This window comes from Pseudomonas sp. G5(2012) (assembly GCF_000408945.1).
In the GTDB taxonomy this organism is placed as follows: Bacteria; Pseudomonadota; Gammaproteobacteria; order Pseudomonadales; family Pseudomonadaceae; genus Aquipseudomonas; species Aquipseudomonas umsongensis.
Genome location: NZ_APIO01000059.1, coordinates 170398 through 216979 on the forward strand (window position 1 = coordinate 170398; position 46582 = coordinate 216979).

The window sequence follows — 46582 nt, forward strand, 5'->3', positions numbered from 1 at the left end:
CAGATGATCGAGCGCCCGACCCATGCGCAGGCTCAAGGCCAGGGCGGCTTCGCTTTCCAACGCCAGGTCCGCCAGCACGTTCTGCATCAGGGGCTGTTCGCTGAGCAACTTGCCGCCAACCTTGCGGTGGGCGCAGTGGTGGCTGGCCTGGGTCAGCGCCTGGCGCATCAACGAACTTGAGCCGACCATGCAATCGAAACGGGTCATGGCGACCATCTCGATGATCGTCGGCACGCCGCGCCCTTCCTCACCGACCATCCACGCCAAGGCCCCGCGAAACTCCACTTCGCTGGAGGCGTTGGAACAGTTGCCGAGTTTGTTTTTCAGGCGCTGGATGTAGAACTGATTGCGCGTGTCATCCGGACGATGCCGCGGCAGCAGGAAACAGGTCAGCCCCTTGTCCGTCTGCGCCAGGGTCAGGAAGGCATCGCACATGGGCGCCGAACAGAACCACTTGTGCCCCACCAGTTCGTATGCCTGGCCAGGACCGCTGGCGCCCACCGGATAAGCCTTGGTGGTATTGGCGCGGACATCGGTGCCGCCCTGCTTCTCGGTCATGGCCATGCCGATCGTGACGCCGGCCTTGTGGGCCATGCCGACATTACGCGGGTCATACTCCGTGGACAGGATCTTCGGCAGCCATTGATCCGCCAGGTCCGGTTGCAGGCGCAGTGCCGGGACGCTGGCGAAGGTCATGGTCAACGGGCAACCGCTGCCGGCTTCGGCCTGGCTATGCAGGTAGGTCATGGCGGCGCGGGCGACATGCGCACCAGACTGCGGGTGCGCCCAGGGCAACGAGGTCAGGCCATGCTCGATCGCTGCGCGCATCAATTCATGATAGGCCGGGTGAAACTCCACCAGGTCGATACGATGTCCATAGCGATCATGACTGCTGAAAATCGGCTTGTTCTGATTGGCCAGGAAACCCGCCGCCATCAGCGGTCCGCCGGCGAGTGCGCCGTATGCATCGATCCGCGATTCGGCCCAACCGGCCCCGAAGCGCCGCGCCCACTCCTGCAGGGGCAGGTCGATGCGATACAGGTTGGCGCCATCCAGCGAGGGTGGCTGGTTGGTGACTTCGTGGGTTTCGGCGAACTGATGCAGGTTCATGACGGGGCTCCTTTGCTCAGCCAAGGGACTTCAGTTAAGCACCGCCCCTTGGCCGATCAAAGTGTCATATCTGCCTAACTGTCGGCGCTTTCGCCCTGCTCGGAACAGAGCACGCGACGATAAAGCGCGACCTGCAAGTCCTCGAATTTCACCGGCTTGCTCAAATGGTCAATCATCGCGCCGCTCTCGCAGCGCTCCAGCTCAGTCCCCAGGGCGATCATGAATATCGGCACTTGCGCGTAACCGGGCAATGCCCGGATCCGGCAGCACACGGAAACACCGTCGAGCGCTTGCAACTGACAATCGACCAGCACCGCATCGAAGGTTTCGCGCTGCAAAAAATCCAGCGCGGCCAGGCCGCTGTCGGCGGTGCGCACGCGAAACCCGAGCTTGAGCAACATGCCGCGCATCACCAACTGGTTGACGTTGTTGTCATCCACCAGCAATACGCTGCAATCCTGAGGCTGGCGCAGCCGCGGCGATTCCCGCGTCGCGATCGGTGTGGCAGGTCGCTGCGGTGTGGCAATGTCAAACTCGACATCAAGCTGGAAACGGCTGCCGCGCCCAGGCTCGGAGCGGTGCGTCAGGCGTCCGCCAAGCAATTCCACCAGTTGCCGGCAGATGGCCAGGCCGACACCCAGGCCGCCGTACTCGCGCGTCATCGAACCATCGAGCTGGAAGAAGCGCTGATACATCGTCGCCTCTCCAAGGTCAGTGAAGCCGATACCGGTGTCGATCACCGCAAAGGACAACGCCAGTCTCTCTGGGTTGACTGGTTTCCCGGTGACCCGCAACGCCAGCCCGCCGACCCGGGTAAACTTGATGGCGTTATCCAGCAGGCACTCCAGGCATTGCGCCAGCTTGGCGTTATCGCCGTCCAAGCGATCCGGCACATCCGGTGCCACGTCGACCTTGAAGTCCAGCGACTTGCTCGCGGCATTGCCGTAGAACTGGGCACGCAATGCCTCCACCACGTTGCGCAAGCTGAAGGTGGTCGCAGAAGCCTTGAGCTTGCCCGCCTGCAGTTCGGTCAGGGTGAGAATGCCATTGACCATGCGCATCATGTCCCGCGCCGATCCGGCGGCCGTTTGCTGATATTGCTCCAGCTCAGGGTCCATCTCGACGGTTTGCATCAGCTCCAGCGATCCGATCACGCCGTTCATGGGCGTACGCAATTCGTGGGTCAGGGTGGCGAGGAATTCGTCCTTGAGCTTGTTGCTGTGTGCCAGCTGCTGGTTGAGCGCCTCAAGTTTTTGCCCGGCGTCGAGCAGGGTTTGCGCCTGCTGCTCGCGCATGGCGTTGATACGGTCGGCCAGGGCCATGGACAGCAGCGCCACTTCGATGGCCGAGCCAATCTGGCTGGAGTACATGGTCAGGAACACATTCGGCAGGTAACCGAGCACCATCAATGTATTGATGATGCCGCCTAGCAGAAACGCCGACCAGGCAATGATGAAATAGCGCGCAACCCGCAACCCGCGCAACCAGGCGAAAATCCCCGCGGCAAAAATCACCACCGTGAAGGTCAGGGCCAGGGTCGTGGCCAGGCGCAAGGCCAAGGCATAGCTGGTCATCAGGGACAACCCGACCACCAGCGCGCTGAATGCCACCAACGCCAGCAGCAATCGGTCCATCCAGCGGCTGAGGGTGGCGGTCTGCAGGAAGCTGCGGGCGAACTGGCTACCGAACAATCCGGCACAACCGATGAAAAAAGGCGTCGAAGCGTTGGCCCACCAGGGATTATCTGGCCAGAAATACTGCACGGCCGCGCCGTTCACCGACAGCTGATACAAGCCAAACGAGGCGATGTAGAAGATGTAGTAGAGATAGCTGGTATCGCGCACGCTGAGGTAAATGAACAGGTTGTAGACCAGCATGCCCAGCAATACACCGTAGATCAGCCCCAACACATAGAGGCGCACCGGTTGGTCTTCGAGATAGGCCGTACTGGACCACAACGTAACCGGCGCCTGGATCGACCCTTGGCTTTGCAGGCGCAAGTACAGGGTTTTCGCCTGGTCAGGCGTAAATTCCAAAGTGAACAGATAGTTGTTCTGGCGTATTTCACGACTGGAGAACGGCAAGGCGTCGCCAGTTTGCCTGGCCAATTGATAGTTGCCGCTCGCGTCAGGCAGATACAAGTCAAGGTGATCAAGCGGTGGGTAAGCCAACTCCAGCAGCCAGGTCCGTTGCGCAGTCGGGTTTGAAGGGCGGTAATGCAGGTCGATTTTGAGCCAGAACACCGAGCGCGAATAGCCGGCATTAAGGGTGGTCTTGTCATGCGCCTTGAAGTTGCCAGCTGCCGCCTGCGCACGAATATCCGCGACAGTCGCCTGACCACCCGCGTCTTCAAACACTTGCAGGGTTCGCCCGAGGGGAAGGCTTCGGGTGAGTTCATTGAACTCAACGGCGTTCGCCAAGAGGGGCAAACACAACACAAACATCAGCAAATAGCGCATTTATGCCCCAGCATGGCCTGTCCGGTCTTGTCAGGAAGCCCCCCATTCCTTTTGAGTAGACGTAAAACCGGTGATACCTGTTATTGGTTTGGATCCACTCTAGCATAGCCGTTGATGGCTAATGAGCACTACCGAAATTTTTCACACAAAGGCTCTAGAACGGTAGTTCCAGCGAAAATTATTGAGATAGAGCGTTTGGTTTGGTCACAAAATCAAAAGATCGCAGCCTTCGGCAGCTCCTACGGTTTTCGCGTCGAACTGAAGACCCTGTAGGAGCTGCCGAAGGCTGCGATCTTTTGACTGTCGCGCGGCGGGCTTCGAAAAAAGATGTTTGGTGGTAAGCTCGCGCACCATGAATATCTACAGCTCTCGCCCCGTTGTCCTCTGTCTCTCCGGCCACGACCCAAGTGGTGGCGCCGGCTTGCAGGCAGATATCGAAGCCTTGCTCGCTCAGGGTTGCCATGCGGCTCCGGCCGTCACCGCCCTGACCGTGCAAGACACCGTCAATGTCACTGACTTTCGCGTGCTCGACCGTGAGTGGGTGTTGGCCCAGGCCAATGCCGTGCTCAACGATTCCGAAGTCGCGGCGGTCAAGCTCGGCATGCTCGGCTCCCTGGAAATGGTCGACACCGTGGTCGAACTGCTTTCGGCGCACCCGCACTTGCCGGTGGTCTGTGACCCGGTACTGCGCGCCGGTGGCGGAGGTCGACTGGGCAAGGACGAAGTCGGCTACGCCATGCGCGAACGCCTGCTGCCGCTCTCGATCATCGCCACCCCCAACCTTCCCGAAGCCCGTATCCTCGCCGAACTGCCTGAAGGCACCGCGGATGAGTGCGCTGAAAAACTCCTGCCGTTCGTCAAACACCTGCTGATCACCGGCGGCCATGGCGACGAAACCGAAATCCACAACCGCCTGTACAGCCGCGACGGCTTGCGCGAAACCTACACCTGTCAACGTTTGCCGGGCAGCTATCACGGCTCGGGTTGCACCTTGGCCAGTGCGCTTGCCGGCCGTCTGGCCCAAGGTGAAAACCTCGCCAGCGCCGTAAAGACTGCACTTAACTACACGTGGCGCACCCTGCGCGATGCGGAGCAGTTGGGCAAAGGCCAATTCGTGCCACGCCGCCTGCCACTGGACTTCTGTTCGTAACTCTCTATTAGCTGCGGTGAGGCTTGCTTGATGAAACTACGTGGCCTGTACGCCATTACCGACAGCCAGTTGCTGGCCGGTAAATTTCTTTCGTACGTGGAGGCGGCGCTGGAAGGTGGCGTCACCCTGCTGCAATACCGCGACAAGAGCAGCGATGAGGCCCGTCGTTTGCGTGAAGCCGAAGCCTTGCGCGACCTGTGCGAACGCTACAAGACCCAGTTGATCATTAACGACGACGCCGAGCTGGCGGCCCGCCTGAACGTGGGCGTGCATCTGGGCCAGACCGATGGCCCGCTGTCGCCGACCCGCGCCCTGCTCGGCTCCAAAGCGATCATCGGCTCGACCTGCCACGCGCAGCTTGAATTGGCCGAGCAAGCCGCCAGGGAAGGCGCCAGTTATGTCGCGTTCGGCCGCTTCTTCAATTCCAACACCAAGCCCGGCGCCCCGACCTGCAGTCTCGACCTGCTCGACCAGGCCCGCAGCAAACTGCATCTGCCGATCTGCGCGATCGGCGGCATCACCCTCGACAACGCCGCCCCGCTGGTGGCCCATGGGGTCGATCTGCTCGCCGTGGTACATGGCCTGTTTGGCGCCGAGAGCACGGCTGAAGTGACCCGCCGCGCCCGCGCCTTTAACGAATTACTGAAAATCTGATTTGAGAGCCCGATCATGTCTCGTTCCGAAACCCTGTTTGCCAATGCCCAGAAACACATCCCCGGTGGCGTGAACTCGCCGGTCCGTGCATTCAAGAGCGTTGGCGGCACGCCGTTGTTCTTCAAGCATGCCGAAGGCGCCTACGTCACCGACGAAGACGACAAGCGCTATGTGGACTACGTCGGTTCCTGGGGCCCGATGATCCTGGGCCACAGTCACCCGCAAGTCCTGGATGCCGTGCGCAAGCAGCTTGAACACGGCTTGTCCTACGGCGCGCCGACCGAGATGGAAACCCAGATGGCGGATCTCGTCTGCTCGCTGGTGCCGTCGATGGAAATGGTGCGCATGGTCAGCTCCGGCACCGAAGCGACCATGAGCGCGATCCGCCTGGCCCGTGGCTTTACCGGTCGCGACAGCATCATCAAGTTCGAAGGCTGCTACCACGGCCACTCCGACAGCCTGCTGGTCAAGGCCGGCTCCGGGGCCTTGACCCAAGGCGTGCCGAGCTCGGCGGGTGTACCCGCGGCGTTCGCCAAACACACCCTGACCCTGCCATTCAACGACATTGATGCCGTCGAGGCCATGCTTGCCGAAGTCGGTCAGGACGTGGCGTGCATCATCGTCGAACCGGTCGCCGGCAACATGAACTGCGTGCCGCCGGCCCCAGGATTCCTCGAAGGCCTGCGAACCCTGTGCGACAAGCACGGCGTGGTGCTGATTTTCGACGAGGTGATGACCGGTTTCCGTGTTGCCCTTGGCGGCGCCCAGGCTCACTACGGCGTGACACCGGACCTGACCACCTTCGGCAAAATCATTGGCGGCGGCATGCCGGTCGGTTGCTTTGGCGGCAAGCGTGAAATCATGTCGCGTATCGCCCCGCTGGGGCCGGTATACCAGGCCGGTACATTGTCGGGTAACCCGCTGGCGATGGCGGCGGGCCTGACCACCTTGCGCCTGATCAGCCGTCCGGGCTTCCACGACGAACTGACCGACTACACCACCCGCCTGCTCGACGGTTTGCAAGTGCGTGCCGATGCGGCTGGTATTCCGTTCGTGACCACCCAGGCCGGTGGCATGTTCGGCCTGTACTTCAGCGGTGCCGACGACATTGTGACCTTCGATGACGTGATGGCCAGCGATGCCGCCTTGTTCGGCCGCTTCTTCCACTTGATGCTCGAAGGTGGCGTATACCTGGCGCCAAGCGCTTTCGAAGCCGGCTTCACCTCGATCGCCCACGGCGAAGCCGAGCTGAAACTGACCCTGGATGCCGCCGAGCGCGCCTTTGCTGCACTGAAGTAACGCCTTAGCGCTGACGCTGGCCATTGCCGGCGTCAGCCTTCACTCCTGCCCTTTTTCCTGCTCATCTGCTAATAATCCCTGTTAAGTGGGCGATATATTTCCCGCGCAGCAGAAAAACGAGTAAAGACTTTGTAAGGTTGGCCCTGCTTATTTCATAATGCGCGCTTATTGGATCCCCTCGATGGGTCCGCGCGCCCCTCAGAGGTAAGTCGATTCCCATGAACCGCACCGGCCGCGCCCTTTCACTGGGCTGCCTGTTGCTCCTTCAGCCCCTGCTCGCGCTCGCACAAGCAGGCGGTAACTCGTTGTTAATCCCAGCGATGGGTCGCTGCACCCTCAATACCCAGCCGCAAGACCTGGAACAGGCACTGGCTGCCTGCCAGAAAGCGTCGGATGAAGGGGATGCCCAAGCGCAATACGAGTTGGGTGAGTTCTACTACGATGGGAATAACGCGCCACGCGATCTCAATAAAGCCCTGAACTACTTCGAAAAAGCCTCGCTGCAAGGCCATGCGCAGGCCCAATTCAAACTCGGCACCATGTTCTTTCACGGCGAGGGCGTACCGGCCAATAATATTCAGGCGTACATCGTACTGAAGATGGCGGCGGTCAACGGTGCGGAAGAAGCCTTGGACACGGCCGACGAAGTCGCCGAGAAGATGCCGCGCCAGGAACTGGAAGTCGCCACTCAGGTGCTGGGGCAAATCTTCCGTAAATACCTGATGGAATTGCAGAGTGCCGATGGGCGGACGCCGTTCGCGCCGCTTCCCTGACTTCAGTATTGATCTGACGGCCCCTTCGCGAGCAGGCTCGCTCCCACAGTTGATCTATTGTGGGAGCGAGCCTGCTCGCGAATGAGGCGACTCGGTCTTGAAGACTACTTCTCAGGCATCGGCACCGGAAACGGCATCACATTGCCGACCGTGCCGCGGGCTTCGCTGATTTTCGGTGTACCCAGGCGCTCGACCTCGTCGATGCGCACGATCGAATGCATTGGCACGAAACTGCGCACGACCCCTTCGAACTGGGCCTTGAGCTTCTCCTCGCTCGGGTCTACGACTACCTGTGTGCGCTCGCCAAAGACGAACTCTTCCACTTCCAGGAAGCCCCACAGATCGCTTTGATAGATCTGCTTGGCGTACATTTCGAACACCTGGCCCTGATTGAGGAAAATCACCTTGTAGATTGGAGCTTCACGTTTGGTCATGGTGGGCGAGCAACACATCGGGGGATAAAAATGAGGGCGCGAACTATAGCATAGCCGCCGGACGCGCAGCGGTAGGAACCTGAGTGCATGTTCCCTATAATGCGCGGTTCTTTGAATCACGTGATGACTCTATCCATGGCCAAGAAGCTTTACATCGAAACCCACGGTTGCCAGATGAACGAGTACGACAGCTCGCGCATGGTCGATCTGTTGGGCGAACACCAGGCCCTGGAAGTCACGGCGCGCGCTGAAGACGCCGACGTGATCCTGCTCAACACCTGCTCGATCCGCGAGCGCGCCCAGGACCGTGTCTATTCCCAACTGGGCCGCTGGCGCGAGCTGAAGCTGGCCAACCCGGACATGGTGATCGCCGTCGGCGGTTGCGTGGCCAGCCAGGAAGGCGCCGCCATTCGCGACCGTGCGCCCTATGTCGACGTGGTATTCGGCCCGCAGACCTTGCACCGCCTGCCGGAAATGATCGACGCCGCGCGCATCACCAAGCTGCCGCAAGTCGACGTCTCGTTCCCCGAAATCGAAAAATTCGATCACTTGCCCGAGCCACGCATCGACGGCCCGAGCGCCTACGTGTCGGTGATGGAGGGTTGCAGCAAATACTGCACGTTCTGCGTGGTGCCCTACACCCGCGGTGAAGAAGTGAGCCGCCCGTTCGACGACGTGATTGCCGAAATCATTCACCTGGCCGAACACGGCGTGCGCGAAGTGACGCTGCTGGGGCAGAACGTCAACGGCTATCGCGGCAAGACCCACGACGGTCGCCTGGCAGATCTGGCCGAACTGATCCGCGTGGTCGCCGCCGTCGATGGCATCGACCGCATCCGCTACACCACCTCGCACCCGCTGGAATTCTCCGACAGCCTGATCCAGGCCCACGCCGAAGTACCGGAGCTGGTGAAACACCTGCACCTGCCGGTGCAATCGGGTTCGGACCGCATCCTCGCGGCGATGAAACGCAACCACACGGCGCTGGAATACAAATCCAAACTGCGCAAGTTGCGCGCTGCCGTGCCGGGCATCTGCATCAGTTCGGACTTCATCGTTGGTTTCCCCGGCGAAACCGAGAAAGACTTCGAACAAACCATGAAGCTGATTCAGGACGTCGGTTTCGACTTCTCCTATTCGTTCGTCTACAGCCAGCGCCCGGGCACTCCGGCCGCCGACCTGGTCGATGAAACCCCGGAAGAGCTGAAAAAAGAGCGCTTGAACGCCCTGCAACATCGCCTGAACCAGCAGGGCTTTGAAATCAGCCGACAAATGGTCGGTACGACTCAGCGGATTCTTGTAACCGATTACTCCAAGAAAGACCCTGGCGAGCTGCAAGGGCGAACCGAGAATAACCGTATCGTCAACTTCCGCTGCGACAATCCGACCCTGATCGGCCAGTTTGCCGATGTGCACATCGACGCCGCACAGCCGCACTCGCTGCGGGGCTCGTTGATGTAGGAGCCGGCTTGCTGGCGATGAACGATAACGCGGTGCGCCTGATGTACCGTGGCGCCCCTATCACCAGCAAGCCAGCTCCTACAGGGCGGTGTTTTGCGTTGCGATATTTAAGAGCTTTCGCACCCGCGCCACTGGCGCTATCCTTGAATCATCCCAATTGCCCCAGGGCGGCTAAATACGACCTTGAACGCACCCATCGAACCACATCGTTTCATCCTCGAGCCTTTCGAGGCCCGCCGCTTTGCCAATCTGTGCGGGCAGTTCGACGAGCACCTGCGCTTGATCGAACAGCGCCTGACTATCGAGATCCGCAACCGCGGAAACCAGTTCGAACTGATCGGCGAGCGTAAGCACACCACCTCCGCGGAAAACCTGCTGCGCCGCCTGTACCGGGAAACCAAGGGTACCGAGCTGTCGCCGGACATGGTTCACCTGTTCCTGCAGGAATCGGCCGTCGAAGAGCTGGACAATCATTCGCCTGCCGATGCCTCCGTCGCCCTGCGCACCAAGAAAGGCATGATTCGCCCTCGCGGCTTGAATCAAGTGCGCTACGTGAAGGAAATCCTTGGCAACGACATCAACTTCGGCATCGGCCCGGCCGGTACCGGCAAGACCTACCTGGCCGTCGCCTGCGCAGTGGATGCCCTGGAGCGTGAACAGATCCGGCGTATCCTGCTGGTGCGCCCGGCGGTCGAAGCCGGTGAAAAGCTCGGCTTCCTGCCCGGTGACTTGTCGCAGAAAATCGACCCGTATTTGCGCCCGCTTTATGACGCGCTCTACGAAATGCTCGGTTTCGAACACGTCGCCAAGCTGATCGAGCGCCAGGTGATCGAAGTGGCCCCACTGGCGTACATGCGCGGCCGTACGCTGAACAACAGCTTCATCATCCTCGACGAAAGCCAGAACACCACGGTCGAACAGATGAAAATGTTCCTGACCCGGATCGGTTTCGGCTCCACCGCCGTCATCACCGGTGACATCACCCAGGTCGACCTGCCTAAAGGCACCAAGTCCGGGCTGCACCACGTGATCGAAGTGCTTAAGGATGTTCCGGGTATCAGCTTTACCCATTTCATGCCCAAGGACGTCGTGCGTCACCCGCTGGTGCAGCGCATTGTCGAGGCCTACGAGCGTTTCGAAAATCGTGCCATCGATGAAACGCCAAAGGACAGCCGACGCGATGCTTGAGCTTGATCTGCAAATTGCGACTCAAGCGCCCGCCCCCAGCGAAGCCGAGTTCCGCCAATGGTGCGAACTGGCCTTGCGCCAGCGCAGCGCCGACTCCGAGATGACCATTCGCCTGGTCGACGAAGCCGAAGGCCGCGAACTGAATAACACCTGGCGACAAAAGGATTACGCCACCAACGTCCTGTCGTTTCCTGCCGATGTGCCGGACGAGTTCCTCGACATCCCGCTGCTGGGCGACCTGGTGATCTGCGTGGCCGTGGTCGAGCGAGAAGCCGTCGAGCAGGGCAAGGAGCTTAAGGCCCATTGGGCGCACCTGGTGATTCACGGCTGCTTGCATCTGCTGGGTTACGACCATATAGATGACGACGAAGCCGAAGAGATGGAAGCACTGGAACGAACGTTGCTTGCAGAACTGGGCTATCGCGATCCGTACGCGGACGACGAAACCGATTTATCCCCTACCGAAACAACAAAGGATTCAGAGTAATCGCTATGAGCGAAGATCGATCGAGCAACGGGCAGAAGTCTTGGCTGGGTAAGCTCACCCAGGCTTTTGCCCACGAGCCGAAGAACCGCCAGGAGCTGCTGGAGCTGCTGCGCGATGCACATCAGAACAAACTGCTGGACAGCGAAGCGCTGGCCATCGTCGAAGGCGCTATCCAGGTTGCCGACCTGCAAGTACGGGACATCATGGTCCCGCGCTCACAGATGATCAGCATCAAGGCGACCCAGACACCCCGCGAGTTCCTGCCTGCCGTGGTCGATTCGGCCCACTCCCGCTACCCGGTGATCGGCGAAAGCCACGATGACGTGATGGGCGTGCTGCTGGCCAAGGACTTGCTGCCGTTGATCCTCAGGGAGAACGGCGACAGCTTCAACATCAAGGACCTGCTGCGCCCGGCTACCTTCGTGCCGGAATCCAAACGCCTGAACGTGTTGTTGCGTGAGTTCCGCGCCAACCACAACCACATGGCCATCGTCATTGACGAATACGGCGGCGTGGCAGGCCTGGTGACCATCGAAGACGTGTTGGAACAGATCGTCGGCGACATCGAAGACGAACACGACGTCGAAGAAGACAGCTACATCAAGCCACTGCCCAGCGGCGACTTCCTGATCAAGGCCCTGACGCCGATCGAGAACTTCAATGAGTTCTTCGACAGCGAATTTTCCGACGATGAGTTCGACACCGTGGGTGGCCTGGTGATGAGCGCGTTCGGGCACCTGCCAAAACGCAACGAAATCACCGAAATCGGCGCCTATCGCTTTCGCATCCTGAACGCCGACAGTCGGCGGATTCATTTGCTGCGACTGACACCTATCGCCCGGTAAAAACCTAAGGATTGAAATGCGCTGGACAACCCGCCCCGGCTGGCCCGGTAACCTGCTGGCCGTGGCGGCCGGTGCAATCACCACCCTGGCCCTGGCGCCGTTCGATATCTGGCCACTGGCACTGCTGGCGGTCGGGCTTTTCTATGCCGGCTTGCGTGAACTGAATCCCCGGCAGGCCTTGGGCCGTGGATGGTGTTTCGGCTTCGGCCTGTTTGGCGCCGGTACCAGTTGGATCTATTACAGCATTCATCACTTCGGTGGTGCATCGGTGCTGCTGGCCGGCTTCCTGATGTTGATCTTCACCGCGGCGATTGCCTGGTTCTTCGCCCTGCCTGCCTGGATTTGGGCGCGCTGGCTGCGACGCAACGAAGCACCGCTGGCGGACAGCTTGGCATTTGCGGCGCTGTGGGTCGGCCAGGAAGCATTTCGAGGCTGGTTCCTGACCGGATTCCCATGGCTCTACTCCGGCTACAGCCAGCTTGACGGCCCGCTGTCCGGCCTCGCGCCTGTCGGCGGGATGTGGCTGATATCCTTTACCTTGGCCCTGACGGCCGCCTTGATCTACAACGCCATGCGCCTGGTGCGCACCGGACGCAAAGGTTTCATCGCCGTGGGCATTGCGCTGCTCGCTGGCCCATGGGTGGCCGGCATGGCGCTCAAGCAATACGCCTGGACCAGCCCGTCAGGCGCGCCACTGAGTGTCGCGGCGCTTCAGGGCAACATCGAACAGAGCATGAAGTGGGACCCGGCGCAGCTCAACGCGCAATTGGAACTGTACCGCGACATGAGCTTCAGCTCGAAACGGGTCGACTTGCTGATCTGGCCGGAAACCGCAATCCCGGTGCTCAAGGAGTCTGCCCAGGGCTACCTGGACATGATGGGCAAATTCGCCGCCGAACGGGATTCGGCCATGATCACCGGCGTGCCGATCCGCGAAATGGTCCATCACGAAAAACGCTTTTACAACGGCATTACCGTGGTCGGCGAAGGCGATGGCACCTACCTCAAGCAGAAGCTGGTGCCGTTTGGCGAGTACGTGCCTTTGCAGGATGTGCTGCGTGGCCTGATCGCGTTCTTCGACCTGCCCATGTCGGACTTTGCCCGCGGCCCTTCCGACCAGGCCATGCTGCAGGCCAAGGGGTACCAGATTGCGCCGTTTATCTGCTACGAGGTGGTGTATCCAGAGTTCGCCGCCGGCCTTGCCGCGCAAAGCGACCTGCTGCTGACCATCAGCAACGATACCTGGTTCGGCACGTCCATCGGCCCGCTGCAGCACTTGCAGATGGCGCAAATGCGCGCGCTCGAGGCCGGCCGCTGGATGATCCGCGCCACTAACAATGGCGTGACCGGCCTGATCAACCCGTTCGGCCAGATCACCACGCAGATCCCGCAGTTCGAACGCGGCATCCTGTACGGCGAAGTGGTGCCCATGCACAACCTCACACCGTACCTGCAATGGCGTTCATGGCCGCTGATCATTGTGTGTGTGCTGTTGTTTGGCTGGGCGTTGATTGCCAGCCGGATGGCCAAGACCGTCTGAATATTTGTGGCGCCTGCAAAAGATCGCAGCCTGCGGCAGCTCCTACAGGGGATTGCATTCCAAATGTAGGAGCTGCCGAAGGCTGCGATCCTTTGATCTTCAGCGGTAGAACAACCAATACCCGACCTGCCCCGCAGCCTCATTCAACAACTGCCCACTGCGCCAGATCGCCTTGAACTCCGGCATCCATCCGCCCAGGGGCTCGGCGTTGTCCACGCTCAAGAATCCCACTGGCGCCGGCACCACTTCAAACCCGGCCTTCTGAAAACTCCAGACCGCTCGCGGCATGTGCCAGGCCTGGGTAACCACCACCACGCGCTTGATGCCTTCAGGCAACAAGACCTCGGCGCTGAACGTAGCATTCTCCCAGGTGGTGCGACTTCGCCCTTCCTGCCAACGCACCGCCACGCCAAAATCATCGTGCAATGAGTCCGCCATCAGCTTGGCCTCGGTGGGCGGCGTGCCATAGTGCAATCCGCCACTGGTCAGGATCGGCAAGCCCGAAGCCTTTGCCAAGCGAGCGGCATAGCGCTCTCGCTCAAGTGCCACCCCGGTGGGTTGATCACTGCCCCACGCCAGGTCGCCCCGCTCCCGCCCGGCGCCCAGCACTACGATCGCATCGGCGCGCTGGGCCAACGTTGCCCATTCGTCGCGTGCCAAGGGTGCCTCACGCTCAAGAAGCCCGGCACCCCACTGCACCATGACTGGCAGGCTCATCAACCAGAAACCACCCACGCCCAGGGCGAAGCACCCAGCGGCAAGTCGCGGTCTTGAGCGGCGCCACCACCAGGCGAGCACCAGCAACAGGATAAGAACGCCGGGCGGCATCAGAAGGTGTTTGACGAAATAGCGAAAAGGCATCGGGCATCTCCTTAAAGATGCCCGAAGCCTAAGTGGGTTGACGCAATGCGACAATAAATACGCAAGGACTATGCTTCAAAATACCGTGGAGCATGGCTCTATGCCTTATTTGCACTGCAGGGACCGGACCTTTACCGCGTCTCTGCCAGCTACTTTGTCCTTGAGCCAGATAATTTTGGCTGTGCGTGGTGCGTCGAGTTGCTTCACTGCCTCAGACAAGCATCCGTGTGTCTCACGCTCACTGCGATCGAGGTACGCCTTGACCAATGCAAACTCTGCGGGGCTCAGGCCACGCAACTCCAGCTCCAGTGGACGCTCATCACGCAACCGGCCAGCGGTTTTCGCCGCATCCAGGGCCATTCCAAGACGGTCAATCAGTCTTTCGTACAGCTCCGGTTTTGTAACTTTTTGCCGTGACTCAACCATCCCTCACCTCATTGGAAGATAAGAACTACTCCCCAGTTAGAGCTTAGCTTCCATCGACAAACCGGCTGGACGCCGCGACCAACGGCCCTCGCAGCGGTTTTCACGAGACGCGCGGCAGTAATCAGGGTTTCCCTCGATAGAGTGCGGTCATGTATGCTACGGCGCTTCCTGTAACTCCACTTCCAGCTCCTCTGGGCAACGAAAAACGCCAAATTGGCGTGTTCACCGTCCAGCGTCGCATTGAAGAGGATTAGGCCACCCCTATTCAGTTCAAAAGTAGCCATGCACGAACAATATCAGCCCCGTGAAATCGAAGCCGCCGCCCAGTCATTCTGGGATGAGCAAAAGTCCTTTGAAGTCAGTGAACAGCCAGGCAAGGAGACTTACTACTGCCTGTCGATGTTCCCTTACCCCAGCGGCAAGCTACACATGGGGCACGTGCGCAACTACACCATCGGCGACGTGATCTCCCGCTACCAGCGCATGCAAGGCAAGAACGTCCTGCAACCCATGGGTTGGGACGCCTTTGGCATGCCGGCGGAAAACGCCGCGATGAAGAACAACGTAGCGCCCGCCAAGTGGACCTACGAAAACATCGCCTACATGAAAAGCCAGTTGCGCAGCCTGGGCCTGGCGGTGGACTGGTCGCGCGAAGTGACCACCTGCAAGCCCGATTACTACCGCTGGGAACAATGGCTGTTCACTCGCCTGTTCGAAAAAGGCGTGATCTACAAAAAAAGCGGCACCGTTAACTGGGACCCGGTCGACCAGACCGTCCTGGCCAACGAGCAAGTGATCGACGGCCGCGGCTGGCGTTCCGGCGCGCTGATCGAAAAGCGCGAAATCCCGATGTACTACTTCAAGATCACCGCCTACGCGGATGAGCTGCTGGAGAGCCTCGACGAACTGACTGGCTGGCCTGAGCAGGTCAAGACCATGCAGCGCAACTGGATCGGCAAATCCCGCGGCATGGAAGTGCAGTTCCCGTACAACGTCGACTCCATCGGCGAAGCCGGCACCCTGAAAGTCTTCACTACGCGTCCGGACACCCTCATGGGTGCGACCTACGTTGCCGTGGCCGCCGAGCACCACCTGGCCACCCTGGCCGCGCAAAACAACCCCGAGCTGCAAGCGTTCATTGCTGAATGCAAGGGCGGCAGCGTTGCTGAAGCCGACGTTGCGACCCAAGAGAAAAAAGGCCTGCCAACCGGCCTGTTCGTCGAGCACCCGTTGACCGGCGAAAAACTGCCAGTATGGGTCGCCAACTATGTGCTGATGCATTACGGCGACGGCGCAGTCATGGCGGTTCCGGCGCACGACGAACGCGATTTCGAGTTCGCCCACAAGTACAACCTGCCGGTCAAATCCGTGGTTCGTACAAGTGCAGGCGACACCAACCCTGCCCCGTGGCAAGACGCCTACGGCGAGCACGGCACGCTGATCAACTCCGGCGAGTTCGACGGCCTCGACTTCGTCGGCGCCTTCGACGCCATCGAAGTCGCACTGATCAAGAAAGAACTCGGCGCTTCGCGCACCCAGTTCCGCCTGCGCGACTGGGGCATCAGCCGTCAGCGTTACTGGGGCTGCCCGATCCCGATCATCCACTGCACTACTTGCGGTGACGTGCCGGTGCCGGAAGATCAATTGCCCGTCGTACTGCCGGAAGACGTCGTTCCCGATGGCGCCGGTTCGCCACTGGCGCGCATGCCCGAGTTCTACGAGTGCAGCTGCCCGAAATGCGGCCAGCCTGCCAAGCGTGAAACCGACACCATGGACACCTTCGTCGAGTCCTCGTGGTACTACGCCCGCTACGCCTCGCCGCACTTCGAGGGTGGCCTGGTAGAAAAATCCGCAGCCGACCACTGGTTGCCGGTGGATCAGTACATCGGCGGCATCGAACACGCGATCCTGCACCTGCTTTACGCGCGCTTCTTCCACAAACTGATGCGCGACGAAGGCCTGGTCAGTTCCAACGAGCCGTTCAAGAACCTGCTGACCCAGGGCATGGTGATCGCCGAGACCTACTACCGTCGTGAAGCCAACGGCGCCTACACCTGGTTCAACCCGGCGGACGTCGAGCTCGAGCGCGACAGCAAGGCCAAAGTCATCAGCGCCAAGCTGATCGCCGACGGCCTGCCGGTGGAAATCGGTGGCACCGAGAAGATGGCCAAGTCGAAGAACAACGGTGTTGACCCACAGTCGATGATCGACCAGTTCGGCGCCGACACCTGCCGCCTGTTCATGATGTTCGCCTCGCCGCCTGACATGAGCGCGGAATGGTCCGATTCCGGGGTAGAAGGTTCACACCGCTTCCTCAAGCGCGTCTGGCGCCTGGCCCAAGCGCACGTCACCCAAGGCCTGCCGGGCCAGCTGGACGTTGCCGGCCTCAACGACGAGCAAAAAGCCATTCGTCGTTCGATCCACCAGGCGATCAAGCAGGCCAGCCACGACGTCGGCCAGAACCATAAGTTCAACACCGCCATCGCCCAGGTGATGACGCTGATGAACGTGCTGGAAAAAGCCGCACAAGGCACCGAGCAGGATCGCGCGCTGGTTCAGGAAGGCCTGGAAACCGTGACCCTGCTGCTGGCACCGATCACGCCGCACATCTGCCACGAGCTGTGGCATCGCCTGGGTCACGCCGATCCGGTGATCGATGCCGGCTGGCCCGTGCTGGACGAGAGCGCGCTGGTGCAAGACAGCCTGACGCTGGTTATCCAGGTGAACGGCAAGCTGCGCGGCCAGATCGAAATGCCGGCCAGCGCCACTCGCGAAGAAGTCGAAGCCGCCGCACGGGCCAACGAAAACGTGCTGCGTTTCGTCGATGGTCTGACCATTCGCAAAGTGATCGTGGTGCCCGGAAAACTGGTCAACATCGTCGCCAGCTAATTGGATCAGGCGCCTGGCCGTGCCGGGCGCCGAACAAAACCTTACGGGCCGCTCGATTGGCCCACATGGTTTCAAGGGGAGCAACACAATGATCAAACGCAACTTGCTGGTGATAGGGCTCGCGGTCCTGTTGAGCGCCTGCGGCTTCCAGCTGCGCGGCACCGGCACCACCGACCTGGCACTCAAGGAACTTGACCTGAGCGCCCGCGACGCCTACGGCGATACCGTGACGCAACTGCGCCAGATGCTGGTGAGCAGCGGCGTCAAGGTCTACAACGGCGCCCCTTACAAACTCATCCTGACCGACCAGCAGGAATCCCAGCGCATCCTCAGCTACGCTGGCGCCGGTCGTACGGGCGAATATCAACTGAGCACGGTGCTCAGCTATGACATTCGCGGCCAGGGCAACCTGCCCCTGCTCAACGACAAGCTCGAAGTGCAGAAGGTGTTCATCCATGACGGCAACAACCTGGTAGGTTCCGACCAGGAAGCCGCCGACGCTCGCAAGGAAATGCGTCGCGAGCTGGTTCAACGCATGATGTTGCGCCTGCAGCAATTTACCCCGGCCCAGCTGGACCAGTTGCAGCAGACTGCCGAAGCCAAGGCCAAGGCGGAAGCCGCGGCACTGGAAGCGGCGCAGAAGGCTGAGGCGAACACGCCGCGTCAGTCGCCCATCGACCTGCCTCGGCAGTAAGACTTACGGGGCGCTGTGGCGCCCCGTTTGCCCTCTCTTATGAAGCTCGCTCCCGCCCAACTCGCCAAACACCTGCAAGGCGCCCTCGCGCCGGTTTACGTCATCAGTGGCGACGACCCCTTGCTGTGCCAGGAAGCCGCCGACGCCATCCGCGCGGCGGCTCGCCAACAAGGCTTCGACGAACGCCAGGTGTTCGCCGCCGACGCCAGTTTCGACTGGGGTACCTTGCTGCAAGCGGGCGCCAGCATGTCGCTGTTCGCCGAAAAACGCCTGCTGGAATTGCGCCTGCCTTCCGGAAAACCCGGCGACAAAGGTGCCGCTGCACTCATTGAATACTGCTCGCGCCCGGCCGAAGACACGGTGCTGTTGATCAGCCTGCCGAAGCTCGATGGCAGTGCGCAGAAAACCAAATGGGGCAAGGCGCTGGTCGAAGGCCAGCAGACCCAGTTCGTCCAGATCTGGCCGGTGGATGCCAACCAGTTGCCCAGCTGGATCCGGCAACGTTTGTCCCAGGCCGGGCTATCCGCCAGCCAGGACGCCGTCGAGCTGATCGCCGCACGGGTGGAGGGCAACTTGCTGGCCGCCGCCCAGGAAATCGAAAAACTCAAGCTGATGGCCGAAGGCGGCCAGATCACCATCGAAACCGTACAGGCCGCGGTGGCCGACAGTGCGCGCTTCGATGTTTTCGGCTTGACCGACGCCATTCTCAATGGCGAAGCCGCCCATGCGCTGCGCATGCTTGAAGGACTTCGCGGTGAAGGTGTCGAGCCCCCGGTGATTCTGTGGGCCCTGGCCCGGGAACTACGCCTGCTGGCCAATATTTCGTTGCAATACAGCCAGGGTACCCCACTGGACAAGGCCTTCAGCCAGGCCAGGCCGCCGGTGTGGGACAAGCGTAAACCGCTGATGAGCAAAGCCCTGCAACGTTATTCGGCACAACGCTGGGCGCAATTGTTGCTCGAAGCCCAGCGCATCGACGCACAGATCAAGGGCCAGGCGGCGGGTTCGCCGTGGATGAGCTTGAGTCGCCTGACGCTGTTGATGGCTGGGCAGAAACTGTCGTTGCCCGCAGAATAAGGCTTGGCGCCTTCGTTCCCTGTTGGAGCGAGCATGCTCGCTCCAACAGGGAAGGCGTCCGAAAGGTCCTACATATTGTAGGGACTAGACAGAACCCCAAATTCGGCCGATGATTTGCCCCGCAAAAACCACTCCACTTGCGAGAGCCCATCATGAGCAGAAAGCCATCTAAACATGGCCCCAACAAGGCCAAATCCATCGTCGCCCAGCCCTTGTTCCGCAGCCGCCAGGAACGCGCCGGCAAAGGCAAAGGCAGCTACCGCCGCGAAGCCTTCCAGTCTGACAACTGGGAGGCTTCTTACTTTCTGGCGGCCTGAAAGGCAAGCATTCGCTCAACATGTTAAGGTCTGTACCTGATTCGTTTGCCCTGGACCCGTGCATGCCCCTTTGTCTTTCCCGTCGTTGGCAGTTTCGCCAATTGATTGCTGCCTCCAGCCTCATTTTGCTAGTCGCCTGCGCGGAAAAACCCACCGCCGCCGACGCCCAGCCAATTCAGACCCTCCCTGTCGCCACCGCTCCGGCAGTCACCGCGCCCGTGGTTCCGAGCGGTGAAAACCTCGACATCCAGCCAACCCAGACCTTTGCCGAATGGCAGGCGGGTTTTCGCAAGGACGCCCTGGCCGCCGGTATCAGTGCCGGCCTGTTCGACCGCGCCTTCGCCAATGTCAGCTTCGACCCGGCCGTGATCCGTGCCGACCGCAGCCAACCGGAATTCGCAAAACCGGTGTGGGAATACCTCGATGGCGCCCTGTCGCCGCTGCGCGTTCGCAAAGGCCAGGCATTGGTCGACCAGTACGCTGGCATCCTGCAAAGCATCGAACAACGCTACGGCGTCGACCGCCAGGCGCTGGTCGCGGTGTGGGGCATGGAAAGCAACTTCGGCCAGTTCCAGGGCAGCAAGTCGGTGATCAACTCCCTGGCAACCCTGGCCTACGAAGGCCGCCGCCCAGGCTTCGCTCACGCACAATTGATCGCCGCCCTGCAAATCCTCCAGCAAGGCGATATCGAACCCGACAAAATGCTGGGTTCCTGGGCGGGCGCCATGGGCCAGACCCAGTTCATCCCGACCACCTACAACACTCACGCCGTGGACTTTGATGGCGACGGTCGCCGCGATATCTGGGGCAGCGCCACCGACGCCCTGGCGTCGACCGCCCACTACCTGCAAAGCTCCGGCTGGCAAAAAGGCCAGCCGTGGGGCTTCGAAGTGCAGTTGCCGGGCAACTTCAACTACGTTCTCGCCGATGGTTCGATTCGCAAGAGCGTTGCCGAATGGCGGCAAATGGGCGTAGTGCTGCCAAACGGCGGCCAGTTCCCGGCAGGCTCCGAGCAATTGTCCGCGGCGCTGTTGTTGCCAGCAGGCTACCGCGGCCCGGCCTTCCTGGTGCTCGACAACTTCCGCGCGATTCTCAAGTACAACAACTCGTCGTCCTACGCCCTGGCGGTGAGCCTGCTGTCCGAGCGATTCAATGGCGCAGGGCTGATCAGCGGCACGTGGCCCAAGGATGATCTACCCCTGAGCCGCACCGAACGGATCGAACTGCAAAACCTGCTGAGTGCGCAGAACTACGATGCGGGCACTGCCGACGGGATCATTGGTGCCAACACCCGCAAGGCGATCCGTAGCGCCCAGCAGTCATTTGGCTGGCCGGCAGACGGGTATCCGACGCACAAATTGCTGGAAGGGTTGCGTAACCGCTAAAGCTTTATCGCTGTAGGAGCGAGCATGCTCGCGATGAACCCGAGAACACCGCGGGGTGTCAGATTTCCCGCATTATCGTTCACGACCATCGCGAGCATGCTCGCTCCTACCTACCGCCTTACGACATTCTGCTCCAGAAACAGTTGCTGGCTCCCCGCATCCAGCTTCACCAAAGCGCCCATCGGCAGAGTCAGGTTCGGATTGCAGTGCCCGCTGCGCCACCCGGCCAGTACCGGGATGCACAAGGGTTCCAGGGTCTGCCTGAGCAATCGGTCCAGGGCCTGGGCCTCTACCCCCGCTATATCACCTACCAGAACCCCACGCAGCTTGTGCAGCACGCCCGCGAGGCGTAGATGGGTCAGCAGCCGGTCGATGCGGTACAGCGGCTCGTTGATGTCTTCGATAAACAGGATGACACCTGCTGCATCGATCTCGTAAGGCGTGCCCATGGTTGCAGCAATCATCGACAGGTTGCCGCCCAGAAGGCGCCCATGGGCGACACCCGGCACGATCGTCGTCAAGGGCCGGCCAACCGGATGGGCAAGCACCATGCCGGCCCTGTACTGGCCCCTGAGCATGTTGAAGAAGGAGGACTCGGTCGGTGGTAGCCGCTCACCCAGCAGATCGGCATTGAGCAGCGGGCCATGGAAGGTTACGAAACCCGCATAACGGCTGATTGCCAGGTGCAGCGCGGTAATATCGCTGTAACCGATGAATGGCTTGGCGTTTTGGCGTAGCAGCGGGAAATCGATGCGATCAAGCAACCGCGGCGTACCGTAGCCACCGCGCAGGCAAATGATGGCATCGACCTCAGGGTCAGTGAACGCGGCGTGCAGGTCATTGAGTCGCACTTCGTCGCTGCCGGCAAGATAGCCGTCCTTTTCGAACACTCCGGGAAATATCCGCAGCGAATACCCACGAGCACGCATCCAGGCGATGGCTTTTTTAGTGTCCAGCGCGGCCGGACCTGCAGGCGCGATAACAGCGATCAGGCCTTGCATCGGCAAAGCCGGTACAGGCGTGTGAGGAAGCAGCGTCGGGTCAGGTCTTGCGTTCATCCATGGATCTCCCTGCGTGAAAACATCAAACACACATTAGTCAGGAACGTAGACAAACAGAAGCGGATCAAGCATCGCGCAGTCGCAGGAAAAGACTGATGTCGCTGTGGGACAGGCAAAAAAAGCCCGCAAGGCCGATTGAACGTTGCGGGCTGTTTTTCATGACCGAATCAGGACGACATCAACTCGGCCTTGACCAGCTTGGCCTGCTCGTCGGCGTGGTAGGAAGAGCGTACCAGCGGGCCGGAAGCAACGTTCTTGAAGCCCATCTTGTAACCTTCCTCGGCGAACCAGGCAAAGGTGTCCGGGTGCACGAAACGCTGCACCGGCAAGTGGCTGCGCGACGGTTGCAGGTATTGACCCAGGGTCAGCATGTCGATGTCGTGCTCGCGCATGCGCTTCATGACTTCGATGACTTCTTCATCCGTTTCACCCAGACCCAGCATCAAACCGGATTTGGTTGGGATATGCGGCATCATCTGCTTGAAGCGTTGCAGCAGGGTCAGCGACCACTGGTAGTCCGAACCCGGGCGCGCGGCCTTGTACAGGCGCGGCACGGTCTCCAGGTTGTGGTTGAACACATCCGGTGGCTCGGCGGCGGTGATTTCCAGGGCGATGTCCATGCGGCCACGGTAGTCCGGGACCAGGGTTTCGAGCTGCACGTTCGGCGACAGCTTGCGGATCTCGCGGATGCAATCGGCAAAGTGCTGGGCACCGCCATCACGCAGGTCGTCGCGGTCTACCGAGGTGATTACCACATATTTCAGTTTCAGGTCGGCAATGGCGATGGCCAGGCTTTCCGGCTCGTTGACGTCCAGTGGCTTCGGACGGCCGTGACCAACGTCACAGAACGGGCAACGACGGGTGCAGATGTCACCCATGATCATGAAAGTCGCGGTGCCGCCGGAGAAGCACTCGCCCAGGTTCGGGCAGGAGGCTTCTTCGCACACACTGTGCAACTTGTGTTTGCGCAGCAACGCCTTGATACGGTCGACTTCCGGCGAGACCGGAATACGCACACGAATCCAGTCAGGCTTCTTCGGCAGCTCGGTGGTCGGAATGATCTTTACCGGGATGCGTGCAACCTTCTCGGCGCCGCGCAGCTTGACGCCGGCTTCAACCTTGGGACGCGGGGCCGGGCGCTCAGTGACATCGAGCGTCGGGATCATGGTTTGCACTGCATCAGTAGTCATATCAGTCGATTCCGCCCGTGAGGGTCGTCTGCTCAGCATAGTCGAGGTGTTTGACGAGCTGCGCGCGCAGCCGGGCACTTACCTCGGCAAATTCAATCGATCCTGCGTGATCGCTCAGCTGGGTCATCGCCAGCCCGGCGTAGCCGCAGGGATTAATCCGTCGAAACGGTTCCAGGTCCATGTCCACGTTCAGGGCCAGCCCATGAAAGGAACAACCGTGGCGGATCCGCAGACCCAGGGAGGCGATTTTCGCGCCATTGACGTACACGCCCGGTGCATCGGGCTTGGCCGCCGCCGTCACACCGTAGCTGGCGAGCAACTCAATGAGGCATGACTCCATGCGAGTCACCAGGTCACGCACGCCGAACCCCAGCTTGCGCACATCCAGCAACAGGTAGGCCACCAACTGCCCGGGGCCGTGATACGTCACCTGGCCACCGCGATCAACCTGCACCACCGGGATATCTCCCGGCACCAGCAAGTGCTCGGCCTTGCCGGCTTGGCCCTGGGTGAAGACTGGCGGGTGCTCGACCAACCAGATCTCGTCGGCGGCATCGCTGCCACGTTCGTTGGTAAAGCGTTGCATGGCATGCCAGACCGGCTCGTAAGCCATCTGGCCAAGTTCGCGAAAGCCCAGCGTGCCGGACATCACAGCACCATGTGCACGAAACCGGTGGCCCGCAGTTCGCTGTTGATGTTGTACAGCTGGTCCTGGTCGGTCGCAACGATGTGCAACTGGATCGTGGTGTATTTGCCGTTGGTGCTCTGGCGTTCATCCACACGGTCATGGTTGATCGTCGCATGCTTCTTGACGATCGCAATGATCTTGTCTTTGTTGCCCACACCGGTATCGCTGATCACCTTAACCGGGTAATCAACGTTGGGGAATTCGATCTTAGGCGCCTTTACTTCGGTATCGGTCATGGCGTAACGGCCTCGTAAGCGTAAGCCGTGGCGACGACAAGGCCCCGCGCCGGATCAGCACGAGACCTTGCAGGAGCACACTATCAGTTGAACAAGCCGTAGAAGAATAGACGGATGCTATCCCACATGCGACGGAAGATACCACCCTCTTCGACGCCATCCAGAGCGATCAGGTCGGCGCTGTGCACCACCTTGTCTTCCAGCTTGACTTCGACTTTACCGATCACGTCGCCCTTGGCGATTGGCGCAACCAGTTGCGGGTTCATGGTCATGCTGGCGGCGAGCTTTTTCAGCTGGCCTTTCGGCAGGGTCATGGTCAGGTCTTCAGCCAGGCCGGCCTTGACTTGATTGGTGGAACCCTTCCAGACAGGCGCCTGGGCCAGCTCGGCACCTTTCTGATAGAAGGTCTGGGTTTCGAAGAAACGGAAACCGTAGGTCAGCAGTTTCTGGGTCTCGGCGGCGCGAGCCACTTCGCTGTTGGTGCCGAACACCACGGCGATCAGGCGCATGCCGTCACGCACGGCCGAAGACACCATGCAGTAGCCGGCTTCGTCGGTGTGGCCGGTTTTCAGGCCATCGACAGTCTTGTCGCGCCACAGCAACAGGTTGCGGTTCGGTTGCTTGATGCCGTTCCAGAAGAACTCTTTCTGCGAGTAGATCGCGTAGTGAGCCGGGTCTTCGTGAATGATCGCGCGGGCCAGCACTGCCATGTCGTGAGCCGACGAGTAGTGTTCCGGGTTCGGCAGGCCGGTCGGGTTCATGAAGTGGCTGTTGGTCATGCCCAGGTCGGCCACGGTCTTGTTCATCATGTCGGCAAACGCGTCTTCGCTGCCGGCGATGTGTTCGGCCAGTGCAACGCTGGCATCGTTACCCGACTGGATGATGATGCCGTGCAGCAGGTCGCTGACGGTCACTTGCGAGCCGACCTTGATGAACATCCGCGAACCGCCGGTACGCCAGGCATTTTCGCTGACGGTCACCGGATCGTTTTCACCGATCTGGCCACGACGGATTTCGAGGGTCGCGATGTACGCGGTCATCAGCTTGGTCAGGCTGGCTGGCGGCAGACGCTGGTCACCATTGTTCTCGACCAGCACGTTGCCGCTGCTGGCGTCCATGAGCACGTAGGCCTTGGCGGCCAGTTGCGGTGGCGACGGCATCATCTCGACCGCGAATGCGGCAGGCGAGAGGAGCAGCGGGACTAGAAGGCACAGGCGTTTGGCAAAGGTGGTGATGTTCATCCGTCTCTCGAAATCGCTAATGGAAACTGCCCGAAGGCAAAACTAATCAGATGACTTTCTAACGAGTCATCGCGTATTCAGCTGCTCACTCTGTAACCCTTGCCGGGCTTTTGTTCTTCATAGAGCCAACAACCTGGTCCACCCCCCAAAACCGCAGATGAACCGTCAATCAAGTTCTACGTATTACTCCGTCACAACGCTGGGCGAACCCAGGTTGGCCAGGCGCACGCTGTTCTGCACTTGCTGGATTTCACCCGGCGAACCGATCGGCCCCAGGCGCACTCGATGCAGTGTCTGTTGATTGCGCACGATCGAGCTGATGAACACCGGAGTTTTCACCATCCCGCTGAGCTTGGACCTCAGCAACTCGGCAGCGTCCGGGTTGGCGAACGCGCCCACCTGCAGATACTGGCCAGACGCTGGTGCAGAAGCGTTTTTTTTTGCATCGGCAAGTTGAACAGGGACGACTGCGGCGGCGTGCTGCTGCGGCGGAGGTGTCCATTGCTCGATGGTGCCGGCCGAAGCCGTAATGACCGGGGCGTTATTCTGCGCGACTTGCGGTTCGTTGAGCATTAAAGGCGCCGGACGGCCCTTGGCAGCCCACCATTGCTGCGGGTCGATGCCTTCGACCTTGACCCGCGCGGTGCCGGTTTCGGCGTAGCCGAGCTTCTTGGCGGCGGCGTACGACAGGTCGATGATCCGGTCCGAATAGAACGGGCCGCGGTCATTGACCCGCAGGATCACAGTCCTGTTGTTGTCCAGGTTGGTCACCCGGACGTAACTCGGCAACGGCAAGGTCTTGTGTGCGGCGCTCATGCCGTACAGGTCATAGACTTCGCCGTTTGCGGTGTTCTGGCCATGGAACTTGGTGCCGTACCAGGACGCCGTACCCGACTGTACGTACGTCTTGGACTCTTGCAACGGAAAATAGGTCTTGCCCAGTACCGAGTAAGGGGCGGCCTTGTACGGGCCGGTGTGCAGGGTTGGCGTGGCGTCCGGGATGCGTGAAACGTCGACGTCCCACCATGGCGCGCCATCCTTGTGGGCACGGTTGATGTCCAGCCCCGGCGCCGAGCGTACGGCGGTGGACGACTTCTGCGTTGGCGCACGACTGGTGGAACAACTGGCAACCAGCATAGCCAACGCGGCAAATGCCATCAGCTTCAGGGGTTTATTCATAGGCAATGCCCGCATTACTTGACGCCCCGTGCTTGGACCAGCTGTTCAGACAGTTGATGTACGGCCATGGCGTACATCACGCTGCGGTTATAACGCGTGATCGCGTAGAAATTCTTCAGGCCCATCCAGTATTCAGGGCCATTGTCGCCTTCCAGGCGGAAGGCGGTAACCGGCATATCATCGCGCAGCGCATCATGACTTGACCAGCCCAGGGCCCGCAACTCTCCAACGGTTTTAGTCGGCTCGATACCGGTGGTCAAACCTTCGTCCACCTGTTCGCCGCGCACATCGGCGCGGCTGACCACCGGTTCGCCGGCGACCCAGCCGTGTCGCTTGAAATAACTGGCAACGCTGCCGATGGCATCGTCCGGGTTGTTCCAGATATTGATGTGGCCGTCACTGTCGAAGTCCACCGCATAGGCGCGAAAGCTGCTGGGCATGAACTGCGGCAGGCCCATGGCACCGGCGTAGGAACCCTTGAGGGTCAGCGGGTCGACCTGCTCTTCCCGGGCCAGCAACAGGAATTCACGCAATTCCTTGCGGAAAAATTCGGCACGGGGAGGATAGTCGAAACCGAGGGTCGACAACGCGTCGATGACCCGGAAATTTCCGGTGTTACGGCCAAAAAACGTTTCAACGCCGATAATCGAGACAATCACCTGCGCCGGTACGCCGTATTCCTGTTCGGCACGGGCCAGCACTGCCTCATGCTGACGCCAGAAATCAACGCCACGGGCAATACGCGCATCGGTGATGAACATCGGCCGGTATTCGTTCCATTGCTTGACCCGCTCGGCGGGTTTCGAAATGGCGTCCAGGATCGATTGCTTGCGCTGCGCCTCGCGGAACACGCCCATCAATTGCTCACCGGCGAAGCCATAGTCGCGAGTCATCTCACCAACGAACTCGGCCACTTGGGGCGAGCCTTCGTAATCGCCTGCCACCGCCTGCTGCGCAGTACCAAGGATGCTTACCAGGCCGACCCATGGCGCGTATCGAGTCGCCCAGCCACGCATTACTTGCATTGAACTCTTCACCTTATTCAAACCTGCGCGATCCACTTGCGATGGGTATGGATCGACATCAAAACCCCAAACGCTGACAGCAGCGTCACCAGCGAAGTTCCTCCGTAGCTAATGAACGGCAACGGCACCCCCACCACCGGCAACAGGCCGCTGACCATACCGATGTTGACGAAAACATACACAAAAAATGTCATGGTCAAGGCGCCTGCCAGCAATTTGCCGAACAATGTCTGCGCCTGGGCGGTGATCACCAGCCCGCGACCGATCAACAGCAGGTAGATCAGCAACAGCGCGCAAATGCCCACCAGGCCGAACTCTTCGCCCAGCACCGCAATAATGAAGTCGGTGTGGCTTTCCGGCAGGAAATCCAGGTGTGACTGGGTGCCCAGCAACCAGCCCTTGCCGAACACGCCGCCGGAACCGATCGCGGCCTTGGACTGAATGATGTTCCAGCCGGTCCCCAGCGGATCACTTTCGGGATCGAGGAACGTCAGGATTCGCTGCTTCTGGTAGTCATGCATGATGAAGAACCACATGGCGATCGCCACGGGCACGGCGGCGGCCAGCACACTGAGAATCCAGCGCCAGCGCAAGCCGCCCATGAACAGAACGAAAGCGCCGCCCGCCAGGATCAGCAGCGACGTGCCGAGATCGGGCTGGCGCACGATCAGGATGAACGGCACGCCAATCAGCATCAGGCTGACACCCACGTGCTTGAGCTGCGGCGGCAGCGTGCGCTTGGACAGATACCAGGCGATGGTCGCCGGCATGAGGATCTTCATGAATTCCGAAGGCTGGAAGCGCACCACCCCTGGAATGTTGATCCAGCGTGTGGCCCCCATGGCGTTATGCCCCATGATGTCCACCACCAGCAACAACATCACCCCGACCACATAACCCAGCGGCACCCACCGCGCCATGAATCGCGGCTCGAACTGGGCGATGACGATCATCGACACCAGGCCGATACCGAACGAAGTGGCTTGCTTGGCCAGCAGGTCCCAGCTTTTGCCACTGGCCGAATACAGCACGAACAGGCTGCCGGCGGCGAGGGTCAGCAACAGGATCAGCAACGGTCCATCGATGTGCAGGCGCTGCAACAGCGTGGCACGGCGGCGCATCACATCCTCGCTGGAGAGCATGCGATCGAAATTATTCATCACGGGCGGTAGCCTCTGCGGTAGTAGGGCTGGCGTATTCGGCCTTGAGATGACCGTTCTGGTCCAGCAACCAGGCGTCCATGATTTGACGCACCACCGGCGCGGCCACGCCGGAGCCGGACTCACCGTTCTCGACCATCACCGAGACCACGATCTTCGGATCGTCGGCCGGCGCGAAGCCAACGAACAGGGCGTGGTCGCGATGACGTTCCTGGACCTTGGATCGGTCGTACTTCTCGCCCTGCTTGATCGCCACCACCTGGGCCGTACCACTCTTGCCGGCAATCCGGTATTGCGCGCCGATCGAGGCCTTGCGCGCGGTGCCTCGGGCACCGTGCATGACCTGTTGCATGCCATGGTTGACCCGCGTCCAGTCCGCCGGGTCACGCAGGATGATGTCCGGCATCGGGTTCTCATCCACCGGCTTCTCGCCTTCGATGGTCTTGGCCAGGTGCGGACGGTTCCATACGCCTTTGTTGGCCACCAGTGCCGTGGCCTGGGCCAACTGCAATGGCGTCGACTGCATGTAGCCCTGCCCGATCCCCAGAATCAACGTTTCACCCGGGAACCACGCTTGTCGGCGGGTCGCACGCTTCCATTCGCGGGTCGGCATCAGCCCTGGCGATTCTTCGAACATGTCCAGGGAGACTTTCTGGCCAATGCCGAACTTGGTCATGTACGCCGACAACCGATCGATCCCCAGCTTGTGGGCCAGGTCATAGAAGTACGTATCGTTGGAACGCATGATTGCCGTATCGAGGTCGACGAAGCCGTCGCCGGTACGGTTCCAGTTGCGGTATTTGTGGTCGTAGTTGGGCAGCATGTAGTAACCCGGGTCGAACACCCGCGATGAAGCAGTCACCACACCCGCATCCAGCCCCGCGATCGCAACGGCCGGCTTGATGGTCGAGCCCGGCGGGTACAGGCCACGCAGGACACGGTTGAACAGCGGTCGGTCGATGGAGTCGCGCAGCTCGGAATAGGCCTTGAAACTGATGCCGGTGACGAACAGGTTCGGGTCGAAACTCGGCTGGCTGACCATCGCCAGCACTTCGCCGGTTTTCGGATCCAGTGCCACTACCGCGCCACGACGACCACCGAGTGCAGCTTCGGCGGCTTCCTGCAGCTTGATGTCCAGGCTCAGGACGATGTCCTTGCCGGAAATCGGTTCGGTGCGCTTGAGCACTCGCAACACACGGCCGCGAGCGTTGGTCTCGACTTCCTCGTAACCCACCTGGCCATGCAATTGCGGCTCGTAGAAACGCTCGATGCCGGTTTTACCGATGTGGTGAGTGCCGCTGTAATTGACCGGATCAAGCGACTTCAACTCTTTCTCGTTGATCCGTCCCATGTACCCCACCGAGTGCGCAAAGTGCGCCCCCTGCGGATAGTGACGGACCAGCTGCGCGACCACTTCCACCCCGGGCAGGCGGAACTGGTTCACGGCAATCCGGGCGATCTGCTCTTCAGTCAATTCAAACAGGATCGGCACCGGCTCGAACGGCCGTCGCCCCTGGCGCATGCGCTTCTCGAAAATCACCCGGTCCTCGGGCGTCAGCTCCAGCACCTCGACGATTACATCGAGCACTTGCTGCCAGTCGCCGGAGCGCTCGCGGGTCATGCTCAGGCTGAAGCTGGGCCGGTTGTCGGCAATCACTACGCCGTTGCGGTCGAAAATCAACCCGCGAGTCGGCGGAATCGGCTGCACATGGACGCGGTTGTTTTCCGACAGGGTCGAGTGGTATTCGTACTGGATGACCTGCAGGAAATACAGGCGCGCAATCAGCACACCAATCAGCAGCACCACCGCAATAGCCCCGAACACGACGCGGCCACGCACCAGACGGGCGTCTTTTTCGTGGTCCTTGATGCGGATCGGTTGGGACATGAGGGCAGAACTACTTGTGGTAAGGGTGACCGGACAACACTGTCCAGGCACGATACAGCTGCTCGCCGATCAGGATTCGCACCAGCGGGTGCGGCAACGTCAGCGGTGATAGCGACCAGCGCTGATCGGCACGGGCGCAGACTTCCGGCGCCAACCCCTCAGGGCCGCCGACCATGAAATTTACCGTGCGCGAATCCAGCCGCCAGCGATCGAGCTCGACCGCCAGCTGCTCGGTGCTCCAGGGCTTGCCGTGGACTTCGAGGGTGACAACGCGCTCATTGGGCCCGACCTTGGCCAGCATGGCTTCGCCTTCCTGACGGATGAAGCGTGCCACGTCGGCGTTCTTGCCACGGGTATTGAGCGGTATTTCCACCAGTTCCAGCGCCAGCTCGGACGGAAGACGCTTGGCATATTCATGCCAGCCTTCTTCCACCCATTTGGGCATGCGTGAACCGACGGCGATCAGTCGCAGTCGCACAGCCGTTCCTTATTCCTGGTCTTTGTTGAGCTTGGTGAAATGCTCGTGACCAACTTCAGGGCTGTGGTGTTTGCCATCGGCGGCACGGCTCTGCTCGGCACCTTTCCACAAGCGCTCCAGGTCGTAGAACTGGCGGGCATTGGAGGTCATCATGTGGACGATCACGTCGTCCATGTCCAACAGGACCCAGTCGCTGTCACCCTTGCCTTCTTCACCCAGTGGCTTGATGCCCAGGGCCTTGACCGCTTCGCGGACCTTGTCCAGCATCGCGCCGATCTGGCGGTTGGAGGTACCGGTGGCGATGATCATGTAGTCGGTGATGCTCTGCTTGTCGCGAACGTCGATGACCAGCACGTCCTGGGCCTTGACGTCTTCCAGGGCAGCGACGGCGATCTTGACCAGCTCGTCGCCTTTTGGCGGCTCGGCTGCCAGGACCTTCTCAGGCAGCGGGGCGCTCTTGAACGTGCCTTTACGCTTAACTTTGTTTACGTCGTTGTTCGTCATATAAAACTCGTTTTGCTCGTATGTTCGGGCGCTTCAATACACGTTGTTGCCACGTGCCTTGAGGCACTCCTATTCAGTTCGACGCACGGTAAAGCCCGTGCGCATCGATGTAGGCCAGGACCGCGTCGGGCACCAGGAAACGTACCGACTTACCGCTGGCCAGCAGTTGACGGATCTGGGTGGCGGATACCGCGAGCGGCGTCTGCCAGACGAATGCAATCTGTCCGCTCGACCCTTTGAGGGCCAGCGGGTCGCTCACCGAGCGCGCTGCCAGCAGGTTGCGCAAGGCATCCGGCGGTTCGCTGTCGGCATCCGGGCGTTGCAACACCAGGATATGGCAATGCTGGAGCAACTCTTCCCAGCGGTGCCAAGTGGGCAGGCCGCAAAATGCGTCCCAACCCAAAAGCAGAAAAACCTGGGTCTCGGCGGGCATTTCGGCGCGCATCGACTCCAGGGTATCAATGGTGTAGGACGGCTTGTCCCGCTGCAATTCGCGGGCGTCTACCACCAACGGTGCCACTCCGGCTACCGCGCACTTGACCATCGCCAGCCGGTCCTTGGCCGATACCTGCGGCGTACCCCGGTGGGGCGGCCGCGCATTTGGCGTCAGGCGCAGTTCATCGAGCGCCAGGGTTTCGGCGACTTCCAGCGCACCACGCAAATGGCCGATGTGCACCGGGTCGAAGGTCCCGCCCAGTACACCGATGCGTCTGGGTCGAGGCGCGCTGGCGGTTACCGGGGCTGACGGGTCGAAGTCGCCCAAGTCAGGCCGGCTCCTGTCCGCGCAACTGGCCATCACCCACTACCACGTACTTCTCGCAGGTCAAACCTTCGAGACCGACCGGGCCGCGGGCGTGCAGCTTATCAGTAGAAATGCCGATCTCGGCACCCAATCCGTATTCAAAGCCATCGGCGAAGCAGGTCGGGGTGTTGATCATCACCGACGAAGAATCGACTTCAGCCACGAAACGCCGGGTGTCGCCCTGGTGTTCGCTGACAATCGAATCGGTGTGATGGGATCCGTAATGGTTAATGTGCTCGATGGCCTGGTCAAGCCCATCGACCACGCGGATCGACAGGATAGGCGCCAGATACTCGGTGCTCCAGTCCTCTTGCGTGGCCGGCAGGGCATCGATGATTGCCCGGGAGCGTTCGCAGCCGCGCAGTTCGACGCCTTTTTCGCGGAACTGGGCAGCCATCGCCGGTAAGAAATCTTTCGCAACGGTTTGATCGACCAGCAGCGTTTCCATAGCACCACAGATGCCATAACGGTAGGTTTTGGCGTTGAATGCGATGCGCTGGGCCTTCGCCAGATCGGCGTGCTCGCCCACGTAGACGTGGCAGATACCGTCCAGATGCTTGATCACCGGCACTCGAGCGTCACGACTGACGCGCTCGATCAGGCCACGGCCACCACGGGGCACGATGACGTCGACGAACTCAGGCATGCTGATCAGCGCGCCGACGGCAGCGCGATCGGTGGTTTCGACCACTTGCACCACGGCGGCCGGCAGATCGGCCTCGGCCAGGCCGCGCTGGATGCAGGCGGCGATGGCACGATTGGAATGAATGGCTTCGGAGCCGCCGCGCAGGATGGTCGCGTTGCCGGACTTCAGGCACAGGCTGGCGGCATCGATGGTCACGTTCGGTCGCGATTCGTAGATGATCCCGATCACGCCCAGCGGCACGCGCATCTTGCCCACCTGGATACCCGACGGACGATAGCTCATATCGCGGATCGCACCGACCGGGTCGGGCAGCGCCGCGACCTGTCGCAGACCCACGATCATGCCGTCGATTCGCGCCGGGGTCAGCGCCAGGCGCTCGAGCAGGGCCGGTTCCAGACCATTGGCGCGGCCAGCCGCCAAGTCCAGCTCATTGGCAGCGGTCAATTCGCCGCGGGCAGCATCCAGCGCATTGGCAGCGGCCTGCAACGCGCGGTTCTTCTGCGCGGTACTGGCACGGCCGATGACGCGGGAAGCCTCGCGGGCGGCGCGACCCAAACGGGTCATGTAGTCAAGAACGGACTCAGTCATGGTCTGGAGTGGTCTTTGATTAGGTCTTGGTAAAGAGTAAAGCGGCAGATTATAGCTGTCGCGTCCGCCGACTAACAGCGGTGACGGGCGGATGGTCGAAATCGAGGGCAATTTGCCGACGTTCAGCCGGGATTAAGCAGCAAATTGTTATCATCACGACTCACTCAGCCTTGATAAACGCTGCCCACCATGTCCAACTTGCCTGTTCATGTGTCCTCCGCGAGCCTGCCCAAGGGCCTCCCAGACGCGTTTTTCGACCGCGACGCGCAAATTCTCGCCCGCGACTTGCTGGGCAAAGTCATTCGTCATCGGGTCGGTGATCTGTGGCTCAGCGCGCGGATCATCGAGACAGAAGCCTACTATTGCGCAGAAAAAGGCAGCCACGCCTCCCTCGGCTATACGGAAAAGCGTAAGGCTTTATTTCTGGATGGCGGGCACATCTATATGTATTACGCCCGCGGAGGTGACTCGCTGAACTTCAGCGCCCAGGGCCCGGGTAACGCAGTGCTGATCAAGTCCGCCTACCCTTGGGTCGATGAACTGAGCGGACCTTCGAGCCTGGCGCAGATGCTGCTGAACAACCCCGACGCCCAGGGCCGCCCTCGCCCGTCGCAAAAGCTTTGCGCGGGGCAAACGCTGCTGTGCAAGGCCCTGGGCCTGAAAGTGCCGGTCTGGGACGCCAAGCGCTTCGACCATGAGGTGCTGCTGGTGGAAGACGTCGGCCAGACGCCCGCCCATGTTATCCAGGCCACGCGCCTGGGCATTCCCCATGGGCGCGACGACCACCTGATGTACCGCTTCGTTGACGCGGCCTATGCCGCCTATTGCACGCGGAACCCGCTGCGGCGGGGCCAGGTCGAAGGTCGCGACTACATCCTGCTGTGAGCCCGGTCCCTGTAGGAGCTGCCGCAGGCTGCGATCTTTTGCTTTTAAAGGGTCAAGATCAAAAGATCGCAGCCTGCGGCAGCTCCTACAGAGGTTTGTGGTGTTGTGTAGATTTTGTTCGCCCGCCAAGGGCCACTTGAATTCAATGGAGTTGTTTTTATGGGCCCATGGCTCGATAGCGTGACCGGTTGGTTGACGGTCAACCCGCAATGGTTGGCGGCAGCGGTATTCATCGTGGCCTTTGTTGAATGCCTGGCGATTGCCGGCCTGATCGTGCCGGGCACGGTATTGCTGTTCGCCGTGGCGGTACTGGCCGGCAGCGGCGCGCTGTCGCTGAGTGAAACATTGCTACTGGGGTTTCTCGCCGGCGTGCTGGGCGACACGGTCTCGTATTTCCTCGGCCGGCACTTCCATCAGAACATCCGGCGCCTGCCCGGCTTGCGTCATCACCCGGAATGGATCGCCGGGGCCGAGGCGTATTTCCAGCGCTATGGCATCGCCAGTTTGCTGGTCGGACGCTTCATCGGCCCCTTGCGCCCCATGTTGCCGATGGTCGCCGGGATGTTCGACATGCCATTCCCACGGTTCTTTGCGGTCAGCCTGCTAGCCGGTGCGGGTTGGTCAGTGGCGTACCTGCTACCGGGATGGGCCACGGGCGCGGCGATTCGCCTGCCACTGCCCGAAGGCTTCTGGCCTGAAGCCGGCATCGTCGCCGGCAGCATTACACTCATGATCGGGCTTAGCGCCACCAGCAGCCTGCGCCGCCATCGCAAGGCCACGGTGTTCATTGCCGGCATGAGCTTGCTGATTCTGGCGGGCCTGTTTATCGGCTATCCGCATCTGAATGCACTCGACCAAGGCGTGATGACCCTGGTGCAGGAACACCGCAGCCCGATGCTCGATGAAGTGGCGGTGGTCTTCACCCTCATCGGCGAATTCCGCAACATGCTGATCTTCAGCGCCTTGCTGGTGGTGCTGCTGCTGGTTACACGGCAATGGCGCCAGCTGATCTTCGCCACCACCACCCTGCTTTGCACCGCCCTGGGCAACACCCTGACCAAACACTTCTTTGCCCGCCTGCGCCCCGAAGTATTGAGCGACCCGCTGACCAGCTACAGCATGCCCAGCGGCCACGCCTCCGGGTCATTCGCGCTGTTCCTGACCCTCGCCGTACTGGCCGGCCGCGGACAACCCCCGCGCATGCGCCTGACCTGGCTGTTGGTGGCGTGCCTGCCGGCGCTGGCAATTTCCCTGTCGCGGGTTTACCTCGGCGCACACTGGCCGACAGATGTGCTGGCAGGAGCGATGCTGGCATCGTGCGTCTGCGCCGCGAGCCTGTGGCTCAGCCAGCGCCAGACCTCGCTGAACGCCATGCCGCCAAAAGTCTGGTGGCTGGTGCTGCCGTCACTGGTGGCATTGTTCGGGTTCTTCGTATTGAGGCATTTGCCACATACGATGTTGCGGTACGCGTATTAGCCAAAAGCAAAAGATCGCAGCCTGCGGCAGCTCCTACAGAATGCATACCAAATTCATGTAGGAGCTGCCGCAGGCTGCGATCTTTTGGCCGCGTCAGGCGAACAACTCGCCCTGCAACTCATCCAGCAACGCCTGAATCGCATCCAGCCGCTGCTGCGGATCATCGAGTTGCAACAGATCGATCTTGTCCTCTTCGGCGAAGGGCAACAGGTACGCCAACTGGTTGGCCAGTGATTGCTGGCCCGCCGCTTCGGTACCCATGTTCAGCGCTTCGACCATCGGGTGTTCGGCCAGGGCCTTGAGCAAGGCCACCAGGTCGGCATCTTCGTCCTGCAGGGGTTGCTCGGGCTCGTCTTCCAGCCATTCGACCTCGGCCAGGATCAGTTGGTCGCGCTGGACTTCGGTAGACAACACTTTGAACCGTCGCCCGCCCTCGACCCGAATACCCAGCAGGCCGTTGTCCTGCTGCTGAAAATCGGTGATACGCGCTTCACAACCGACCATGGCAAAGCCCTGCGGCGCGATACCGACTTCACTTCCCTCAAGGATGCACACCACGCCAAAGCCGCCGCCCTGTTTCATGCAGCGACCGATCATGTCCAGGTAACGCGCCTCGAAGATCTGCAGGTCGAGGATGCAACCAGGAAACAACACCGTGTTCAGCGGAAAAAGCGGCAGACTCATAGACATATTCCTTACACCACCATCGACACCGCCAACGGCAGGAATACCGCCGTGGCCACGCCCATCAAACTCATCGCCAGCGCCGCGAAGGCGCCGCATTCGTCACTTTCCTGCATCGCTACCGCAGTGCCCACCGCGTGGGCGGTCATGCCCAGTGCCATGCCGCGAGCCTCTGGACTGTGGACACCGAGCCGGGTCAACAGACTCGGACCGAAGATAGCCCCGATCACTCCGGTGATCAAAACGAACACCGCCGCCAGCGCGGCGACACCACCAATCTGCTCGGCCACCAGCATGGCGATAGGCGATGTTACCGATTTCGGCGCCATGGTCATCAGGATCATGTGTTCGGCGCCGAACCACCAGCCCAACAGCACCCCCATGCATGTGGCGACCACACCACCTATCACCAGCGTAGTAAATATCGGCCAGAACAACTGTCGAATCCGCCGCAGATTGAGGTAAAGCGGCACCGCCAGCGCGACCGTCGCGGGGCCGAGCAGAATACTCAGGATCTCAGTGCTCTTGCGGTACTCGGCGTAGGTCAGGCCGCAGCCCACCAGCACACCGATCACCAGCAACATGGAGACCAGCACGGGCTGCAAAAAGATCCAGCGGGTTTTCTCGAACGCTGCCAGTACCAGCTGATAGGCACCGAGCGTGATGCCGATACCAAACAACGGATGATGAATCACTGACGTCCAGGCGCCGTGCCAGTCAAGGATCATTGGCCGTCCCCAGGATGAACATGGCGCTTGACCATGCGCTGCATGAGGACTCCGGCGAACGCCATCGACAGCAACAATGACAACACCAGCGCGCCGACAATCGCCCAGAAATCGGCGGCGATGTCCGCGGCGTACACCATCACCCCCACCGCCGGTGGCACCAGCAGTAACGGCAGGTAGCGCAGCAGGCTGCTGGCTGCAAGGTTCAACGGCTCGCCGACCTGGCCACGACCGATCAGAAATATCAGTAACAGCAGCAGACCGATAATCGGCCCCGGCAGGAAGGGTAAAAACAAATGGTTGGTCGCGGTGCCGAGCAATTGGAACAGCACCAGCCAGGTCAGGCCACGTAACAACATCAATGATCCCCCGCAAAATCCGTCACCCGCATTGGCCGACGCATTATAAGCACGCTTGCGCTATGGATCGGCATTCGCCATAAGCATGGTCAGTTGACCGCAGCGTTTTGCCATGGTGATCTAAAGTGGTAATCCGGGAGGTCAAATCCCCCCACCTAAAAACTATAAAACCGATGAACCCAAGGAGAGTCTCAATGCCCTTTGTACCTGCTGCAGAGCTCAAAGATTATGTCGGCAAGGAACTCGGATGTTCCGAATGGCTCACCATCGATCAGGAACGCATCAACCTGTTCGCCGAAGCCACAGGGGACTTCCAGTTCATCCATGTCGACCCGGCCAAAGCCGCGCAAACGCCGTTTGGCAGCACCATCGCCCATGGTTTCCTTTCGCTGTCGCTGATTCCAAAATTGATGGAAGACATCCTCGTCATGCCCGAAGGCTTGAAGATGGTGGTCAACTACGGCCTGGATAGCGTGCGTTTCATTCAGCCGGTCAAGGTCGACTCGAAGGTGCGCCTCAAGGTCGAACTGTCCGAGGTCACCGAGAAAAAACCCGGCCAATTGCTGCTCAAGGCCATCGCCACACTGGAAATCGAAGGCATGGAGAAACCGGCGTACGTCGCCGAATCCCTGTCACTCTGCTTCGTGTAAGCCCTGCCGGTGCGAAGCAGCACACGCTGTTTCGCACCAGATGCTTTTCTACCGGCTGTATATGGACACATGGCTGCGGCATACTCGGTCGCCTAATTGCCCGGAACCCGCTATGCGCCCACTTGCACTCCTCGCCTTGACCCTGATGCTCACCGCTTGCGGCGACGGCGAATCGCTATTGCCCGCGGACGCCCGCCTGCCGGACGGCGGACGCTATCGCGGAGACCTGGTCAACGGATTGCTGCAGGGCCAGGGCCGTATCGATTACCCGAACGGCAGCTGGTACGCCGGCGAGTTCGACCAGGGCCAATGGCATGGCCAGGGTGAGTGGCATGGCAGCAATGGCGAGGCTTATCGCGGCCAGTTCAAGCAAGGCCTGTTTGACGGCCAGGGAACCCTGACCACCAACGCCGGCAGCTACAACGGCGGTTTCAAGCTGGGCCGTCGCGACGGCGAAGGCACCCTCAAAGAAAACGGCATGATCTACCGTGGCGAATTCAAGGCCGATCAATTTTCAGGGCTCGGTCGCCTGGAACTCGAAGATGGCAGTGCATACCAGGGCCAGTTCGCCCACGGCAAGCCCAACGGCGAGGGCCAGCGCAGCGACGGCAGCGGCAATCAATTCACCGGACACTTCGTCGACGGTCAGCTGGAAGGTAACGGAACCTTCAACAGTGCCGAAGGTGACATCTATGTCGGCGCGTTCAAAAACAACCAATTGCACGGCAAGGGCCGTTATGAAAATGCCGATGGCGACGTCTGGCTGGGTCAATTCAAGGAAGGCTCGCTCAACGGCAAGGGCGAATTGATCGGCGCCGACGGCAGCCACTACATCGGCCACTTCAATGACTGGCGCTTCAGCGGCCAAGGTCGCTTGAACCTGGCCGACGGTAGTTTCTACACCGGCCAATTCGACAACGACACTTATTCCGGACGCGGCACCCTGGTCCTCACCGACGGCGCCGTACTCAGTGGCACCTGGATCAACGGCCAGCGCGTGCGCGACGCCGAAGGCAAATTACTGCCAGACACCCTCGAGCTCGGTCTGCTGGCCCAGGGACGCTTGCTCGAAGAAGCGTTTACCAACGTTCCAGCCTCAACCCCGGCGGTGGAGCTTTACACCCTGACCCTTGGCGGCGATGGCAAGCAGAGTGTTTTCCTGCGTGAATCGGACTATGTCGCGAACATGCTCACCAGCCGTTTCGGTGCCTATGGCCAAATCCGCCTGGTGAACCATCGCGACCACCTCGGCGACCGGCCGATGGCCACCCGCGAGAACCTGAGGCGCTCCGCCGTGACGCTGGCCGAACGCAGTGGCCCGGAAGACCTGATTTTCATCTACCTGACCAGTCACGGCACCAGCGAGCACGAACTGGTGCTCGACCAGCCGCGCATGGAACTGGCGGATCTGCCGGCCGACGAGCTTGCCGCCGTCCTGGCCCCACTGAAAAACCGCGACAAGATCATCGTGATTTCGTCCTGCTACTCCGGCGGTTTCATCCCCGCCCTGAAAGACGAACGCACCCTGATCATGACCGCCTCGCGTGCTGACCGCGTGTCTTTCGGCTGTTCCGAAGAAGCCAACTTCACCTACTTCGGCGATGCCCTGTTTGCCCGGGCACTGAACCAGACCGATGACTTGGAACAAGCCTTCAAACTGGCCAAGGCCACCGTCGCCGAGCGCGAGCTGACAGACAATTTCGAAGCCTCCGAACCGCAGATCTGGGCGCCTAGAACCGTGCTCTCGCACTGGCAACTGTTACGCAAGCAGCAGGCAAGAAAAGCCCTGCAAAGTGTTTCCATTGACAACAAGGACGCAAAGAACAACTAAGCTGAACAGTATCAAGGGAGAAACACTATGTACTTGACGCCTCAGCACGTGTTGCTTGCCGGAGCCACCGGATTAACCGGTGAACACTTACTTGATCGCTTGCTCAACGAGCCAACGATATCGCGAGTATTGGCCCCTTCACGCCGGCCACTGGCCGAGCATCCCCACTTGGAAAATCCGGTGGGCGACCCCTCTGAGTTTCTGCCGCAGTTGAACGGCCGCGTTGACATCGCCTACTGCTGCCTGGGCACTACCATCAAACAGGCCGGCTCGGAGGAGGCGTTTCGCGCGGTGGACCTGGACATGGTGGTGGCTTTCGCCAAACGTGCCCGGGAGATGGGCGCCCGGCACCTGATCGTGATCAGCGCCCTGGGGGCCGATCGCAGATCCTCGATTTTCTACAACCGGGTCAAAGGCGAGATGGAACATGCATTGCGCGCGCAGAATTGGCCACAGTTGACCATCTGCCGTCCATCGTTGCTGCTGGGCGAACGCACTGAACCACGCCTGGGCGAGCAGTTCGCCGGGCCTTTGTCAAAACTGATTCCCGGCAAATACCGAGGCATAGAAGCCTGCCAACTGGCCCGCGCCATGTGGCGCCTCGCTCTGGAGGAGCAGGATGGGGTGCGGATTGTCGAGTCGGATGAGTTGAGGAAGTTGGGCAAGTAAATCAAAAGATCGCAGCCTGCGGCAGCTCCTACAGGGTGTACACACTCCCAATGTAGGAGCTGCCGCAGGCTGCGATCTTTTGTCTTTACAGTCCACCCGTTGCCTGAAAGCTGACCCCGATCACAGTCAGCAGCGACAACGGCAACAGCAGCGTGTCGAGCAACGCGCTGGCCGGCAGATCTACACCCGGATAGCTCGGTGCCTCGGCACCAAAACGGTCCATCGCGCAACAACCGCCATTGAGCGCATACCAATCCAGCCGCGTCCCGGAGTAGACCACTGGCGCTCCCGGCTTGGCAGCATCCAGCGTACGCGCCGTGGCACATCCCGCCAGCTGTAGCGCCAGCACAATCACCAGCAGCTTATTCATCGCTGCTCAGATGATATTCACCCCAACGCGGCAGCATGTCCTGGGGAATGCTCAGCAGATTGAGGATCCGCGCCACGACGAAATCGATCAGGTCGTCGATGGTTTGTGGTTGATGATAAAACCCCGGCGATGCCGGCAAAATCGTCACACCCATGTTCGACAGCTTGAGCATGTGCTCCAGGTGAATGCTCGAATAAGGCGCTTCACGCGGCACCAGGATCAACTGGCGGCGCTCCTTGAGCGTCACATCGGCAGCACGTTCGATCAGGTTGTTGCAGGCGCCCGTGGCGATGGCCGACAACGTCCCGGTCGAGCATGGCACCACCACCATCGCCGCTGGCGCGCCCGAGCCCGAAGCCACCGGCGACATCCAGTCTTCCTTGCCGTAGACCCGAATCTGCCCGGCGGCAGCCCCGGTGTATTCAGTGAGGAAGGCTTGCATCGCCTGTGGCTTGGGCGGCAACGTGACGTCGGTTTCGGTGGCCATCACCAATTGCGCGGCCTTGGAAATCAGAAAGTGCACTTCGCGGTCTTCGCGCACAAGGCAATCGAGCAGGCGCAAGCCGTACTGGGCGCCGGAAGCGCCGGTCATCGCCAGCGTGATGCGATCGGGACCGTTGCTCATTTGAGCGCCTCGGCCAGCTTGCCGTGCAGGCCGCCGAAGCCGCCGTTGCTCATGATCACCACGTGGGTGCCTGGCTGGGCCTGGCTCTTGACCCGCTCAATGATGCCTTCCAGCGAGTCGCTGACTATCGACGGTACCGTGCACAGTGCGGCGGTACCTGCCAGATCCCAGCCGAGATTGGCCGGTGCATACCAGATCACCTGGTCGGCATCGACCACGCTCTCTGGCAAGCCGTCACGGTGCGCGCCAAGCTTCATGGAGTTGGAGCGAGGCTCGATGATCGCAATCAACGGCGCATCGCCAATGCGCTTGCGCAGGCCGTCGAGCGTGGTGGCAATGGCCGTCGGATGGTGGGCGAAGTCGTCATAGATGGTGATGCCACGCACCTCGGCGACTTTTTCCATCCGGCGTTTCACGCTCTTGAACGCGCTCAAGGCGGCAATGCCCAGGGCCGGCGCCACGCCAACATGGCGCGCCGCGGCCAACGTGGCCAATGCGTTGGCCACGTTGTGCTGGCCGGTCATGTCCCACTCGACCACGCCTTGAGCGACGCCTTCGAACATCACTTCGAACTGCGAGCCATCGTCGCTGAGCAGCTTGACCTGCCATTGCCCGCCCGCACCGGTGGTTTGCACCGGGGTCCAGCAACCCATCTCGATGACGCGCAGCAAGGCCGGCTCGGTGGTCGGATGAATCACCAGGCCTTCGCTCGGGATGGTCCGCACTAAATGATGGAACTGCCGCTCGATCGCCGGCAGATCCGGGAAGATATCGGCGTGGTCGAACTCCAGGTTGTTCAGGATTGCCGTGCGCGGACGGTAGTGAACGAACTTGGAGCGCTTGTCGAAAAACGCGCTGTCGTATTCATCGGCTTCGATCACGAAAAACGGCGTGTCGCCCAGGCGTGCCGACACCGAGAAGTTTTGCGGTACACCGCCGATCAGGAAACCCGGGCTCATGCCTGCGTGCTCCAGCACCCAGGCGAGCATGCTGCTGGTGGTGGTCTTGCCATGCGTACCGGCTACCGCCAGTACCCAGCGACCTTGCAGCACGTGGTCGGCCAGCCATTGCGGGCCGGAGACATAAGGCAGGCCTTTGTTCAGCACGTACTCGACCGCCGGGTTGCCTCGCGACATGGCGTTGCCGATGACCACCAGATCAGGCGCCGGGTCCAGTTGCGCCGGGTCGTAGCCCTGGGTCAACTCGATGCCCTGTGCCTCGAGTTGAGTGCTCATCGGCGGGTAGACGTTGGCATCGGAGCCGGTCACGTGATGGCCGAGCTCTTTGGCCAGGACTGCCATCGAACCCATGAAAGTGCCGCAGATACCCAGAATATGAATGTGCATAGTCGACCTCGTAAAACATGGCCGCAGGTTAGCTTAGGGGGGAAAAATTCGCACCTTTGTTTCGTCCTCAATGACGCCATTCGCGAGCAGGCTCGCTCCCACAGTAGATCTGGGTCAGCCCCCGAATTGTGGGTTCAACCCAACATCCTGTGGGAGCGAGCCTGCTCGCGAATGGACACGCCGCGGATTACCGGGCGATGCCGTGCTTGCGAAGTTTTCGATACAGGGTATTGCGGCTGACTCCCAGCTGTTCAGCCGTATTCGTCATATGCCAGCGCGTATGCTCCAGCGCATTCAACAGCGCCAGGCGCTCGGCATCCTCCAGTGGATGCTCGCAAGGCTGTTCAATTTTCGGCATGACCACTTGCCGTGCCTGACGAATCATCGCCGGCAGATCCTCAAGCGCGATTCGTCCGCCGTCACACAATGCCGCCAGCGTGCGCAACACATTGCGCATCTGTCGCACGTTGCCCGGCCAGGCAAATCCCAACAACACCTCACGCGCCGGCCCGTCGATCAATACGGTTTCCCCACGCGCCTCTTCGGCCAGCAAGTAGTCGAGCAACTGCGATTTATCACTACGCTCGCGTAACGCTGGCAACGCGACTTCCAAGCCATTGAGGCGGTAATACAGATCCTCGCGAAAACTGCCGTTCTGCACCCTTTCCAGCAGGTTGCGGTGCGTGGCACTGATGATTCGCACATTGACCGATTCCGGCTCGCCACCGATCGGCACCACTTGCCGATCTTCCAGCACGCGCAACAAACGGGTCTGCAAGGCCAGGGGCATGTCGCCGATTTCATCGAGGAACAACGTCCCGCCGTCGGCCTGCTGCAGCTTGCCGCGCATGCCCTCCTTGCGTGCACCGGTGAAGCTGCCGCCGCGGTAACCGAACAGCTCGCTCTCGATCAGGCTTTCGGGGATGGCCGCACAGTTGAGGGCGACGAAGGCTTTTTCCGCGCGCTGGCTGGCTTGGTGCACGGCCTTGGCAAAGGCTTCCTTGCCCGAACCGGTTTCGCCGTTGATCAGCAATGGCACGTCCCGTTCGTACACACGCAGGGCCTTGCGGAAATCCGCCTGCAAGATCGGATCACCCAGGCAGATGCCCGACAACTGCGGGCGCTCTTCAGCCACCGGCCCCTGCACCAGCGGCACCGGAACTTTTCGCGCTTGCCCGCGTAACACGGCGAACAGATGGCGTCCGTCCCGGGTACGCAGCGGCCAGCTCGCGCTGGCATTGACGCTCGCGCGGCCGAGCAGTTCGTCCAGCGAGCAGTCGAAAAATGCCTCCACCGGCTTGCCCAACAAACCGCCACGGATATGCCCCAGCAGGTTCAGTGCACTCTGATTGACCGCGCAGATCCGCCCTTCGCCGTCGAACGCCAGCAGCCCTTCGCTGAACAAGCCGACGGACTCGGCCTGCAGATGAAAACGCAGCAGCCATTGATTATCGAAACAACGCAGGAAATAGCAGCTCTCGATCATCTTCGCCGACAGATTGACCAAAGCCATGGTATGGAACTGACTTTGCCGCGATACCTCGTGCCGGGCGGAAGACACGTCGAGTACGGCTAGCAGCTCGCCGTGCGGATCGAATACCGGGCTCGCCGAGCAGGTCAGGCCGGTATGCCGCCCGCGAAAATGTTCGTCCTGATGAATGGTCAGCGACTGGCGCTCCACCAGGCAGGTGCCGATGCCATTGGTGCCTTCACAGGCCTCGCTCCAGTCGGCACCCAGCCAGAGGCCGGCACGTTCGAAAATCTTGCGTTCGGCCGGCGCCGTCACGCAATTGAGGATCACGCCGCGAGCATCGGTCAACAGCACGGCATGGCCGGCACCGGAGAGCTGCTGATGCAGACTGGTCATTTCATTGCCGGCGATGTGTAGCACTTGCTGCAAGCGTTCGCGACTTTCCAGCACGCGGCCATGTTCCAGCACCGTCGGCGCCATGTTCAAGGCCGGGTCGAGGTGGTAGTCCTCGAGGCAGCGCAGCCAGGAACGGGCGATCGACGGGTCGCTGCCAGGGCCGTGCAGGTGAGCTTTGCCCTGGGTCACGGTCAACACTTGCTGGGCATGGCGACTCAAATGGTTGTCGTGCATTTCTTATTATTCTCCCCCCGAAAGGTTCACGTTCCCTGTAGGAGCTGCCGCAGGCTGCGATCTTTTGATCTTGATCTTAAAAAAATCAAAAGATCGCAGCCTGCGGCAGCTCCTACAGGGTGATGCAGCGTCTGAGCATCCTCCAGCCTGGGCCGCATTGCAACGCTGGCAAGACCGTTCAGTCACAGGCCGCACCAGAAGCGGTACAAAGTGTCACAGGGACTGTACCGAAAGCGTCACAGGCGCCTCCCGCCCGTCCGACAAAAATCGCGCAAGGTCTTGATTTACCTGACCTGCAAGGCGGTGGCCCGGCCTTTGCTCTACGCTTAAAGCAAGCGCACATGCGCGTCTTCCTTATAAGCACAAGAACCCAAGGAGAAACCATCATGCGTTACGCTCACCCCGGTACTGAAGGCGCTATCGTTTCGTTCAAGAGCAAATATGGAAATTACATCGGCGGCGAGTTCGTCGCGCCTGTCAAAGGTCAGTACTTCACCAATACCTCGCCAGTAAATGGCCAACCGATTGCCGAATTCCCGCGCTCCACGGCTGAAGACATCGACAAAGCCCTGGACGCCGCCCACGCGGCCGCCGATGCCTGGGGCGCCACGTCTGCCCAGGCGCGTTCGCTGGTACTGCTGAAAATCGCCGACCGTATCGAGCAGAACCTGGAACTGTTGGCAATCACCGAATCCTGGGACAACGGCAAGGCCGTGCGCGAAACCCTCAACGCCGATATCCCGCTGGCCGCCGACCATTTCCGCTACTTCGCCGGCTGCATCCGCGCCCAGGAAGGCAGCGCTGCCGAAATCGATGGCAACACCGTGGCCTATCACATCCATGAACCCCTGGGCGTGGTCGGGCAGATCATCCCGTGGAACTTCCCGATCCTGATGGCCGCCTGGAAACTCGCCCCGGCCCTGGCCGCCGGTAACTGCGTGGTGCTCAAGCCTGCCGAACAAACCCCGCTGGGCATCACCGTGCTGGTCGAGCTGATCGGCGACCTGTTGCCACCCGGCGTGCTGAACATCGTGCAGGGCTTCGGCAAAGAAGCCGGCGAAGCCCTGGCCACCAGCAAGCGCATTGCCAAGATCGCCTTCACCGGCTCGACCCCGGTCGGCTC

Annotated in this window: 45 protein-coding genes (1 of these 45 cut by a window edge); 20 read left to right on the top strand and 25 right to left on the bottom strand. The window is 60.8% G+C overall.

Annotation, left to right across the window (positions count from 1 at the left end; genetic code table 11):
* Positions 1-1110: the 5' portion of an acyl-CoA dehydrogenase family protein gene (locus tag PG5_RS18935; protein WP_020798731.1), read on the bottom strand. It extends 540 nt beyond the left edge of the window; 1110 of the gene's 1650 nt are visible here — the first part of the coding sequence; its start codon is at positions 1108-1110; the stop codon falls past the left edge of the window.
* Between the two features lie 74 nt (positions 1111-1184).
* Complete coding sequence (locus tag PG5_RS18940) at positions 1185-3569, bottom strand: hybrid sensor histidine kinase/response regulator (RefSeq protein ID WP_020798732.1); 2385 nt, start codon at positions 3567-3569, stop codon at positions 1185-1187.
* 352 nt (positions 3570-3921) lie between these two features.
* Between PG5_RS18940 and PG5_RS18945 the strand changes: the two genes are divergently transcribed.
* The 4 genes from PG5_RS18945 (at position 3922) to PG5_RS18960 (ending at position 7445) form a co-directional block, all read left to right on the top strand.
* The gene (locus tag PG5_RS18945; protein WP_042955499.1) at positions 3922-4719 is read left to right on the top strand and encodes a hydroxymethylpyrimidine/phosphomethylpyrimidine kinase; all 798 of its coding nucleotides are present in this window, start codon (positions 3922-3924) and stop codon (positions 4717-4719) included.
* A gap of 30 nt (positions 4720-4749) precedes the next feature.
* Positions 4750-5373, top strand: a complete 624-nt coding sequence (thiE, locus tag PG5_RS18950; protein ID WP_020798735.1) for a thiamine phosphate synthase — start codon at positions 4750-4752, stop codon at positions 5371-5373.
* A 15-nt stretch (positions 5374-5388) separates the two neighbouring features.
* The gene (gene hemL / locus PG5_RS18955; protein WP_020798736.1) at positions 5389-6672 is read left to right on the top strand and encodes a glutamate-1-semialdehyde 2,1-aminomutase; all 1284 of its coding nucleotides are present in this window, start codon (positions 5389-5391) and stop codon (positions 6670-6672) included.
* Positions 6673-6890: 218 nt separating this feature from the next.
* Positions 6891-7445: a tetratricopeptide repeat protein gene (locus PG5_RS18960; RefSeq protein ID WP_020798737.1), complete on the top strand. Its 555-nt coding sequence runs from the start codon at positions 6891-6893 to the stop codon at positions 7443-7445.
* A 104-nt stretch (positions 7446-7549) separates the two neighbouring features.
* Here PG5_RS18960 and PG5_RS18965 read toward each other — a convergent pair whose 3' ends face one another.
* Positions 7550-7879 (bottom strand): DUF1820 family protein, encoded by a 330-nt coding sequence (locus tag PG5_RS18965; RefSeq protein ID WP_008066015.1) that lies wholly within the window; start codon positions 7877-7879, stop codon positions 7550-7552.
* Between the two features lie 135 nt (positions 7880-8014).
* On the opposite strand from PG5_RS18965, the gene miaB reads away from it, so the two are divergent.
* The 5 genes from miaB (at position 8015) to lnt (ending at position 13400) form a co-directional block, all read left to right on the top strand.
* A complete protein-coding gene (gene miaB / locus PG5_RS18970; protein ID WP_020798739.1) occupies positions 8015-9340 on the top strand; it encodes a tRNA (N6-isopentenyl adenosine(37)-C2)-methylthiotransferase MiaB in 1326 nt (441 codons plus the stop codon).
* Positions 9341-9523: 183 nt separating this feature from the next.
* On the top strand, positions 9524-10528 hold the full coding sequence (locus PG5_RS18975) for a PhoH family protein (protein ID WP_020798740.1): 1005 nt from the start codon (positions 9524-9526) through the stop codon (positions 10526-10528).
* The gene (gene ybeY, locus PG5_RS18980; RefSeq protein ID WP_020798741.1) at positions 10521-11015 is read left to right on the top strand and encodes an rRNA maturation RNase YbeY; all 495 of its coding nucleotides are present in this window, start codon (positions 10521-10523) and stop codon (positions 11013-11015) included. Before PG5_RS18975 ends, ybeY begins: the two co-directional genes overlap by 8 nt.
* A 5-nt stretch (positions 11016-11020) precedes the next feature.
* Positions 11021-11860, top strand: coding sequence for an HlyC/CorC family transporter (locus PG5_RS18985; protein ID WP_020798742.1), 840 nt, complete (start codon positions 11021-11023; stop codon positions 11858-11860).
* Positions 11861-11876: 16 nt separating this feature from the next.
* On the top strand, positions 11877-13400 hold the full coding sequence (gene lnt / locus PG5_RS18990; RefSeq protein ID WP_020798743.1) for an apolipoprotein N-acyltransferase: 1524 nt from the start codon (positions 11877-11879) through the stop codon (positions 13398-13400).
* Between the two features lie 99 nt (positions 13401-13499).
* Here lnt and PG5_RS18995 read toward each other — a convergent pair whose 3' ends face one another.
* A complete protein-coding gene (locus tag PG5_RS18995; RefSeq protein WP_020798744.1) occupies positions 13500-14261 on the bottom strand; it encodes a YdcF family protein in 762 nt (253 codons plus the stop codon).
* Between the two features lie 105 nt (positions 14262-14366).
* On the bottom strand, positions 14367-14687 hold the full coding sequence (locus tag PG5_RS19000; RefSeq protein WP_020798745.1) for a hypothetical protein: 321 nt from the start codon (positions 14685-14687) through the stop codon (positions 14367-14369).
* Positions 14688-14969: 282 nt separating this feature from the next.
* On the opposite strand from PG5_RS19000, the gene leuS reads away from it, so the two are divergent.
* The 5 genes from leuS to PG5_RS19030 all read left to right on the top strand — a co-directional run bounded on the left by leuS (position 14970) and on the right by PG5_RS19030 (position 21049).
* Positions 14970-17576, top strand: a complete 2607-nt coding sequence (leuS, locus tag PG5_RS19010; RefSeq protein WP_020798746.1) for a leucine--tRNA ligase — start codon at positions 14970-14972, stop codon at positions 17574-17576.
* 88 nt (positions 17577-17664) lie between these two features.
* Positions 17665-18270 carry an LPS assembly lipoprotein LptE gene (gene lptE, locus PG5_RS19015; RefSeq protein ID WP_020798747.1) on the top strand — a complete coding sequence of 202 codons (606 nt, stop codon included), beginning with the start codon at positions 17665-17667 and terminating at the stop codon, positions 18268-18270.
* A gap of 39 nt (positions 18271-18309) precedes the next feature.
* Positions 18310-19347: a DNA polymerase III subunit delta gene (gene holA / locus PG5_RS19020; protein WP_020798748.1), complete on the top strand. Its 1038-nt coding sequence runs from the start codon at positions 18310-18312 to the stop codon at positions 19345-19347.
* 152 nt (positions 19348-19499) lie between these two features.
* The gene (gene arfA / locus PG5_RS19025) at positions 19500-19664 is read left to right on the top strand and encodes an alternative ribosome rescue factor ArfA (RefSeq protein WP_020798749.1); all 165 of its coding nucleotides are present in this window, start codon (positions 19500-19502) and stop codon (positions 19662-19664) included.
* 62 nt (positions 19665-19726) lie between these two features.
* A complete protein-coding gene (locus PG5_RS19030; RefSeq protein ID WP_033044787.1) occupies positions 19727-21049 on the top strand; it encodes a lytic murein transglycosylase in 1323 nt (440 codons plus the stop codon).
* A 110-nt stretch (positions 21050-21159) separates the two neighbouring features.
* Here PG5_RS19030 and PG5_RS19035 read toward each other — a convergent pair whose 3' ends face one another.
* From PG5_RS19035 to PG5_RS19095, 13 genes are all read right to left on the bottom strand, one after another.
* Complete coding sequence (locus PG5_RS19035) at positions 21160-22107, bottom strand: LD-carboxypeptidase (protein WP_020798751.1); 948 nt, start codon at positions 22105-22107, stop codon at positions 21160-21162.
* 170 nt (positions 22108-22277) lie between these two features.
* Positions 22278-23276, bottom strand: a complete 999-nt coding sequence (gene lipA / locus PG5_RS19040) for a lipoyl synthase (protein ID WP_162276382.1) — start codon at positions 23274-23276, stop codon at positions 22278-22280.
* 25 nt (positions 23277-23301) lie between these two features.
* On the bottom strand, positions 23302-23949 hold the full coding sequence (lipB, locus tag PG5_RS19045) for a lipoyl(octanoyl) transferase LipB (protein WP_020798753.1): 648 nt from the start codon (positions 23947-23949) through the stop codon (positions 23302-23304).
* Positions 23949-24224, bottom strand: a complete 276-nt coding sequence (locus PG5_RS19050) for a DUF493 domain-containing protein (RefSeq protein WP_020798754.1) — start codon at positions 24222-24224, stop codon at positions 23949-23951. Before PG5_RS19050 ends, lipB begins: the two co-directional genes overlap by 1 nt.
* Before the next feature lie 83 nt (positions 24225-24307).
* A complete protein-coding gene (locus PG5_RS19055; RefSeq protein ID WP_020798755.1) occupies positions 24308-25465 on the bottom strand; it encodes a D-alanyl-D-alanine carboxypeptidase family protein in 1158 nt (385 codons plus the stop codon).
* Positions 25466-25648: 183 nt separating this feature from the next.
* Entirely contained in the window at positions 25649-26659 is a 1011-nt protein-coding gene (locus tag PG5_RS19060) for a septal ring lytic transglycosylase RlpA family protein (protein WP_033044785.1), read from the bottom strand.
* On the bottom strand, positions 26659-27669 hold the full coding sequence (mltB, locus tag PG5_RS19065) for a lytic murein transglycosylase B (RefSeq protein WP_020798757.1): 1011 nt from the start codon (positions 27667-27669) through the stop codon (positions 26659-26661). The genes PG5_RS19060 and mltB overlap by 1 nt, the downstream gene beginning before the upstream one ends.
* 17 nt (positions 27670-27686) lie before the next feature.
* Positions 27687-28790 (bottom strand): rod shape-determining protein RodA, encoded by a 1104-nt coding sequence (gene rodA / locus PG5_RS19070; RefSeq protein ID WP_050511646.1) that lies wholly within the window; start codon positions 28788-28790, stop codon positions 27687-27689.
* Positions 28791-28821: 31 nt separating this feature from the next.
* The gene (mrdA, locus tag PG5_RS19075) at positions 28822-30717 is read right to left on the bottom strand and encodes a penicillin-binding protein 2 (protein WP_020798759.1); all 1896 of its coding nucleotides are present in this window, start codon (positions 30715-30717) and stop codon (positions 28822-28824) included.
* 10 nt (positions 30718-30727) lie between these two features.
* Positions 30728-31195 (bottom strand): 23S rRNA (pseudouridine(1915)-N(3))-methyltransferase RlmH, encoded by a 468-nt coding sequence (gene rlmH, locus PG5_RS19080; protein ID WP_007937439.1) that lies wholly within the window; start codon positions 31193-31195, stop codon positions 30728-30730.
* Between the two features lie 9 nt (positions 31196-31204).
* Entirely contained in the window at positions 31205-31699 is a 495-nt protein-coding gene (gene rsfS / locus PG5_RS19085; RefSeq protein ID WP_020798760.1) for a ribosome silencing factor, read from the bottom strand.
* 73 nt (positions 31700-31772) lie between these two features.
* Positions 31773-32495 carry a nicotinate-nucleotide adenylyltransferase gene (nadD, locus tag PG5_RS19090; protein WP_033044782.1) on the bottom strand — a complete coding sequence of 241 codons (723 nt, stop codon included), beginning with the start codon at positions 32493-32495 and terminating at the stop codon, positions 31773-31775.
* The gene (locus PG5_RS19095) at positions 32464-33735 is read right to left on the bottom strand and encodes a glutamate-5-semialdehyde dehydrogenase (protein WP_020798762.1); all 1272 of its coding nucleotides are present in this window, start codon (positions 33733-33735) and stop codon (positions 32464-32466) included. Before PG5_RS19095 ends, nadD begins: the two co-directional genes overlap by 32 nt.
* Before the next feature lie 189 nt (positions 33736-33924).
* Between PG5_RS19095 and PG5_RS19100 the strand changes: the two genes are divergently transcribed.
* A complete protein-coding gene (locus PG5_RS19100; RefSeq protein WP_020798763.1) occupies positions 33925-34620 on the top strand; it encodes a DNA-3-methyladenine glycosylase in 696 nt (231 codons plus the stop codon).
* A gap of 159 nt (positions 34621-34779) precedes the next feature.
* Positions 34780-36096, top strand: a complete 1317-nt coding sequence (locus tag PG5_RS19105; RefSeq protein ID WP_020798764.1) for a bifunctional DedA family/phosphatase PAP2 family protein — start codon at positions 34780-34782, stop codon at positions 36094-36096.
* A gap of 93 nt (positions 36097-36189) precedes the next feature.
* Here the strand turns inward: PG5_RS19105 and PG5_RS19110 are convergent, their stop codons facing one another.
* From PG5_RS19110 to PG5_RS19120, 3 genes are read right to left on the bottom strand one after another with little or no spacing between them, the layout of a single operon-like run.
* Entirely contained in the window at positions 36190-36780 is a 591-nt protein-coding gene (locus tag PG5_RS19110) for an LON peptidase substrate-binding domain-containing protein (protein WP_020798765.1), read from the bottom strand.
* Positions 36781-36791: 11 nt separating this feature from the next.
* Complete coding sequence (locus PG5_RS19115) at positions 36792-37508, bottom strand: LrgB family protein (RefSeq protein WP_008065952.1); 717 nt, start codon at positions 37506-37508, stop codon at positions 36792-36794.
* On the bottom strand, positions 37505-37867 hold the full coding sequence (locus tag PG5_RS19120) for a CidA/LrgA family protein (RefSeq protein ID WP_020798766.1): 363 nt from the start codon (positions 37865-37867) through the stop codon (positions 37505-37507). Before PG5_RS19120 ends, PG5_RS19115 begins: the two co-directional genes overlap by 4 nt.
* Positions 37868-38061: 194 nt before the next feature.
* On the opposite strand from PG5_RS19120, the gene PG5_RS19125 reads away from it, so the two are divergent.
* The 3 genes from PG5_RS19125 (at position 38062) to PG5_RS19135 (ending at position 41017) form a co-directional block, all read left to right on the top strand.
* Complete coding sequence (locus tag PG5_RS19125; RefSeq protein WP_020798767.1) at positions 38062-38517, top strand: MaoC family dehydratase; 456 nt, start codon at positions 38062-38064, stop codon at positions 38515-38517.
* 112 nt (positions 38518-38629) lie between these two features.
* The gene (locus PG5_RS19130) at positions 38630-40348 is read left to right on the top strand and encodes a C13 family peptidase (protein WP_020798768.1); all 1719 of its coding nucleotides are present in this window, start codon (positions 38630-38632) and stop codon (positions 40346-40348) included.
* A 27-nt stretch (positions 40349-40375) separates the two neighbouring features.
* Positions 40376-41017 (top strand): oxidoreductase, encoded by a 642-nt coding sequence (locus PG5_RS19135; protein WP_033045415.1) that lies wholly within the window; start codon positions 40376-40378, stop codon positions 41015-41017.
* 85 nt (positions 41018-41102) lie between these two features.
* Here PG5_RS19135 and PG5_RS19140 read toward each other — a convergent pair whose 3' ends face one another.
* The 4 genes from PG5_RS19140 to PG5_RS19155 all read right to left on the bottom strand — a co-directional run bounded on the left by PG5_RS19140 (position 41103) and on the right by PG5_RS19155 (position 45459).
* On the bottom strand, positions 41103-41387 hold the full coding sequence (locus tag PG5_RS19140) for a YceK/YidQ family lipoprotein (RefSeq protein ID WP_020798770.1): 285 nt from the start codon (positions 41385-41387) through the stop codon (positions 41103-41105).
* A complete protein-coding gene (ubiX, locus tag PG5_RS19145) occupies positions 41380-42012 on the bottom strand; it encodes a flavin prenyltransferase UbiX (protein WP_020798771.1) in 633 nt (210 codons plus the stop codon). The genes PG5_RS19140 and ubiX overlap by 8 nt, the downstream gene beginning before the upstream one ends.
* Positions 42009-43358 carry a UDP-N-acetylmuramate:L-alanyl-gamma-D-glutamyl-meso-diaminopimelate ligase gene (gene mpl / locus PG5_RS19150; protein WP_020798772.1) on the bottom strand — a complete coding sequence of 450 codons (1350 nt, stop codon included), beginning with the start codon at positions 43356-43358 and terminating at the stop codon, positions 42009-42011. The genes ubiX and mpl overlap by 4 nt, the downstream gene beginning before the upstream one ends.
* A gap of 187 nt (positions 43359-43545) precedes the next feature.
* Entirely contained in the window at positions 43546-45459 is a 1914-nt protein-coding gene (locus PG5_RS19155; protein WP_020798773.1) for a sigma-54-dependent Fis family transcriptional regulator, read from the bottom strand.
* A gap of 386 nt (positions 45460-45845) precedes the next feature.
* Here PG5_RS19155 and PG5_RS19160 point away from each other — a divergent pair.
* A partial coding sequence (locus PG5_RS19160) for an aldehyde dehydrogenase family protein (RefSeq protein ID WP_042955501.1) occupies positions 45846-46582 on the top strand: 737 nt, incomplete at its 3' end.

Bases quoted from the DNA above. Each gene is read 5' to 3' on its own strand.
- PG5_RS18940 (WP_020798732.1), bottom strand. From the start codon at position 3,569: ATGCGCTATTTGCTGATGTTTGTGTTGTGTTTGCCCCTCTTGGCGAAC.
- PG5_RS18945 (WP_042955499.1), top strand. From the start codon at position 3,922: ATGAATATCTACAGCTCTCGCCCCGTTGTCCTCTGTCTCTCCGGCCAC.
- thiE (WP_020798735.1), top strand. From the start codon at position 4,750: ATGAAACTACGTGGCCTGTACGCCATTACCGACAGCCAGTTGCTGGCC.
- hemL (WP_020798736.1), top strand. From the start codon at position 5,389: ATGTCTCGTTCCGAAACCCTGTTTGCCAATGCCCAGAAACACATCCCC.
- PG5_RS18960 (WP_020798737.1), top strand. From the start codon at position 6,891: ATGAACCGCACCGGCCGCGCCCTTTCACTGGGCTGCCTGTTGCTCCTT.
- PG5_RS18965 (WP_008066015.1), bottom strand. From the start codon at position 7,879: ATGACCAAACGTGAAGCTCCAATCTACAAGGTGATTTTCCTCAATCAG.
- miaB (WP_020798739.1), top strand. From the start codon at position 8,015: ATGGCCAAGAAGCTTTACATCGAAACCCACGGTTGCCAGATGAACGAG.
- ybeY (WP_020798741.1), top strand. From the start codon at position 10,521: ATGCTTGAGCTTGATCTGCAAATTGCGACTCAAGCGCCCGCCCCCAGC.
- PG5_RS18985 (WP_020798742.1), top strand. From the start codon at position 11,021: ATGAGCGAAGATCGATCGAGCAACGGGCAGAAGTCTTGGCTGGGTAAG.
- lnt (WP_020798743.1), top strand. From the start codon at position 11,877: ATGCGCTGGACAACCCGCCCCGGCTGGCCCGGTAACCTGCTGGCCGTG.
- PG5_RS18995 (WP_020798744.1), bottom strand. From the start codon at position 14,261: ATGCCTTTTCGCTATTTCGTCAAACACCTTCTGATGCCGCCCGGCGTT.
- PG5_RS19000 (WP_020798745.1), bottom strand. From the start codon at position 14,687: ATGGTTGAGTCACGGCAAAAAGTTACAAAACCGGAGCTGTACGAAAGA.
- leuS (WP_020798746.1), top strand. From the start codon at position 14,970: ATGCACGAACAATATCAGCCCCGTGAAATCGAAGCCGCCGCCCAGTCA.
- lptE (WP_020798747.1), top strand. From the start codon at position 17,665: ATGATCAAACGCAACTTGCTGGTGATAGGGCTCGCGGTCCTGTTGAGC.
- holA (WP_020798748.1), top strand. From the start codon at position 18,310: ATGAAGCTCGCTCCCGCCCAACTCGCCAAACACCTGCAAGGCGCCCTC.
- arfA (WP_020798749.1), top strand. From the start codon at position 19,500: ATGAGCAGAAAGCCATCTAAACATGGCCCCAACAAGGCCAAATCCATC.
- PG5_RS19030 (WP_033044787.1), top strand. From the start codon at position 19,727: ATGCCCCTTTGTCTTTCCCGTCGTTGGCAGTTTCGCCAATTGATTGCT.
- PG5_RS19035 (WP_020798751.1), bottom strand. From the start codon at position 22,107: ATGAACGCAAGACCTGACCCGACGCTGCTTCCTCACACGCCTGTACCG.
- lipA (WP_162276382.1), bottom strand. From the start codon at position 23,276: ATGATCCCGACGCTCGATGTCACTGAGCGCCCGGCCCCGCGTCCCAAG.
- lipB (WP_020798753.1), bottom strand. From the start codon at position 23,949: ATGTCCGGCACGCTGGGCTTTCGCGAACTTGGCCAGATGGCTTACGAG.
- PG5_RS19050 (WP_020798754.1), bottom strand. From the start codon at position 24,224: ATGACCGATACCGAAGTAAAGGCGCCTAAGATCGAATTCCCCAACGTT.
- PG5_RS19055 (WP_020798755.1), bottom strand. From the start codon at position 25,465: ATGAACATCACCACCTTTGCCAAACGCCTGTGCCTTCTAGTCCCGCTG.
- PG5_RS19060 (WP_033044785.1), bottom strand. From the start codon at position 26,659: ATGCGGGCATTGCCTATGAATAAACCCCTGAAGCTGATGGCATTTGCC.
- mltB (WP_020798757.1), bottom strand. From the start codon at position 27,669: ATGCAAGTAATGCGTGGCTGGGCGACTCGATACGCGCCATGGGTCGGC.
- rodA (WP_050511646.1), bottom strand. From the start codon at position 28,790: ATGCGCCGCCGTGCCACGCTGTTGCAGCGCCTGCACATCGATGGACCG.
- mrdA (WP_020798759.1), bottom strand. From the start codon at position 30,717: ATGTCCCAACCGATCCGCATCAAGGACCACGAAAAAGACGCCCGTCTG.
- rsfS (WP_020798760.1), bottom strand. From the start codon at position 31,699: ATGACGAACAACGACGTAAACAAAGTTAAGCGTAAAGGCACGTTCAAG.
- nadD (WP_033044782.1), bottom strand. From the start codon at position 32,495: ATGGCCAGTTGCGCGGACAGGAGCCGGCCTGACTTGGGCGACTTCGAC.
- PG5_RS19095 (WP_020798762.1), bottom strand. From the start codon at position 33,735: ATGACTGAGTCCGTTCTTGACTACATGACCCGTTTGGGTCGCGCCGCC.
- PG5_RS19100 (WP_020798763.1), top strand. From the start codon at position 33,925: ATGTCCAACTTGCCTGTTCATGTGTCCTCCGCGAGCCTGCCCAAGGGC.
- PG5_RS19105 (WP_020798764.1), top strand. From the start codon at position 34,780: ATGGGCCCATGGCTCGATAGCGTGACCGGTTGGTTGACGGTCAACCCG.
- PG5_RS19110 (WP_020798765.1), bottom strand. From the start codon at position 36,780: ATGAGTCTGCCGCTTTTTCCGCTGAACACGGTGTTGTTTCCTGGTTGC.
- PG5_RS19115 (WP_008065952.1), bottom strand. From the start codon at position 37,508: ATGATCCTTGACTGGCACGGCGCCTGGACGTCAGTGATTCATCATCCG.
- PG5_RS19120 (WP_020798766.1), bottom strand. From the start codon at position 37,867: ATGTTGTTACGTGGCCTGACCTGGCTGGTGCTGTTCCAATTGCTCGGC.
- PG5_RS19125 (WP_020798767.1), top strand. From the start codon at position 38,062: ATGCCCTTTGTACCTGCTGCAGAGCTCAAAGATTATGTCGGCAAGGAA.
- PG5_RS19130 (WP_020798768.1), top strand. From the start codon at position 38,630: ATGCGCCCACTTGCACTCCTCGCCTTGACCCTGATGCTCACCGCTTGC.
- PG5_RS19135 (WP_033045415.1), top strand. From the start codon at position 40,376: ATGTACTTGACGCCTCAGCACGTGTTGCTTGCCGGAGCCACCGGATTA.
- PG5_RS19140 (WP_020798770.1), bottom strand. From the start codon at position 41,387: ATGAATAAGCTGCTGGTGATTGTGCTGGCGCTACAGCTGGCGGGATGT.
- ubiX (WP_020798771.1), bottom strand. From the start codon at position 42,012: ATGAGCAACGGTCCCGATCGCATCACGCTGGCGATGACCGGCGCTTCC.
- mpl (WP_020798772.1), bottom strand. From the start codon at position 43,358: ATGCACATTCATATTCTGGGTATCTGCGGCACTTTCATGGGTTCGATG.
- PG5_RS19155 (WP_020798773.1), bottom strand. From the start codon at position 45,459: ATGCACGACAACCATTTGAGTCGCCATGCCCAGCAAGTGTTGACCGTG.